Annotated in this window: 54 protein-coding genes (2 of these 54 cut by a window edge); 12 read left to right on the top strand and 42 right to left on the bottom strand. The window is 47.5% G+C overall.

Features of this window, described 5'->3' with window-relative positions; all coding sequences use genetic code 11:
- Together C1H71_RS15615 and C1H71_RS15610 are read left to right on the top strand one after the other, a co-directional pair.
- Nucleotides 1-242 carry the final stretch of a type 1 glutamine amidotransferase domain-containing protein gene (locus C1H71_RS15615; RefSeq protein ID WP_130107376.1) on the top strand. Its footprint begins 463 nt before the window's first position, so the window shows 242 of its 705 coding nt (coding positions 464-705); the start codon falls outside the window, past its left edge; its stop codon occupies nucleotides 240-242.
- 356 nt (nucleotides 243-598) lie between these two features.
- Entirely contained in the window at nucleotides 599-1,351 is a 753-nt protein-coding gene (locus C1H71_RS15610) for a TetR family transcriptional regulator (protein WP_130107375.1), read from the top strand.
- A gap of 59 nt (nucleotides 1,352-1,410) precedes the next feature.
- Here C1H71_RS15610 and C1H71_RS15605 read toward each other — a convergent pair whose 3' ends face one another.
- A complete protein-coding gene (locus tag C1H71_RS15605) occupies nucleotides 1,411-3,036 on the bottom strand; it encodes a methyl-accepting chemotaxis protein (protein WP_188053346.1) in 1,626 nt (541 codons plus the stop codon).
- Between the two features lie 678 nt (nucleotides 3,037-3,714).
- On the opposite strand from C1H71_RS15605, the gene C1H71_RS15600 reads away from it, so the two are divergent.
- Both C1H71_RS15600 and C1H71_RS15595 read left to right on the top strand, forming a co-directional pair.
- Complete coding sequence (locus tag C1H71_RS15600; RefSeq protein ID WP_130107373.1) at nucleotides 3,715-6,168, top strand: adenosylcobalamin-dependent ribonucleoside-diphosphate reductase; 2,454 nt, start codon at nucleotides 3,715-3,717, stop codon at nucleotides 6,166-6,168.
- A gap of 439 nt (nucleotides 6,169-6,607) precedes the next feature.
- Nucleotides 6,608-8,581: a PhoX family protein gene (locus tag C1H71_RS15595; protein ID WP_262488310.1), complete on the top strand. Its 1,974-nt coding sequence runs from the start codon at nucleotides 6,608-6,610 to the stop codon at nucleotides 8,579-8,581.
- 256 nt (nucleotides 8,582-8,837) lie between these two features.
- Here the strand turns inward: C1H71_RS15595 and C1H71_RS15590 are convergent, their stop codons facing one another.
- The 3 genes from C1H71_RS15590 to C1H71_RS15585 all read right to left on the bottom strand — a co-directional run bounded on the left by C1H71_RS15590 (nucleotide 8,838) and on the right by C1H71_RS15585 (nucleotide 10,690).
- Nucleotides 8,838-9,449 carry a hypothetical protein gene (locus tag C1H71_RS15590; RefSeq protein ID WP_130107372.1) on the bottom strand — a complete coding sequence of 204 codons (612 nt, stop codon included), beginning with the start codon at nucleotides 9,447-9,449 and terminating at the stop codon, nucleotides 8,838-8,840.
- A gap of 110 nt (nucleotides 9,450-9,559) precedes the next feature.
- Nucleotides 9,560-9,685, bottom strand: a complete 126-nt coding sequence (locus C1H71_RS21575) for a hypothetical protein (RefSeq protein WP_262488309.1) — start codon at nucleotides 9,683-9,685, stop codon at nucleotides 9,560-9,562.
- A 225-nt stretch (nucleotides 9,686-9,910) separates the two neighbouring features.
- Entirely contained in the window at nucleotides 9,911-10,690 is a 780-nt protein-coding gene (locus tag C1H71_RS15585) for a hypothetical protein (protein WP_130107371.1), read from the bottom strand.
- Nucleotides 10,691-10,863: 173 nt separating this feature from the next.
- Between C1H71_RS15585 and C1H71_RS15580 the strand changes: the two genes are divergently transcribed.
- The gene (locus C1H71_RS15580) at nucleotides 10,864-11,202 is read left to right on the top strand and encodes a YnfA family protein (RefSeq protein ID WP_130107370.1); all 339 of its coding nucleotides are present in this window, start codon (nucleotides 10,864-10,866) and stop codon (nucleotides 11,200-11,202) included.
- 146 nt (nucleotides 11,203-11,348) lie between these two features.
- Nucleotides 11,349-12,086: a transporter substrate-binding domain-containing protein gene (locus tag C1H71_RS15575; RefSeq protein WP_130107369.1), complete on the top strand. Its 738-nt coding sequence runs from the start codon at nucleotides 11,349-11,351 to the stop codon at nucleotides 12,084-12,086.
- 129 nt (nucleotides 12,087-12,215) lie between these two features.
- Here C1H71_RS15575 and C1H71_RS15570 read toward each other — a convergent pair whose 3' ends face one another.
- The 3 genes from C1H71_RS15570 to C1H71_RS15560 form a co-directional block, all read right to left on the bottom strand.
- Nucleotides 12,216-12,992 carry a ferredoxin--NADP reductase gene (locus C1H71_RS15570; protein WP_130107368.1) on the bottom strand — a complete coding sequence of 259 codons (777 nt, stop codon included), beginning with the start codon at nucleotides 12,990-12,992 and terminating at the stop codon, nucleotides 12,216-12,218.
- Nucleotides 12,993-13,152: 160 nt separating this feature from the next.
- Nucleotides 13,153-14,085: an electron transfer flavoprotein subunit alpha/FixB family protein gene (locus C1H71_RS15565; RefSeq protein ID WP_130107367.1), complete on the bottom strand. Its 933-nt coding sequence runs from the start codon at nucleotides 14,083-14,085 to the stop codon at nucleotides 13,153-13,155.
- The gene (locus tag C1H71_RS15560) at nucleotides 14,086-14,832 is read right to left on the bottom strand and encodes an electron transfer flavoprotein subunit beta/FixA family protein (protein WP_130107366.1); all 747 of its coding nucleotides are present in this window, start codon (nucleotides 14,830-14,832) and stop codon (nucleotides 14,086-14,088) included.
- A gap of 241 nt (nucleotides 14,833-15,073) precedes the next feature.
- Between C1H71_RS15560 and C1H71_RS15555 the strand changes: the two genes are divergently transcribed.
- On the top strand, nucleotides 15,074-15,994 hold the full coding sequence (locus C1H71_RS15555; RefSeq protein ID WP_130107365.1) for a LysR family transcriptional regulator: 921 nt from the start codon (nucleotides 15,074-15,076) through the stop codon (nucleotides 15,992-15,994).
- Between the two features lie 85 nt (nucleotides 15,995-16,079).
- Nucleotides 16,080-16,541 (top strand): type II toxin-antitoxin system RatA family toxin, encoded by a 462-nt coding sequence (locus C1H71_RS15550; protein WP_130107364.1) that lies wholly within the window; start codon nucleotides 16,080-16,082, stop codon nucleotides 16,539-16,541.
- A 78-nt stretch (nucleotides 16,542-16,619) separates the two neighbouring features.
- On the opposite strand, the gene C1H71_RS15545 is transcribed toward C1H71_RS15550, so the two are convergent.
- Both C1H71_RS15545 and C1H71_RS15540 read right to left on the bottom strand, forming a co-directional pair.
- Nucleotides 16,620-16,985: a hypothetical protein gene (locus tag C1H71_RS15545; protein ID WP_130107363.1), complete on the bottom strand. Its 366-nt coding sequence runs from the start codon at nucleotides 16,983-16,985 to the stop codon at nucleotides 16,620-16,622.
- Nucleotides 16,986-17,430: 445 nt separating this feature from the next.
- Nucleotides 17,431-17,913, bottom strand: coding sequence for a GNAT family N-acetyltransferase (locus C1H71_RS15540; protein ID WP_130107362.1), 483 nt, complete (start codon nucleotides 17,911-17,913; stop codon nucleotides 17,431-17,433).
- A gap of 156 nt (nucleotides 17,914-18,069) precedes the next feature.
- Between C1H71_RS15540 and C1H71_RS15535 the strand changes: the two genes are divergently transcribed.
- A complete protein-coding gene (locus tag C1H71_RS15535) occupies nucleotides 18,070-19,728 on the top strand; it encodes an electron transfer flavoprotein-ubiquinone oxidoreductase (RefSeq protein ID WP_262488308.1) in 1,659 nt (552 codons plus the stop codon).
- Nucleotides 19,729-19,779: 51 nt separating this feature from the next.
- Nucleotides 19,780-20,517, top strand: coding sequence for a dienelactone hydrolase family protein (locus tag C1H71_RS15530; RefSeq protein ID WP_130107361.1), 738 nt, complete (start codon nucleotides 19,780-19,782; stop codon nucleotides 20,515-20,517).
- An 85-nt stretch (nucleotides 20,518-20,602) separates the two neighbouring features.
- On the opposite strand, the gene C1H71_RS15525 is transcribed toward C1H71_RS15530, so the two are convergent.
- The 20 genes from C1H71_RS15525 to C1H71_RS15430 all read right to left on the bottom strand — a co-directional run bounded on the left by C1H71_RS15525 (nucleotide 20,603) and on the right by C1H71_RS15430 (nucleotide 42,050).
- On the bottom strand, nucleotides 20,603-22,009 hold the full coding sequence (locus C1H71_RS15525; RefSeq protein WP_130107360.1) for a lipid II flippase MurJ: 1,407 nt from the start codon (nucleotides 22,007-22,009) through the stop codon (nucleotides 20,603-20,605).
- Between the two features lie 38 nt (nucleotides 22,010-22,047).
- Nucleotides 22,048-22,869: an acyltransferase gene (locus tag C1H71_RS15520; RefSeq protein ID WP_130107359.1), complete on the bottom strand. Its 822-nt coding sequence runs from the start codon at nucleotides 22,867-22,869 to the stop codon at nucleotides 22,048-22,050.
- Nucleotides 22,866-24,269: an O-antigen ligase family protein gene (locus tag C1H71_RS15515; protein WP_130107358.1), complete on the bottom strand. Its 1,404-nt coding sequence runs from the start codon at nucleotides 24,267-24,269 to the stop codon at nucleotides 22,866-22,868. Before C1H71_RS15515 ends, C1H71_RS15520 begins: the two co-directional genes overlap by 4 nt.
- Nucleotides 24,266-25,381, bottom strand: coding sequence for a glycosyltransferase family 4 protein (locus tag C1H71_RS15510; RefSeq protein WP_130107357.1), 1,116 nt, complete (start codon nucleotides 25,379-25,381; stop codon nucleotides 24,266-24,268). Before C1H71_RS15510 ends, C1H71_RS15515 begins: the two co-directional genes overlap by 4 nt.
- Nucleotides 25,365-26,624, bottom strand: coding sequence for a glycosyltransferase family 4 protein (locus tag C1H71_RS15505; RefSeq protein ID WP_130107356.1), 1,260 nt, complete (start codon nucleotides 26,622-26,624; stop codon nucleotides 25,365-25,367). The genes C1H71_RS15510 and C1H71_RS15505 overlap by 17 nt, the downstream gene beginning before the upstream one ends.
- Complete coding sequence (locus C1H71_RS15500; protein WP_130107355.1) at nucleotides 26,624-27,919, bottom strand: GH39 family glycosyl hydrolase; 1,296 nt, start codon at nucleotides 27,917-27,919, stop codon at nucleotides 26,624-26,626. The genes C1H71_RS15505 and C1H71_RS15500 overlap by 1 nt, the downstream gene beginning before the upstream one ends.
- The gene (locus C1H71_RS21090; RefSeq protein ID WP_223145892.1) at nucleotides 27,920-28,393 is read right to left on the bottom strand and encodes a glycosyltransferase; all 474 of its coding nucleotides are present in this window, start codon (nucleotides 28,391-28,393) and stop codon (nucleotides 27,920-27,922) included.
- Nucleotides 28,390-29,103 (bottom strand): hypothetical protein, encoded by a 714-nt coding sequence (locus C1H71_RS21085; protein WP_223145891.1) that lies wholly within the window; start codon nucleotides 29,101-29,103, stop codon nucleotides 28,390-28,392. The genes C1H71_RS21090 and C1H71_RS21085 overlap by 4 nt, the downstream gene beginning before the upstream one ends.
- 71 nt (nucleotides 29,104-29,174) lie before the next feature.
- Nucleotides 29,175-31,145 (bottom strand): GumC family protein, encoded by a 1,971-nt coding sequence (locus C1H71_RS15490; RefSeq protein WP_130107354.1) that lies wholly within the window; start codon nucleotides 31,143-31,145, stop codon nucleotides 29,175-29,177.
- The gene (locus C1H71_RS15485; protein WP_130107353.1) at nucleotides 31,142-31,906 is read right to left on the bottom strand and encodes a polysaccharide biosynthesis/export family protein; all 765 of its coding nucleotides are present in this window, start codon (nucleotides 31,904-31,906) and stop codon (nucleotides 31,142-31,144) included. The genes C1H71_RS15490 and C1H71_RS15485 overlap by 4 nt, the downstream gene beginning before the upstream one ends.
- A 6-nt stretch (nucleotides 31,907-31,912) precedes the next feature.
- A complete protein-coding gene (locus C1H71_RS15480) occupies nucleotides 31,913-32,827 on the bottom strand; it encodes a glycosyltransferase family 2 protein (protein ID WP_223145890.1) in 915 nt (304 codons plus the stop codon).
- Between the two features lie 935 nt (nucleotides 32,828-33,762).
- Nucleotides 33,763-34,647: a DMT family transporter gene (locus C1H71_RS15475; RefSeq protein ID WP_130107352.1), complete on the bottom strand. Its 885-nt coding sequence runs from the start codon at nucleotides 34,645-34,647 to the stop codon at nucleotides 33,763-33,765.
- 589 nt (nucleotides 34,648-35,236) lie between these two features.
- Nucleotides 35,237-35,677, bottom strand: coding sequence for a nuclear transport factor 2 family protein (locus C1H71_RS15465; RefSeq protein ID WP_130107351.1), 441 nt, complete (start codon nucleotides 35,675-35,677; stop codon nucleotides 35,237-35,239).
- The gene (locus C1H71_RS15460) at nucleotides 35,674-36,456 is read right to left on the bottom strand and encodes an SDR family NAD(P)-dependent oxidoreductase (RefSeq protein ID WP_130107350.1); all 783 of its coding nucleotides are present in this window, start codon (nucleotides 36,454-36,456) and stop codon (nucleotides 35,674-35,676) included. The genes C1H71_RS15465 and C1H71_RS15460 overlap by 4 nt, the downstream gene beginning before the upstream one ends.
- Before the next feature lie 2 nt (nucleotides 36,457-36,458).
- Nucleotides 36,459-36,983, bottom strand: a complete 525-nt coding sequence (locus C1H71_RS15455; RefSeq protein WP_130107349.1) for a DUF3833 domain-containing protein — start codon at nucleotides 36,981-36,983, stop codon at nucleotides 36,459-36,461.
- Nucleotides 36,980-38,251 carry an MFS transporter gene (locus C1H71_RS15450; RefSeq protein ID WP_130107348.1) on the bottom strand — a complete coding sequence of 424 codons (1,272 nt, stop codon included), beginning with the start codon at nucleotides 38,249-38,251 and terminating at the stop codon, nucleotides 36,980-36,982. The genes C1H71_RS15455 and C1H71_RS15450 overlap by 4 nt, the downstream gene beginning before the upstream one ends.
- A complete protein-coding gene (locus tag C1H71_RS15445) occupies nucleotides 38,248-38,766 on the bottom strand; it encodes a chalcone isomerase family protein (protein WP_130107347.1) in 519 nt (172 codons plus the stop codon). Before C1H71_RS15445 ends, C1H71_RS15450 begins: the two co-directional genes overlap by 4 nt.
- Before the next feature lies 1 nt (nucleotide 38,767).
- Nucleotides 38,768-39,982, bottom strand: coding sequence for an SAM-dependent methyltransferase (locus tag C1H71_RS15440; RefSeq protein WP_130107346.1), 1,215 nt, complete (start codon nucleotides 39,980-39,982; stop codon nucleotides 38,768-38,770).
- Entirely contained in the window at nucleotides 39,979-40,758 is a 780-nt protein-coding gene (locus C1H71_RS15435; protein WP_130107345.1) for a DUF1365 domain-containing protein, read from the bottom strand. The genes C1H71_RS15440 and C1H71_RS15435 overlap by 4 nt, the downstream gene beginning before the upstream one ends.
- Complete coding sequence (locus C1H71_RS15430; RefSeq protein ID WP_130107344.1) at nucleotides 40,755-42,050, bottom strand: NAD(P)/FAD-dependent oxidoreductase; 1,296 nt, start codon at nucleotides 42,048-42,050, stop codon at nucleotides 40,755-40,757. Before C1H71_RS15430 ends, C1H71_RS15435 begins: the two co-directional genes overlap by 4 nt.
- Before the next feature lie 104 nt (nucleotides 42,051-42,154).
- Between C1H71_RS15430 and C1H71_RS15425 the strand changes: the two genes are divergently transcribed.
- Together C1H71_RS15425 and C1H71_RS15420 are read left to right on the top strand one after the other, a co-directional pair.
- Nucleotides 42,155-42,763 (top strand): TetR/AcrR family transcriptional regulator, encoded by a 609-nt coding sequence (locus tag C1H71_RS15425; RefSeq protein ID WP_130107343.1) that lies wholly within the window; start codon nucleotides 42,155-42,157, stop codon nucleotides 42,761-42,763.
- A 124-nt stretch (nucleotides 42,764-42,887) separates the two neighbouring features.
- A complete protein-coding gene (locus C1H71_RS15420; protein WP_130107342.1) occupies nucleotides 42,888-43,121 on the top strand; it encodes a TIGR02450 family Trp-rich protein in 234 nt (77 codons plus the stop codon).
- A gap of 218 nt (nucleotides 43,122-43,339) precedes the next feature.
- Here the strand turns inward: C1H71_RS15420 and C1H71_RS15415 are convergent, their stop codons facing one another.
- The 13 genes from C1H71_RS15415 to C1H71_RS15355 form a co-directional block, all read right to left on the bottom strand.
- Nucleotides 43,340-44,074 (bottom strand): substrate-binding periplasmic protein, encoded by a 735-nt coding sequence (locus C1H71_RS15415; RefSeq protein ID WP_130107341.1) that lies wholly within the window; start codon nucleotides 44,072-44,074, stop codon nucleotides 43,340-43,342.
- 133 nt (nucleotides 44,075-44,207) lie between these two features.
- Nucleotides 44,208-45,092: a succinate--CoA ligase subunit alpha gene (gene sucD, locus C1H71_RS15410; RefSeq protein WP_130107340.1), complete on the bottom strand. Its 885-nt coding sequence runs from the start codon at nucleotides 45,090-45,092 to the stop codon at nucleotides 44,208-44,210.
- Nucleotides 45,093-45,125: 33 nt separating this feature from the next.
- Nucleotides 45,126-46,295, bottom strand: a complete 1,170-nt coding sequence (gene sucC, locus C1H71_RS15405) for an ADP-forming succinate--CoA ligase subunit beta (protein ID WP_130107339.1) — start codon at nucleotides 46,293-46,295, stop codon at nucleotides 45,126-45,128.
- A 120-nt stretch (nucleotides 46,296-46,415) separates the two neighbouring features.
- Nucleotides 46,416-47,852, bottom strand: coding sequence for a dihydrolipoyl dehydrogenase (gene lpdA / locus C1H71_RS15400; protein ID WP_130107338.1), 1,437 nt, complete (start codon nucleotides 47,850-47,852; stop codon nucleotides 46,416-46,418).
- A 128-nt stretch (nucleotides 47,853-47,980) separates the two neighbouring features.
- Nucleotides 47,981-49,210, bottom strand: a complete 1,230-nt coding sequence (gene odhB, locus C1H71_RS15395; RefSeq protein WP_130107337.1) for a 2-oxoglutarate dehydrogenase complex dihydrolipoyllysine-residue succinyltransferase — start codon at nucleotides 49,208-49,210, stop codon at nucleotides 47,981-47,983.
- 96 nt (nucleotides 49,211-49,306) lie between these two features.
- Complete coding sequence (locus C1H71_RS15390; protein ID WP_130108258.1) at nucleotides 49,307-52,120, bottom strand: 2-oxoglutarate dehydrogenase E1 component; 2,814 nt, start codon at nucleotides 52,118-52,120, stop codon at nucleotides 49,307-49,309.
- A gap of 116 nt (nucleotides 52,121-52,236) precedes the next feature.
- Complete coding sequence (gene gltA / locus C1H71_RS15385) at nucleotides 52,237-53,523, bottom strand: citrate synthase (protein ID WP_130107336.1); 1,287 nt, start codon at nucleotides 53,521-53,523, stop codon at nucleotides 52,237-52,239.
- A 1-nt stretch (nucleotide 53,524) separates the two neighbouring features.
- Nucleotides 53,525-53,797 (bottom strand): FAD assembly factor SdhE, encoded by a 273-nt coding sequence (locus C1H71_RS15380; protein WP_188053344.1) that lies wholly within the window; start codon nucleotides 53,795-53,797, stop codon nucleotides 53,525-53,527.
- Nucleotides 53,798-53,900: 103 nt separating this feature from the next.
- The gene (locus C1H71_RS15375; protein WP_308418315.1) at nucleotides 53,901-54,596 is read right to left on the bottom strand and encodes a succinate dehydrogenase iron-sulfur subunit; all 696 of its coding nucleotides are present in this window, start codon (nucleotides 54,594-54,596) and stop codon (nucleotides 53,901-53,903) included.
- Nucleotides 54,597-54,621: 25 nt separating this feature from the next.
- Nucleotides 54,622-56,385 (bottom strand): succinate dehydrogenase flavoprotein subunit, encoded by a 1,764-nt coding sequence (gene sdhA / locus C1H71_RS15370; protein WP_130107334.1) that lies wholly within the window; start codon nucleotides 56,383-56,385, stop codon nucleotides 54,622-54,624.
- A 3-nt stretch (nucleotides 56,386-56,388) separates the two neighbouring features.
- On the bottom strand, nucleotides 56,389-56,736 hold the full coding sequence (sdhD, locus tag C1H71_RS15365) for a succinate dehydrogenase, hydrophobic membrane anchor protein (protein ID WP_130107333.1): 348 nt from the start codon (nucleotides 56,734-56,736) through the stop codon (nucleotides 56,389-56,391).
- Nucleotides 56,730-57,104 carry a succinate dehydrogenase, cytochrome b556 subunit gene (sdhC, locus tag C1H71_RS15360; protein WP_130107332.1) on the bottom strand — a complete coding sequence of 125 codons (375 nt, stop codon included), beginning with the start codon at nucleotides 57,102-57,104 and terminating at the stop codon, nucleotides 56,730-56,732. Before sdhC ends, sdhD begins: the two co-directional genes overlap by 7 nt.
- 119 nt (nucleotides 57,105-57,223) lie before the next feature.
- Nucleotides 57,224-57,671: the 3' portion of a GntR family transcriptional regulator gene (locus tag C1H71_RS15355; RefSeq protein ID WP_188053342.1), read on the bottom strand. Its footprint extends 275 nt past the window's final position; 448 of the gene's 723 nt are visible here — the last part of the coding sequence; its start codon lies off the right edge, out of view — the gene reads right to left on this strand; its stop codon occupies nucleotides 57,224-57,226.

Here is a 57,671-nt window from a genome sequence, read left to right as displayed (position 1 = left end):
GCGAGTATTTAGTAAAAGGCGTTAATCTAACTGGTTTCAAAAATGCAGAAGATGCGGAAATTGAACTGGATAAACACCTGCTGTTTTCTTTAGAAGACGAGCTCAAAAGCCGCGGCGCTAACTATTTGAGTAAAGCAAATTGGGAGCCAAACGTGGTGATTGATGGCCCATTGATGACTGGCCAAAGCCCTGCTTCAGCAGCACCGCTGGCTCAAGCGCTAGCTGACCGTCTTAAAGCTTAATATTGACGCAAAAGCAGCAGCTAACTGGCTCTGCCTAATACTGATCCTGCTGCCGCAGGATCAGTATTTTCTATAGAAAAGCGGATTGTATTTCTAACGGTAAAGCTGCCGATTAATCAGCTCAATCTGTGCATTATTTAGAATAATTAAAATAAAAAAATTTCCAAATAGATTTTTAATAGCGGCAATACACACCCCCCAAATCACAAGGTAAAACGCTATACTTAGCATCATTAGTAATTCAATCGGCCAAAATCGAACCGTGCTTATCGCGGGCTATAGCGAGGGGCTTGGTTAAATGGGCACCATGAACTCACTTTAAGTAGCATCGTCATTACGGCGATGAAGAAATTTTTGTGCTGGATGACGTTTTCCAAGGCAAGCATGGAAGCTACCCAGCGGGCACTTGGCTGCGCAGCCCGCATTTGAGTTTGCACCAACCGTTAGTGATCAGGTTTGTACTATTCTGGTCAAAACAGGCCATTTACCCATCGTTAAAGAATAAGAGTAAAAATATGAAGCATTTTTCAGAACTATCTGCCATGGCTGAACACGTTGTGAACGCCGCAGAAAGTTTAATCCAAGAACGTGGCTATAACGGTTTTTCATACGATGATATAGCACGTATCGTTGGCATAAAAAAACCTAGTATTCATCATCATTTTTCTACAAAAAGTGAGCTTGTCTCCGTCGTTGCACAGCGCTACACACATCGTTTCAGAGAGAATCTTCTGCAGATAGAGGGGCAGCACGCCAAGGCGCAAGATCGTTTATCTGCTTACGCAACACTCTTTGAAGAAACTTACAAAATAGACCAACACCTTTGTCTGTGTGGAATGCTTGGGGCGGAAGCTAGCTCATTACCTGAGAATATCGTGCTTGAAGTACATCGTTTTTTTGAAGTCAACCTCGATTGGTTAACTCAAATCATTGAAGAAGGGCAGCGGGCTGGTCAGCTAAACAAAGCACTCTTTTCAAGAGATATCGCTGAAACTTTTTTATCTTCCTTAGAAGGCGCAATGATCATCGGACGTGGCATGCGTTCCACAATTGGTCCAGCAAAAATTGCGCAAAGCTTGCTAAGTACTCTCTCTTTAACGGCAGCGTGAATTAACACTCCTTGCTATAGAGAGAGCACGGTTGAGCGCCCCCCAAAGCAGCAGCAAACCTACAGTCTAAATTTTGCCGCGGCTTGATTTAGCTCGCGGGCAAGCTCCTCAAGGCTACCCACCTGCTCATGGGCCGCTTGTACAGAAGCATCAGACTCTTCCACCATCTGAGCAATCCGCTCCACATTGCCAGCAATACTATTACTCACTTGGCTTTGCTCCTGAGTTGCATTGGCCACATCACGTATTTTATCTAAAGTGGCTCGGGTAACACTATTGATCTCACGCAAGGCAGCAGCTGCTTTTTCTACTAGATCAACACCCAATGCAACCTGAGTTTGCACAACGTCCATTGAGCCTGCAGCAATATCCGTATCCTCCTGCACAGCACGAATCGTGCGAGTAATGTCTTGTGTGGCACCGCTGGTACGCTCTGCTAGTTTGCGTACCTCATCTGCCACAACAGCAAACCCCCTACCCTGCTCGCCAGCTCGTGCGGCCTCAATGGCAGCATTTAGGGCCAATAAATTAGTTTGATCAGCAATTTCTTTAATCACCGCACTCATGCTGTCAATTTCGCGAGAGCGCTCAACTAAGCCGCGAATCAGACCCGCTGCAGTGCCAATATCACCAGAAACACGGCGAATCTCGTCTGCTGCATGCTGCGCCATTTTTTCACCTTCAGTGGCTAGCTCTGCAGCATGCTGAGAATTAACCTCTGTTTCTCTAGCACTAGATGAAATATGGCTAATACTGACCGTCATTTCTTCGATTGCCGCAGCTGTGGAAGACGTTGCCTCCGAAGTCATCTGACTGCCTCGGCTAATTTGCTCTGTCTCTTTATTGAGTTGCTGAGACGCATGGGCCAAAGTAGACGACGCCTGATTAAAACGCTGAACCATACCGTGTAAACCCTGCTGCATAGAGCGCATCGAGCCCATTAAACTATCACTACCAGCCTGCGTTTCAATTTGCTTGGATAAATCGCCATTCGCTATCGCCTGTGCAATATCCGCCGCATCTTGGGGCTCCCCACCTAACTGCCCTAAAATACTGCGCATCGTACCCAATGCCAGCATCCCCATCACGGCAAGAATCACCAAGCCTGCCACCAGCATTTTTAATGCGCTATTCCAAAATAGGCGGTCAATATCATCCAGATAAAAGCCAGTACCAGGAATCCATCCCCAAGGCTCAAACTTAATCACACCATTTAGTTTTGGATATACCGCTTTATCCTCGCTTCCTGGCCGCGCAACATCAGTTATGTAGAACGCTTTACCGTCTTTACTTTCAGCTAAGCCATCACGAACAACCTGTATGGCCGTTCTGCCATCTGGTGATTTTGCCCCCGGATCAGGCTTGCCCATACGCTTAGGGTCAATATGAAAGACAAAAGTATCATCCGTCATGCTACGAATATAGAAATAAGTGCTGCCCGCTTTTTGCGCAGCCAAAGCCTCTTTCGCACGACTTTGCGCCTCCTCACGGCTCAGCTTGCCGCTGGTTTCTAACTCTTGAAAATGCGTCAATTGCGCTTTCGCTAAATCCAGTAGCTGAATAATTTGCGTACGGCGCTCCTGCATCATGCTTTGACGCAGCTGGAATAAACTGCCAACGCTCACAATGATGATACCCAAAAATGCGGCAATCACAATAATCCAAATCCGTGTTCTTAGTTTCATTTTTCGCACATCCATCAGTGAAAATCATACATGCAAAAAAACAGCTTAAAATCAAAGGTTAGCAATAATTATAAGTATAACCATAGTCAAAATAAAACAACGTGCCTATTTTTTTTACACAATAGCAGAGCAAAAAAATTGTCCTTATAAAAAAGAGTTAATATTAGACTCAAGATCGTATACTTTATTTCAATACCGTAAAGAACAAACATAAAACCATAAGCAAAACCACCGATCAGCCACCCAGCCATCCAGCCACCAAAGATGAAAAAAATTAACTAAGGATTCAATTAAATAATATAATACAACTCAGCACGTTTTGTTAAAAAATTAAATTAATTTAATAAAGAATAATAATTATTAATTTTTATTAAAAAATATAACACATAAATAGCGTCATTAATTACACAAAACAACAAGTGCCTCATCAAACTCTGCCAAACGTCGTAATATGCGCGGGGCAGGCAAAAAACAAACACTCCTTAGTAAAAAATCACACATTCATCACTTTATATTAGCAAAAACACTATTGAAAAGCCCCAATCTTGTTACGCTGATCAGATATTGCTTTTGAGCAAAAGAAAGTAGGGAAAAACCTGCTATATTGCCCCGCCCCCAAGAACCATAACGCAGTACTGCATGACACCGAACACGATTAATCATTTAGGAAACACCATCATGGCACCGCAAGAAATTTCTCTCGATGTACTTCTAGAAAAGTATGCCAAGGGCACAGAAGCCAGCATTAGCGACGTACAAGAGCGTGTAGCCAGTGCTTTAGCCTTAGTAGAGCAGCCCGATTTGCAGGCTTACTACGGGGAAAAATTCTTGTGGGCGCAGCAAAATGGCTTTGTGCCTGCTGGGCGAATCAACTCTGCAGCGGGGATGAATTTGCGCGCCACGCTGATTAATTGCTTTGTGCAGCCGGTAGGTGATTCTGTATCTGGCCAGAGCGATGGCAAGCCAAGCATTTATACGGCGCTATCAGATGCAGCAGAAACCATGCGCCGTGGTGGTGGAGTGGGCTACGATTTCTCCACTATTCGCCCTAAAGATTCGCTGGTACGCGGCACACGCTCACGCGCCTCTGGGCCGGTTTCGTTTATGCAAGTGTTTAACGCATCGTGCTCTACGGTGGAATCCGCTGGGGCGCGCCGTGGTGCGCAAATGGGCGTATTACGTGGCGATCATCCTGATATTCTGGAATTTATCCGCTCTAAAGACCAAGGCGGCTTAAGCAACTTTAATATCTCGATCGGCGTGACTGATGAGTTTATGCAGGCAGTGAGCAACGATAGCGATTTTTGCTTAGTCCACAAAGCCGAGCCAAGCGAAGAGCGCAAAGCGGCAGGGGCTTATCAGCGTGAAGACGGTGTGTGGGTACACGAAACCATCCGTGCCCGCACGCTGTGGGAAGAGGTGATGAAATCCACCTACGATCACGCCGAGCCTGGAATCTTGTTTTTATCCCGCATGAATACTGATAACAATCTGTATTACTGTGAAACCATCGAAGCCACCAATCCTTGCGCTGAACAGCCTTTGCCAGATTACGGCTGCTGCTGCCTGGGCTCAATTAATCTAACGCGCTTTGTAAAAGAGCCTTTCAGCAAAGACGTTAGCTTTGATTTTGAGGCATTTCAAGCGGTTGTTACCGTGGCGATTCGCATGCTGGATAATGTGCTTGAAGCCACGGCTTGGCCACTGCCACAGCAAAAAGCCGAAGCCATGTCTAAGCGACGCATTGGTCTAGGCTATTTAGGCCTTGGCAGCATGTTGGTCATGATGGGTCTACGCTACGATTCTGACGCGGGCCGCGCGCTGGCGCAGCAAATCTCGACCGTAATGCGCGATGCCGCGTATCTGGCCTCGGTTGATTTAGCCAAAGAAAAAGGCGCATTTACCCTATTTGATAGCACCCAATATCTAGCGGGTCACTTTGCCAAACGCCTGCCTAAGGCCATTCGTGCAGCGATTGCCAAGCATGGCCTACGCAACTCTCATCTATTATCGATTGCGCCTACAGGCACCATTACACTGGCCTTTGCAGACAACGCCTCCAACGGGATCGAGCCTGCTTTCTCATGGGTTTACAACCGTAAAAAACGCATGCAGGACGGCACAACACAAACTTATGAGGTGGCCGATCACGCTTGGCGCTTGTATCGCCAGATGGGCAACGATGTTTCCGACGATAGTAAATTACCCGCGCCCTTTGTAACCGCACTCAATATGTCGGCCAGCGATCATATGAAGATGCTGCAAGTGGTGCAGCCCTTTGTGGATTCGGCCATCTCAAAAACAATCAACGTACCGGCCGATTATCCTTATGCAGATTTCCAGAATCTTTATATGGATGCATGGCGTGCAGGGCTAAAAGGCCTTGCAACTTACCGCCCAAATAGCATTTTGGGCAGCGTGTTATCGGTGTCCAACGAAGCCCCTGCTATCGTTGAAACCATGGCTCCTGATGATGATTTACTGCGCAAACAATTCGATCGCCGCCCACTTGGCGATCTAGAATCGGTCACTTCTAAAGTGCAGTACATGACTTATGAAGGCAAAAAAATTGTTTACCTTACCGTTAGCTTTATCCATATCACCGGCATGGTGGGCGGTGAATTAATCACCATCGAGCGCCCATTTGAGTTCTTTATGCCTGCAGGGCAAAAAAGCGAAGATCAGCAGTGGATTACCGCCAGCATGCGGCTGTTATCTATGGCGGCCCGCTCTGGCGGCTCGATAGCCAAAGCATTGGCCGATCTACGTGAAGTAGTTTGGGATAAAGGCCCAGTGCGCTGCGGTATAATTACTAAGGATGATGGCAGCCAAGCGCCGCTATTCCATGATTCTGAAGTGGCTGCTATTGGTTATTCATTACAGCGCACCCTGATGAAACGCGGCTTTCTAGATGCTGCTGGCAACCAAGTGCCAACCCAAATACTGGCCGAGCGCTTTAAACAAAAACATCAGGATTACGCCATCGATGATTTAGCCGCCAGCGCGGATAGCAGCCCAATCAGCTACATAGCCACCGGCAAAAAATGCCCAGAATGTGGCGCTTACGCCTTACAAAAAGTGGATGGCTGCAGCCGCTGCGTGTCATGCGGTTATGTAGGTGCTTGCGGTTAAATCCAGTTTTGTAAACATAGCAAAACCGCTATTTTCCAAAAAATTGGAAATAGCGGTTTTTTTTCTTCTTTTTATCGCCATAGCTAAACATCACCTGCTTGCATACACATTGAGGGCTGAGTCAATCTACTTACTGAAGTGCTGTCTCATGAATACACACCTTTGTAGCACGCGCCATTTACTCAGAAAACTTTCATCATTCCTACTGTTAAATGCACTCCACCATTGTAAAACCAACTTAAATCATTCATAAACTTACGAAAAACTAAACTATTTAAAACTCAAAGGATGGAATAGCACAGGAAAAACCTTAGACATATGTCATGATTTTGTCATGTAAACACGTTAACTTACGCGCAATAAATGCCACTAGTACTCAATCAGGCATTTGACAAGCACGATTTTCTTTCTGTGACCGGAAATTCTGAGGAGTTATAAATTGTTAGATGAAATGCAAGCTTCCCGCCGTCAAGCCTTAAAATTATTCTCCAGTATTCCACTTTTACCACTGAGTGGTGCATCAGCAGCGTCTATGCTCATGACCGCCTGTGGTGGGGATAGCGATACAACGGCAGTAACACCACCGGGCACATTAAGTTTTGAATCAGCTAGCTTTAGCAGCATGGCAGCCCCAAGCATTAGCGACCCATACGCAATGGGCACCACCAGCGTTGGCTCCGCCCTGAATGTGAAACTCAGCGATGGCACCACACAAAACTTTAAATTGGCTTACAAGCCTTTCTTTATCACCGGTGATTACGTTCCTGATGGTAAAGGCGGCTATAGCCTATCTGGCGGCTATGTTGATATCAACAACAAACCTATTCTGGATACATCTGTAGCCGGCCTTGAAAGACAATTCTTCTCTGATTGTGCAGATGGCACATCATTGATTAACTTAGATAAAGCAACGGTTTCTGGCATCAAGGGCAAAGCGGTGTTTGCGGTTGTTCAGTTTGAATACACCTCAAACAACCAAGCTGGCCAGAGCATGTATGGCCAGCTGCCTTCCCCTATCGCCGTGCTGACGCTAGATCAAGATCAAGCCACAGGTAAGCTAACACTGGTTAAATACCATAATGTAGATACCTCAGCAGCGCACATGCTGTGGATCACCTGTGGTGCCAGCATGTCACCATGGAATACCCACCTCTCCAGCGAAGAATACGAGCCAGATGCGTTTACTGCCTCATCAGATGCACAATTTAAAGCCTTCAGTAAAAATGTATTCGGCGATGAAACCAAAGCAAACCCTTATCACTACGGCCATATGCCAGAAGTAACGGTTAACCCAGATGGCACGGGCTCGATCAAAAAACATTACTGCTTGGGCCGAATCTCGCACGAGCTGATCCAAGTGATGCCAGATAATCGCACCGCTTTAATGGGTGACGATGCAAGCAACAGCGGCTTATTTATTTTCGTGGCAGATAAAGAAAAAGATCTGTCCTCAGGCAGCTTGTACGTGGCTAATGTTGGAACCGGTTTCTCTATCGACCCAGCAGCACCCGGTGCCGCACTGACTTGGATTAAGCTTGGTTCTGCCACCAGCGCAGAAATCGAAAAAATGGCCGATACCCTGAAGCCAAGCGATATCATGACGATTGCAACAAAAGATCCGGCAGATGCAAGCTACACCAAGATTTTTTTAAGTGGTAAAACTCAATGGATCAAAATCAAGCCAGGCATGGAAAAAGCAGCAGCCTTCCTTGAAACTCACCGTTATGCCAGCTTTGTGGGCGCCAGCATGGCCTTCACGAAGATGGAAGGCACCACAGTGAATGTAAAAGACAAAATTGCCTACTCTGCACTGCAAAACATTCAGGGTTCGATGATTGCTGGCGATGCCGCAAACAACCCTGCTTACAATGTTTCACTTGCTAAGAAATTGAGTGCGGGCGGCGTGATGGCGCATACCTTAACGGGTGGCCAAAAAGATTTAGGCGGCGCAGCCATTAATAGCGAATGGGTACCCGTACTGACCAAGGCGTTGATTATTGGTGAAGATATCACCAAAGATATTTTGGGCAACACAGCAAATCCTGACAAGATTGCCAACCCAGATAATCTGAAATTCTCTGAAAAACTACGCACCCTGTTTATTGGTGAAGACAGTAGCCAGCACGTAAATAACTTTGTATGGGCTTACAATATCGACACTAAAGTGCTTTCACGCCTGATTTCTATGCCTGCCGGTGCAGAAGCGACAGGCTTGGTGGTTGCAGATGATGTAAATGGCTGGACTTACATCATGAGCAATTTCCAACACCCAGGCGAATGGATCTCCACTATGGATGCAGCAGCTAAGGCACTGGTTAACCCTATTGTTAATAGCAATTACAAAAACAAATTTGGTTGCGCTGTAGGTTATCTAACTGCTGAAGCCACCAGTATCAAGTTATCTAAAGTATAAAACTCAAAGACCTCGCTCCTAACGGGCCTTGATAAAAAAGCAGCAAGCGAAGAGTATTAACCCCCTAGCAGCCTGTCGGACTTAGACGGTCGAAGCAAAAAATCGCATGGTCGAGACCAGATTTTGCCGGATTTGCAGCGCCAATAACGAGTTATTGGTCAAAAATCTGGTGAAATATAGGCCGATCAGGTGATTTTGCAGCTGACTGATGCTAAGTCCGACAGGCTGCTAGGCTTGCTGCTTTTTTCTTTAAAAATCACAGTAAAGCAAACACCGCGGCCATCGCTAAGAGTAATGAATCCAGCTCTTGAGCCACCTTATTCGCTAGCTCATCAAGTACGCTTGCCTGCCTGCTTAAATCATCTAACTCACACTCGGGAGCAACAGCCGTAGCCAGAGATGGATATAAATACGGCGATTTATGGCGTAACTTCTGCTGCTTGGACACAAGCGCTACCAGTCTTTCTAGGCAAACGGCGATATCAGGGTAGTTATCTTTCACCGCTCTAATCACAAATCCCGCACCGGCAGCCCCTTCACACTTTTCAGCTTTAAGGAGCAGAGCCATGCCTACTAGCCGCTGTGATTTTTCTACGATAGCGGCCAAACGCAGCATGAAATTTTCTTCATGGTAACGGTAAATTTCAAGGCTATCGGAAGGGGTTAGCGCTCGGATAAAACCGCTAGCGGTGGCAAGATTACTCAGATCGAGCTCTAGCTCAGCCAGCTTTTCATACACTTTGGCCACATAGCTTTCTTGGGCACTGGCATGAAAACGCTCGCCCAGCTCGGCTACCGTCTTAAGCATAGCTTGGTAGCGCTCAAAGTAGGGGGCAAGGCTGCGCAAGGCGGGGTGTTCGATCAGCATAGCGGTTCACATTCATTTATTTAAGCGCAGGGATTATCCTTGATAAAGTGCCACTGCGCTTATACAGATATTGCCGATTTTATTTAAACAAAGCCTGCCAGCCCAACAGACTAAAAATAACGACTTCCTTGCCCAAGTAGATGCTGAAATAACGGTGAAAACAAATGGCAAGTAATCACTAACCAAGCCACTACTACCACCAAGGAAACAAGCTGTTCAAATTTTTCTGAAAACATGGGGCACCTCTTATTTAGGCTAAATCTCGCTCTTGCTAGGGTTATCCCTTAGTAAAACAAGCTGCCTAGCTACTCGCTCAATGAGTTAAAAATCATGCTACTAGCTATATAAATTGATTAACTCGCATTTATTGAGCATATTTTATGCCGAACACCCGCTAAATTTCTTAACCATAATCAACATTTTATGAAAGCTTTTGTAAAGTTTTCTCGGCAAAAAATATTTCAATACGCTTGCGCCTCCCTCAGCCAGCCAATTTCCCTTGCCGTTTTTTCGCCAATGATCGTACGGCTCAGATTATCTGGGATGGTGGCCAAAGCCTCGCTAACGGGTACGCGCCCGCCCATCAATTCAGCAAAAGCTTGTGGATAGCGTGGTGATCTATCTGCCTCAGCAAAGCCATCAGGATAGATCGGCATATTGGTGCTCAGATCATACTTATCCGTGGCATTAAGGGTATGCAGTAGCTCATGCCCCACAATCACTAGGTTTTGCTTAGCGTAACGCTTATCCCCAAATAGATTAATCCGCCCAATACGGCCTTTGTTAAGCGCCGTAGAGTGGCTAAGCTGTGGGTGAGTGGCCGGATCATAATATAAAAGATACAAGCGAATATCGGGTGGCACGCTCACTTTTGGGCTATTACGCCATGCAAAATATCTGAACTTTAGACTCCAAATAATGGTGCTAAAGACATTCCCATCCGTAGGTGGCGCAGGAGGGACATTTTTCACCTCAGCCCCCAGCTGTAGCTCAATCGGCCGGTGTATCCCTAAGCGATATTGCTCAGCTTCATTTGAGTAGTACTGCGCCAGCGGCTCAAAATCATCCTTACTTAAGCTGCTTAGATAAGCACTGACCTCAGGGCTGTTGTTTACATTCACTGGATAAACGGCCACATACAAGCCCTGCTTCCACTCTGTTGCACCCTTATCCAGCCAAGTCATCTGAGCAACCTTAGCCAAAATCAGTAACAAAACAATAATTCGAATTTTTTTCCACATACGAGCCTTTCATTTAGCTTGGGCATAATGCCTACGCGTAAGGCAATGCATCCTCACCGCGCAGGCAAGATACACCACTTTTGCCCATCTTCACTTTCTGCATCATTATTTTTCTGCCAAGCTATTCGTGTTACTTATGTTTTAATAAGAACCTAACAAAAACTGACTCCCTTATGGAACACCTCTTCAAAACGTTTCTGCTCTTTGCCGCTACCGCACTATGCGAAATCATCGGCTGCTACCTACCTTATTTGTGGCTACGCAAAGGGGGATCGGCGTTTCTGCTATTACCCGCCGCAATCAGCCTGATGCTGTTTGTTTGGCTGCTCACCCTTCACCCTGCCGCCACTGGCCGAGTCTATGCTGCCTACGGTGGCGTCTATGTGAGCGTTGCGCTGCTGTGGCTATGGCAAGTTGATGGTGTTAAACCAGATCGTTGGGATATAACAGGCTGCATGATTATGCTGATCGGCATGGCGGTGATTTTGCTAGGGCCAAGGGCCAGCAATTAATCCCAGCAAAACCTCGTTTTAAGAAGCTCATATGCTTAAGAATGAAAGCTGCTACTTCGCCAATCTAAACTTGCTTTTTATTCTGTAATCAACCATTGTCAATATCACCATGCATTGAAAAAGCAGTACTATCCGTGCCATTTAAAATGAAAAAATTTATCATTAATATATATTTATTGATATTTTCATCCGCAAACCAATTAAGCTTTGCAGAAGAGTTTAATGTCATTTTACCGCAAGAAGACCCATGGGCTTTTCCAATGCCCCTTGCCCAAGCCCCTAACGCATACTCAGGCATTCTCATTGATTTGCTTAAAGAGTTTGAAAAAAGAAGTGGCCATCACGTTAATATTTCAATCTCCTCCCCTTCCCGAACCATTGTGAGTTTACAGGAGGGGCGTAGTGATTTTTCAATTATGATTTGGGTTAAAAATCACGATCAATACGCAATTAAAGGCGTAAACCTATTCCCTATCCATATTGGCATCAGGGCAAAAAAAGGCGTTCGGGTTATTAGATATGATAATTTAAAAGAAATAACGACGAGTATCCCTAGGGGATTGGAAATTGAGACTGAATTTGATCAAGATAAAACACTAAAAAAAGATGAAGTGCTCGACTATACCGTGGCCATAAAAAAAACCGCGCTAAACCGTGATTCACAGGCAGTGGCTGGCTCATTAGCCACGATCAACTACATTATAAAAAAATTGAATCTTAAGAATGAATTTGGCGATACTTTTTTATTAGGCACTACCCATTTATCCATTCATTTTTCAAAAAATTCTTTAAAAAAACCCTATTATGAAAAAATAAATGGCATTTTTAAAACAATGTTAGAAGATGGTACCGTTAGGGACATCCACCAAAAGTGGATGAACTAATTCAAAAATTTATTTAAATTAAAATAGATCAATAAATTAACCATTTTCCACTACCTTTTACAGATACTAAATATAATTAGATCAAAAAAAAGCCACCCCAAAGGTGGCTTTTCAACATATGTAGAGAGATTACTTCTCAACAAACGCACGCTCAATCACGTAATCGCCAGGCTGGCCGATACGCTTAGAAACTTGGAAGCCGCGAGCATCCAGTAGTGCGCAAGTGTCTTTTAACATGGCTGGGCTACCACAAAGCATAGCGCGGTCAGTTTCTGGGTTGAGCGGAGGCAGGCCGATATCACGCTCTAACTTACCAGATTCAAACAGATCGGTTAAACGACCTTGGTTACGGAAAGGCTCACGCGTCACCGTTGGGTAGTAGATCAACTTTTCCTTAACCGCTTCACCGAAGAACTCATTATGTGGCAGCTCTTTTTCAATAAAGTCAGCGTAAGCCAGCTCGCTCACAGTACGCACGCCGTGCACCAAGATGATTTTTTCGTACTGCTCATAGGCATCTGGGTCTTGAATCAAGCTCATAAATGGCGCAAGGCCGGTACCCGTTGAAAGGTAATAAAGGTTTTTAGCTGGTTTTAGATCACTTAATACCAGCGTACCGGTTGGCTTACGACTAACCAACAGCGGATCGCCTTCTTTCAGATGCTGCAGACGCGAAGTCAGCGGGCCGTCTGGCACTTTAATGCTGAAAAACTCTAGTGTTTCAGAGTAATTTGGGCTGGCAATCGAATACGCACGCATTAGCGGCTTACCGTTCACTTCCAAGCCAATCATTACAAACTGGCCGTTTTCAAAGCGCAGTGAATCATCCCGCGTCGTGGTAAAGCTGAACAACGTATCATTCCAATGGCGAACCGATAACACGTGTTCGGTAGCAAAAGCGCTCATATTTTTCTCTTTAGCTTAAATAAGTTCAGTAATAGCTGAAAACCCAAAGCATAAAACACGGAAGATCACGGAAAAAATCTTTAAACACATTGTTTTTCTCCGTAATCCCCGTGCTCTCCTTAACTCCGTGGTTCAAGGTTTGGGTTTTAATAGTTAATCATTACTCAGCCACCAGCGCAGCAGTCAGCGCGGGTACGGCTTCAAATAAATCGGCCACTAGACCAAAATCGGCCACTTGAAAAATAGCGGCATCTGGGTCTAGGTTGATGGCAACAATCACTTTACTGTCTTTCATTCCCGCCAAGTGCTGAGCAGCGCCAGATACACCCGCAGCGATATACAACTCAGGAGCGACCACAGTGCCGGTCTGGCCCACTTGCAGATCGTTAGGCGCGTAGCCTGCATCCACCGCAGCGCGGGTAGCGCCAATGGCGGCGTTTAACTGAGCAGCCAAGGGATTTAAAATCGCATCAAAGCGGGTTTCCAGTGGGCGGCCACCTGTGATCACCACGCGGGCTGAAGCCAGCTCTGGTCGATCGCTCACGGTATGCGTTGCAGAAACAAAGCGCGCTTGGCTGTGTGCTGCTTGCGCAGCATGACTCACAATACTTACCGGCGCGCTATTGCACGCTGCTTCAAAGCTAGTCGCGCGCACCGTCAAGACTTGCAATGCATCTATGCTTTCTACGGTGGTTAACACGCTACCCGCATAGGTTGGGCGAACATAAGTAGCTGGCGCAGTAATGGTGATGACATCAGAAATCATCGCCACATCCAGCAAGGCTGCTACACGGGGTAAGGCATTTTTGGCAGCAGCAGAATTGGCCGCTAAAATCACTTGATACTTAGGCGCCAGCTCTAAAAGCAAAGCGGCCACATCTTCGGCCAGCGGGTACTGCAAAGATTCAGCATCCACCCGAATTACTTCGCTCACACCGGCAATAGCGGCGGCATCAGCAGCAACGGTGTCTACGCCATGGCCCAGCACCACGAGGTGAATAGGCGTATTCCAAGCCCCCGCTGCGGTAATCGCTTGGCGAGTGGCTTTTTTAATTTGCTTGCCGTCATGTTCGGCTAAAACGAGTACGCTCATTTAGATGGCCCCCACTTCACGCAATTTGCTAACCAACTCTGCCACACTGGCAACTTTAATACCCGCTTTACGCTCAGCAGGCTCGGCAGCTTTTAATAATTTTAAGCGCGGGCTAGCATTGATACCCAGATCCGCAACGGCAATTGTCTCAATCGGCTTTTTCTTTGCCATCATTAAGTTTGGTAATTTTACAAAGCGCGGCTCATTCAAACGTAAATCGGCCGTAATCACTGCGGGTAGCTTCAGTGCCACGGTTTCTGTGCCGCCATCCACTTCACGTACCACCAATGCTTCACCATCAGCAATGGTGATACTAGAAGCAAATGCGCCTTGGCCTGCATTCATCAGCGCCGCCAGCATTTGGCCGGTTTGGCCTGCGTCGTCGTCAATCGCTTGCTTGCCTAAAATCACCAAGCTTGGCTGCTCTTTATCGACCACGGCTTTAAGTAACTTCGCCACGCCAAGCGGTTGAAGCTCAAGATCGCTCTCAAGCAAAATCACGCGGTCTACGCCCATAGCAAGGGCGTGGCGCAATACATCTTGGCAGGCTACGCTGCCAATGGTCACACCCACAATCTCAGTAACCACACCGCGCTCTTTTAGGCGCAATGCTTCTTCTACGGCAATTTCGTCGAAGGGATTGATGCTCATCTTCACGCCAGCAATATCCACATCCGAGCCATCAGCCTTAATACGTGGCCTGATGTTGTAATCCACTACGCGTTTGATCGCGACAAGAACCTTCATAAAATCCCTCCTCAGTAGCGACGTATTTTAGGACAATGTACAATATCTGGTAAATACTATTCTTTGATAAAGATATTCTATTTAGCAGATATGCTAGCCATAAAGGCCTGTATTATAAACAAAGCTCGTTTTGTAGGGTGGGCAAAATGCTTTACCTTGCCCACGCGAACAACACGCTGGCAGTAAAACGTGGGCACAAAAATGGGCACACCCTAGCTATTTTTAACCAATCGAACACGCCATGAACTACACCCTCAGACAGCTCGAAGTATTTACCGCCGTAGCCCGCAGTGAAAATGTTTCACGGGCGGCAGAATCTCTGGGGATGAGCCAATCGGCAACCAGCACTTCGCTAACCGAATTTGAGCGGCAGTTTAAGCTTAAGTTGTTTGATCGGGTAGGCAAAAAGCTACAGTTGAACGAGTTGGGACACATTATTTTGCCCCGTGCGATTGAGCTGCTCGATCGCGCCTCTGAAGTTGAAGCCCTCTTAGAAGGTAAAACTGGCTTTGGCCCTATGCGTATTGGTGCCACACTAACCATCGGTAATTACCTTGCCACGCTGTTAATCGGCGAATTTATGCAAAGCCATCCTGGTTGCCGTATTGATCTGGACGTACATAACACTGCCAATATTGTGAGCAAGGTTGCGCAATTTCAGTTGGATTTTGGCTTGATCGAAGGGGATTGCTCGCACCCTGATTTAATTGCGGCTCCTTGGGTAGGCGACGAGCTAGTGATTTTTGCCGCGCCCGATCATCCGCTCAGCCATAAGGCGGTCGTTACTTTAGATGATTTAATCGCTACGCCATGGATTGCCCGTGAAACTGGATCAGGCACACGGCAAACCTTTGAGCATGGTATGCGGCATGTTTTATCTCAGCTGGATATTCGCTTGGCGCTAGAACATACCGAGGCGATTAAACGTGCGGTGGAATCCGGCATGGGCATTGCCTGTATTTCGCGCTTAGCACTAAAAGAAGCGTTTCGCCGTGGCAGCTTAGTAGAAATCCCTGTAGCTGGCTTAGATTTTAAACGGCAATTCCATTTTATCTGGCATCGGCAAAAATTTATCACCCCCGGCATGGCGCTATTTATTGAGCGCTGCAAAGAAGTGGCGGCTGGGGTAGCAAGTAGTGATCAAATTATTCTAAAACCCTAACAAAAGGCTTATACCTTGACGGCTAAAACAAAAGAATGGGTAAACATGGATTTTCCTAGATTGGCAATGCCGTAGTGGCGCTCTTATGAAAACCATAAAACGCCAAATTGAGATAAATCGACCACAAGTAGAAGTGTTTGATCTGACGCAAGACTATGCAAAACGCCTTGATTGGGATTCATACCTTACTAAAGCTTATCTACTTGGCAATGCTGACGAAGCGGGTATTGGCGTCGATTCATTCTGCCAAAACCGATATGGATCAGTGATGATCTCACGCTATATTTCGTTTAACCGCCCCCACGTAGCCGCTGTCACGATGATCAAAGGCCCATTTATCCTTAAGCGGTTCAGCGGCGCTTGGAACGTAAAGAAAATCAACGAGCAAAGATCAAAACTAACTTTTACATACCATTTTGAATTAAAGGGTGGTGTTATTGGTCGTTTATTACTACCTATTACTTCTCACCTCTTTGCAAGCGACATGAATAAAAGACTATTTGCAATAAAACGATACCTTGAATCAAACATAAAGCGCCCCCGCTGACGTGAGCCGCATCGTTCATTGATAAGCCATAACATTCAGCTCAGATAAACCGCTAGCTCCAGCCCCAGCTAAACCGTTTTACCTTTTTTGTGCATCGATATCCGCCAAAGACTCTGCGCCCTTAGCCGTAATCTCATAACCTACGGCGCCTTCAATCGAGCTGATATGAGATTTCTTAAGCAGAAACTCTTTCACATTTGCATCCAGCAGAGCGATAGGATTTGCTGCAATTTTGCGTAAACCATCGATGCAATGCTTCATAAACAGCGTTTGCGTGCCTCTTTCGGTGATTTTCATAATGCCATTACGGCCATAATCCACGTATTTAAGGCCAGAAAGAAGCTTGGCATATTTCAACACCAATGGGCTAAGCCTTTTGCTTTTTAAGCCACGGCTTACTTCTTTAAGCGCTTCAAATTCGTCGTCTGTTAGTCCAGCATTCATATTGTTATCCTGCCTGTAAGGCTTAAGGGCGGCCATGGTACGCGTCCTTAGTCTGTTGCGTAAACGATGTTGTACAACAATTGTTTTTTAGTGCCTTCGGCACGTTCATTTTGGTGCGTGCGTCCCGCTCCGCGTGGTTCACTCTCTGCATTCAACTCACTTCGCTTAAACACAAATTGACGATACCTTCGTCTTATTTATTCCTCGATCGGCTTGTCTCAGGGAAGATAAAAACACCGATGCCACTATTCGTGATTTAAACAAGGATTAGCTAGCAGCCTGTCGGACTTAGATGGTCGAAGCGAAAAATCGCATGATCGATACCAGATTTTGCCGGATTTGCAGCGTCAATAACGAGTTATTGGTCAAAAATCTGTTGAAATATGGTCCGATCAGGTGATTTTGCAGCTGACTGATGCTAAGTCCGACAGGCTGCTAGAGACGATTACACTAACTTTAGCTGCATCATCGATGCGTGGCCCAGTTTTGGGTCCAGCTCAAAATTTACAAAGCCAACTGCTTTATAGAGCGAATAAGCAGGCGTATTGCCTTCCAATACTTCTAAAGTGATTTTGCAACAGCCTAAGCCACGCGCAACCTCAATCACCTTAGCCATCACCAGCTTAGAAATCCCCACCCCTCTAAAATCGGGGTGCACCGCAAAATCATGAATATTCAGCAGCGGCTGGCAGGCAAAGGTTGAAAAGCCTTCAATACAAATCGCCAAGCCCGCAGGTGCGCCATCGCTAAACGCCAGCACGATATGCACGGTACTGCGTTTTTTTAATTCCGTAATTAAATTGGCATGAGCAAAGGGTGATAAAGCCTGATAACCACCCATAGGATCAAGCGCATATTGATTTAATAAATACACCACCGCCTCGGCATGCTGTGGATGGGATAAATCAGCCTGAATGACTTCCAGCATACAATCTCCTTTATTAGTAATAATAAGTTTGCCACTTAGTTTGATGCTAAGCAAAGCGCCGCCGCTCAATAAGACTTCGCCTTGTGCGATAATGCGCCCCCTGTTGCAGGGAAAACGCCCTGCCATATATAAAATACAATGCAACAAGGAACACCCATGCAAGCAATCACCCGCGATGTGATGGAATACGATGTTTTGATTGTGGGCGCTGGCCCGGCTGGCTTATCGGCGGCGATTCGCGTTAAGCAGTTGGCGGCCAAAGCAAACCAAGAAATCAGCGTCTGTATTTTAGAAAAAGGCGCAGAGGTTGGCGCGCATATTCTGAGCGGCGCGGTGATTGATCCGATTGCACTAGATGAGCTGATCCCAGATTGGAAGGTGCTAGGTGCTCCGCTTAAAACGCCAGTGACAGACGACCACTTTCTGCTACTGGATGAAGATCAGGCTTTCCGCATCCCCAACCTGCTACTTCCCCCACTGATGAATAACCACGGCGCGTATATCGTCAGCCTTGGCAATGTTTGCCGCTGGCTGGCGGAACAAGCCGAGGGCCTTGGTGTAGAAATCTACCCCGGCTTTACCGCCGCTGATGTGCTTTACCATGAAAACGGCGCAGTAAAAGGCGTGGTAACAGGCGATATGGGATTAGATAAAGCGGGTAAGCAAAAAGCTGATTTTGCAGCCGGCATGGAGTTGCACGCTAAATACACGCTGATCGGCGAAGGTGTGCGTGGTTCACTGACCAAGATGCTAGAAGCGCAATTTAATTTACGCGATCAGGCTGACACACAAAAATACGGCATCGGCTTTAAAGAGCTGTGGCAGGTTGCACCAAGCAAACATCAACCCGGCCTTGTGAGCCATTCTCAAGGCTGGCCGCTGGACAACAGCACCGGCGGCGGCTCGTTTATTTATCACCTAGAAGACAATCTGGTGGCCGTTGGCTTTGTCGTGCATTTGAACTACAGCAACCCAAACCTCAGTCCTTTTGATGAATTTCAACGTTTTAAAACACACCCAAGTATTCGCGGCCTGTTTGAAGGCGGCAAACGCTTAAGCTACGGGGCAAGAGCAATCTCTGAAGGCGGTTTGCAATCCATTCCAGAACTGACTTTCCCAGGTGGCGCGCTGATCGGCTGTGCTGCAGGCTTTTTAAATGTGCCACGCATTAAGGGCACACATAATGCGATGAAGAGTGGCATGCTAGCCGCCGAGGCCGTGGTGGAAGCACTCGCGGCAGGCCGCAGCAACGATGAGCTAATTGCTTATCCGGCGGCGATTAAAGCCTCTTGGGTTTGGCAGGATTTAGATAAGGTCAGAAATATCAAGCCTGCGCTGTCAAAATTCGGCAATATTTTTGGTTCAATGTATGGTGGTTTTGAGATGTGGCTAGCCAGCTTTGGCGTGCGCCTGCCTTGGACTTTCCGCCATAACAAACCTGACCATGCTTGCCTAAAGCCTGCTAATGAATGCTCGCCAATTAACTACCCTAAGCCAGATGGTAAGGTAAGCTTTGATAAACTGTCGTCAGTTTATATATCTAATGTAAACCACGAAGAAAACCAGCCCTGTCATTTGCACTTGGCCGATATTGAACTTGCGATCAAAGTTAACATTGCTCTATATAATTCACCTGAAAGTCGCTATTGCCCAGCGGGTGTATATGAAGTAATCCAAACGGACACAGGCCCTCGCCCGCACATCAATGCGCAAAACTGTATTCACTGCAAAACCTGCGATATTAAAGATCCAACGCAAAATATCACGTGGACAACACCAGAAGGCGGCGGCGGGCCTCATTATCCGAATATGTAATGTACCGCGAGGGCATAAGCAGTATGCCCTCGCTACATACCAAGGAATAATATGATTATCCAGAAAGAGATTGTCGATCTTGCTACCCCCACCGGCCTGATGCGCACCTATGTGCACCGACCAGAGGGCGATAAAGCCTATCCGGTGATCTTGCTATATTCAGAGATTTTTCAGCAGACCGGCCCGATTGAACGCGCGGCAAGACTGATGGCTGGGCATGGCTATGCGGTGCTAGTACCAGAAATTTTTCATGAGCTAAACCCCCTCGGCACGGTGCTGGCGTACGATCAAGCCGGCAGCGATAAAGGTAATAGCGATAAGATGGGTAAATCTATTGAAAGCTACGACACCGATAATCAGGCCATGATTACTTGGCTGGCGGATCAGCCCTGGTGCAACGGGCAAATCGGTGCGATGGGCTTTTGCATCGGTGGCCATCTGGCTTTCCGAGCGGCCTTACAGCCACAAATCAAAGCCACGGCCTGCTTTTACCCTACCGATCTGCACACCCGTGTTATTCCAAACCAAGCAGGCCAGCACAGCATGGACAGACTCGCCGATATTTCTGGCGAACTACTGATGTTCTGGGGCAAGCAAGACCCACATATCCCCGCCGCAGGCCGCGCATTGGTTTATCAACAACTCTCAGCAGCAGACATTAACTTTAGCTGGCACGAAGTCAATGGTCAGCATGCCTTTATGCGTGATGAAGGCCATCGCTACGACGCGCAATTAGCCATGCTTGGCTATCAGTCTGCGCTTGGTTTATTTGGCCGTGTTTTAGCCTAAGACCCCAAACGGCGGCGTGTTGCCCTTTCTGAATAAAGACCTAGGTCTTTATTCAGATAGATGGCATCAAACCAAGAAAACCTGCTCATAAACTAGCTAAATATTTTTTAAATCGATAAGCCCCTATGGCAAAGAGCAGCAGCGCCGCAAATACAGCAGCACCAAGCTGCACCAACCGCCCCTGAGTTGTCCAGTTAAAGACCAGCCCCGCTGCAGCACAGAGTAATAAAGCACCGGCCCCCCATTGCAACAGCTTACTTAATAAGGCTTGGTCAATCTTGCGGCAAAGCAGCAAACCGGTGCTTAATACCCCCCCCATCACCGCAGCAGCAATCCCCCATACCCCAAAAAAAACGGGTAAGCCAAGCAAGAGCATCGCTTGTATTACACTGCCGCTTAGCTCGCAGATTAAAGGGGTACGGGTATTGGCAGCAGCATAGTAATAACGTGCCAGCAAAGCATTCCATGCGCCAAAAATAATCGATACCGCAAATAAAGCCAGTAAAGCTGGGAGCGGGCCAGAGGCTAGGCCAGCAGGCAGAAGTAAATCCACTAAGGCCGGTGCAGCCGCTATCAATCCTACGGCGGCAGGCAGTGTCAGCAAAGTGCACAGTAGCAGGCCCGTATCTAGCATCTGCCGCCGCGCTGATGCCCCCTCGCCGCTCATTTTCCCCAGCAGTACTTGATTGAGGCTCATCAGAGCAATCAGCGGGATGTTGACTAATTTACGCGCTAGATTCAGTAAAGTGACCGATCCTTCCCCCAGCAAGGAGGCCACAAGTCTTTCCAGCAAACTTAGCCCTTGGCTGGCGGCACTGCTGCTCAACAGCGGCCAAAGCTGCTTCCATAAGGCGGCATGATCACCAGCAAGGGGGCGATACCAAGGCCGCCAGCCCGTGCGCCAAGCCGAAGGCAATAAAAGCAGCACCATCAAAACACTGCCCAAAATAAAACACTGAGCCAGCACCACGGGGTCGGCCGTTTTTTTCGCCACCCAGAGATACAGCACCACGGGCAGATTAAATAAGAACGACCCCAGCCCCGGCAACACAAAGCGGCCATCGGCCTGAGCGGGGATAGTTAAAATGGCCTGCAGCATCAAGCCAGGAATCACCCATGCAAGCCAGCGCAGCGCCTCTGTGGCTAGTATTGCATCCGCCACGGATAAGCCAGGCCCTATGACTCTGACCAGATAAGGCGCCGCAAGGGTGATTAGCAATGCTAAAAGCAGCCCCAACCATAAAAACTGCCGGATTTGCCCTGCCAGCCAGCGATTGCGTGAGGGGTGAGCTTGCAAAAGCGGCAGAGCCGCCGCCGACAACAAGCCTCCGGCGAGCATGGTGCGTAATGCTTCAGGTAAAAATAGGGCGACCAGATAGGCATCGGTACGCCCTCCCGCCCCCCAATCCGCTACCAGCAGCCATTCACGCCCAAAGCCAAGAATCAGCCCAGCTAGGGTGGCCAGCGTCAGTAAAAAAGTGCTACTTAGCATGGTTAGCTCAGCTCAAACAATAGGCTCAAAATTAACCTTTAATAAAACAGGGTAAATAGGCCTTTTCCGCCCACTTTGTAATTTAAATCATGCGGACGTTCGCCCATCACTTTGGCCCCTGAGCCGCCGACAATTTTATAAGGGGCAATTTCTTTGCTGACCAGTGTATTAGCGGTAACTACAGCACCACGCCCTATGCGCGAGCCGTGGCCAATCAGTGCTCCTGTGGCAATCCATGCATAATCATCAATGTAAATCGGCGCAGAAACAGACCAGAACTCCGGTGCAGTTAAATCATGGCTACCTGCAATAATTTTGGCATACGAGGCCACCGCCACATGGTCGCCAATAATCAACCCTGCACGGGCATCAACCTGGCAGTGCCAAGCAATGCAACTGTCATCCCCGATCACTAGGTTTTCTACACCCAGAATTTCTGTCGTGCGCCAGACGGCCGAGCCCTTGCCAATTTTTGCCCCACCAAGGCGCAGCCAAGCCAGCCTTACATGATGGCTTGGAATTTTATTAATCAGAATGTTGTAACACTGCTCCCAAACCCGCAACCAGCGGTCTTTAAACGTGGGCCAGTTAATGCCGTAGCGGGGAACTAGCGTGGTAGGAAGCTCATCGCGCAGCAAAGCATAAAAGCGCCTAGCCAAAGGCTGATCGATCCGAGTTTCGATATTAACCGAGCAGATGGATACGCGCGGGTTGGCAACATCGCCCTCTTCAAACACCACCTCATTTGCCAGCATCCATTCATAGCTTTTTGCCAGTTCTGCCGAATCTACCACCAGTTGTTGCGCATACTGATCCAGCTGACTGCGCAGTGCCGTGGAATGATAAACACGATGTTTCATAGCGAGCTCTTCCTATAAAGATCCGCTCTAGGAAGCGGCTCATGGTTCTGATTTAAGCGACGTGCAGATTGCAGATTAATGGCCATCACTAACCAGAATAAGGCAATCAGCACCATGGTAAAGCTATAGTAGTGATCAAACAGCCCAGTCAGCAGTGCCGCCAGCACCCCCGCCCCTGAGCCCACCCATATGCTTCGTTCCGCATTCAGCTTTGAGAGTCTGTCCACCGGCCTGCACTCACGCCACCACGCCAGCGTTACGGCAATAAACAACAACATGCCAGGCAGCCCCAGTTTGTAAACATAGTTTAGCCACAAATTAGAAATCCCCAACAAGCCCGTAGCGGGTGGTGGCGGATCAATTTTGAAACCAATACCCAGCGGATAGCGGGCCATTGCATCAGGGAAACGCCGGTATTCATCCATGCGAATCTCAGTACTGGCATTGGTCGATGAAAAAGTCGTCGCCAGCCGTTCCTGTAAAGGCGGGTAAAACACGACCAACGCAGCCCCTAACGCTAGCGCCAGCCCAATCACTCGCCCAGCATAAGGCGCACGGACAGAGGTGAGCCAAAACAGCACCAATGCCAAGCTCACAATGGCACCGCGCGAGCTACTAAACAGCAGCCCTGCAGCCCCAAGGATTGCCACACTAAAACCCAACAAACGCCGCCAACCGCTTTGTAAAAGCGCATAGAAAAAGGCTAGCGGCAGAAATAGCGCCAGCACGCCTCCGGTTAGATTAGGGTGCACCCAAGGTGATGCCATGCGGGAGAAATTAGCCGAAAAAATATCTTTCACCGCCTCAGGATGGGCGTATTTCAGCTTTTCTAGAATCACAATAAAGCTATTGGCGTTGTGATCCTTTAAAAACATCCCTACCGATAACAACAACATTGTTAACGAGCCAAGTAGCAGTGAAACAATCAATTGATCCCGCTGCTGCGGGCTTTTTACCAAAATAGGGAATAAAAATAACGGCGATAAATTAATCAGCCAGCGTAGCCAGTTCACAAGGCCGTTGCCTTCTGCATTAATCATCAGCTGGCCAAATATAAAAGGCAGCGCACTGTACAGCATCAACAAACGTAAGCGGGATTCCGTTTTGCCAGACTGCCAAGACAGCTGCCCCTGAACCATCTGCAGAAAAACCCCCAGCCATACCAAACCGAGCAAGGCCTCAGAGATCGTCACCCGCATGCCGATATTGACCGTGGTATAGGGAATAAAGGTCGCCACAAAAGCAAACATCAATAGCCCGCTAAAAGGTTGGCGGACAATGACTAAGGCCACCACCGCGGCTAGCATGCTCATCAGCATGGCAGGCACAGAAACAAAAGTCAGAATGGCAGCAAACAGCAGAGCGCACAATAAGGCCAGCCCACACGAAAACCTACTCATTGCGGCATACTCAACACACCTTGCAGCAATGCATGCACCCGCTTTGTGTAAGCAGGCATGGCAAACTCATCTGCCCATACCTGACGGGCCGCCCAGCGTAAGGGCTGAGGACGTACTGCCAGCTCTAACATCAACTGCTGTAAACCAGCGGTATCCAGCGGAGAGAAACGGGGACTATCTGTTGGGCAAATCTCATCCAGAGCCGAACCCAAGGCAACGGCCACCGCAGCGCCCTGCGCTAGCGCTTCAAGCACTGGCAGTCCAAATCCTTCCGCTAGCGATGGCTGCCACAGACAGCTGGTTTGTGCGTACAGCGATAATAATTCGGCATCGCTGATGCCTGATACAAAATACATGCCATCCGCAGCACGCAACTCAAGGGGTAAATCATCAGCACTGCCAACCAGTACTAGAGCAGGTACACTGGCATTCTGCTGTCGCGCTTGCTGCCAGCACTGCACAAACCAAGGGATATTCTTACGCGGCTCTCTGGTTCCAACCACTAGCCAGAATAAAGCGGGCAGCGCTGGGAAAGTACACAGCGGATCCGGTGCGGCAAGGGCAGGCACGGCATTGGGCAGCACAGAAATTTTACCTGCTGCCTCGGGAAACAAGTACCGAGCCTGATCGGCAGTAAAGACTGAAGGCGTCCAGATTGCGTCAGCCAGCGCCACCGAGCTGCTGATCCCCAAACGATCAATTTGCCGGTAAACCATCGCCTTCAAGCGGCTGCTGTGATGATTAGCCATTGTTAGCTGAAAAACATCGTGCAGCAGCAAAATATAGCGGGTATGTGCCGGAGCTCGCCACACTGGCAAGCCGGTATTGGCTGTAGCAATATAAATATCAAGCTCTGCTGCTGCGATGGCTGCAGGCAAAAAACGCAGCTCAAAATTCACCCGCTCCCGTGGCCGGTGCAGACCATATACAGGGCTGGCCGTCGCCGGACAGTGCGCCAGCATACGATGAGGGTGGCCCAGCGGCGCAGCGGTAAAACGGTGTAACTGCGCGTTTTCTCCGGCCAGAATAGCCTGCTCAAGTGCCAGTACCTGCCGCGCAATACCTGAATAAGGCGCTGCGGTTACCGGACGATAATCAATTCCTATCTGCATATTTTATTTTCTGATAGAGAGTTTCAAGCTGGCTGGCACTGATCTGCCAGTCATTGTTTTGGCACACATAATATCGTCCTGCTTCTGCCATTGGCCTTGCCAACTCCCCCTGATGTAGTAACTGCAGCAGGGCTTGCGCTAGCTCAGTAGCCGTTGTTCCAACTAGATAATCATGGCCATCCTGCAGCGCCAGCCCAGATACCCCCTGAGGCGTACTCACTAGAGGCAGACCCGCCGCCAGCGCTTCCAGCACCTTCAGTTTAGAGCCTCCACCTTCGCGCAGTGCCGCCAAAAACACCGCTGATTGTTGCTGCTCCAGCGTTAAATCCTCAACAAAACCCTGCCACTCAATACGCGGATCTGGCCAGCGTTCACGCCAAGCAGCTGGCATGGCATAGCCACAAATTGCAAAACGCACGTCGGGCATCTGCTGCCAAACCAGAGGCAAAATCTCGTCAAGGCTCCAAGCCACTGCATCTAGGTTAGGTGGATATTCAAAATTGCCCACAAACAAAACCCGCTGGCTGTCTAAATTAGGCTGCACACAGGCAAATGCAGCGGTATCAACGCCATTGATCACCACATCCACTTCACGCTGGCAATGTTCAGCCAAGTTTCTTGCATCCCCTGCAGTTACTGCGGCCACCTTATATGGCAAACCTAATATTTTTTTCTCCCAGCGGCGATAACGCCACTGATCAAAGTAAATATAAAGCCGCAGCCAAATTGGCAGCTGTTGGTAAGTTGCTGCGCCTATCGATGATTCAACATTGTGTTCAGTCAGTAAAAAAGGTTGTTTTTTTTGCTGCAGATGCCGGAAAAATGGCTGCAGGCCATAGCTATGCTCTATCTGCACCACATCCCAATCTTCGGTTAGCAAATCAGCAAAGACGCGCTCCAGTGCAGGAGCAAATCCATTCACACTCACCAACAAAGGGTAAGGTGCAAATACCGCAGCCAAGAGAGTGAGCGGGTGCTTGATTGGCCTGCGCGGCAATACAATCAGCCTGTCTACAATCGTTTCAAGATGGGCTTTTGTACTCGCCGACAGTGGTGTCTTACTTTGCACCAGTAAAGTAATGCAGTGCCCTTTATTGGCTAATGTGCGCAGCAAATGAAACTGGCGTAGCTTTCCGCCACTACTGGTGGGCCAAGGCAGATAGGGTAAGGTCCAGAGAATTTTTAAGGGTGGAGTTGTCGATGACAGCAGGGCGGCGCGGGGCTGTGATTGTGTGTGCACCATTAGCGCCATTCCAATATTTGCAGTTGATGCGTCACGGCCAGACGGCCTGACTTTAAGGCTGTTTTAGCGCCAGTGAGCGGCTGATACAGCGTTGCACCTTGAGCGATAGCTACATCAATCACGCCCGGCTCATCCGCCCAAAACATCCAGAGCTTACTGCCATCAGGTTTTTTCCATGCAATGCTGTACAGGCCATTAATCGAGCCTTTATAGCTTGGTGCCTCTCCAGGAAACAGGCTAGGACCAGTAATTTTTAGAAATTGCGCTAGCGCCTTATAGGCAGGCTTAGGTTTACCATGTAAATCCAGCAGGCCATAGCTACGATCACGCACGCCCGCACGGCTATCTAAATCAGACAGCGCAAACAAAAATACCCGATCAAAATCGGAAACACTCATCAGCACCAGCCTGCGTAAAAGATAATCTGCCTGTCCAACTTCACCAATCAGGCTTTGCTCTTCCTTAGGCCCTGCATAGCTAGACCAGCCCCACTCTGTCGCCCAGATTCCTGGCACTTTCATGGCGCGTAAACGCTGGTTAATTTCTTTAGAACGCAAAATAAAATCACGCTCTTTGACATCGTCCCCCTCAGGCTCTTGGCTATAGGGGTGATAAGCAACAATCGCCCCCAGCCCTAGCGCACCCATTTTGCCCAGCTCTTCCAGCATTAGCCCCCCTTTAACCGGCATCTGGCTGTAATAGGCCATACCCGCCATCACAACCGGCTTGGCTGGTGCGATCTGCTTGAGCACACGCACCGAAGACTGCAGCAGCCTGCCATAATCTGCAGCATTTTCAGCGGGCCGCCAGAAGGCCGGTAAATTAGGCTCATTCCATACCTGCCAAGCATCCACCGAAGGGTAACGCTTAGCCAGCATGCCCATGCGCTTTGCAAAAACCTCATAATCTTTTGGTGGATACTGGTCTTTATTGCCTGCCAGAGCCGGTGCACTGCTGGCAAAAGGTGCCGAACCAACCAAATAAAAAACTGATTTTAACTGCTTGTCTTTCAAAGCATCGACCACAGTATCTATGGGCTTAAAGAGATAGTCATTTTCTTTGGTTTCATGCCTATCCCAGTGTAAATCTACCCGTGTCCACTCCAAGCCAAGATCCCGCAGCCTGTCCATCTGCAAGGCTGCCTGCGGAGGGCTAAACCATAAAAAGTGCGCATTAACACCTAAAAAATCCCGCCAAACGACAGGCCGAGGCGCGACAAGCCGCGTTTCTGCCGCAAGCACCGAGCAAGCCAGCAAAAACAATAAGCAGGCAACACAACCATTTTTAAAGTGCATTTATTTTCCTTCAACTAGGCTACCGAACAAGGCCTTAAACTGCTTAGCGGTTTCAGGCCATGCTCTGGCCTGCCCCAGCTTTTGTGCATTGATACTTCTTTCTAGTAAAAGATCAGGCTGATCCAATAGGCATTGCAGCTCAGCCGCTAAGGCCACCGTATCGCCTTGAGCATAAATTGCACCATTTCCAAATGAAACTTCTTCAGAAAAAGAACGAGCATCTGAAGCCACTACGCTGCGCCCACAGGCTGCGGCCCATGACAACACGCCACTGGTTCCACGCATTTGCCCCAAATAAGCTAGTTTTTTAGATTCTTGATATGGCAAAATAAGCACATGATGAGACTGGATCAAAGCCGCAATTTTTTCCTGTGGCACATCTGTCTGCCAGCGGACAAAACCATCAGGCAAGCCAGATAAGGCAATCTTATTTTTTAATTCATCCAGATAAGACGAACCATTGGCAAAAGTCATTTCCGGTGCAGTCCCCCCGCCAGAGTTAAAGATACAGCGACATAAGGCCGCTGTATCTTTAACAACGCCAGCGCATCAATCAGGTCCTCAATTCCTTTTCCTCGATAGATAAAGCCAAAGTACAGAATCTGCAAAAGCCCAGACGGAGGAAGAGCGGGTAGAGGTTGAGCGGCGATAATTTGATTACCATGAGCAATCTTGCGCACCTTGCCATCCGGCAGACGCATACGCTCAGTCAGGCAACGTCCCCCCATTGCGGTTAAGGTAATCAAAACCCGCAGTTTTGCGGCAAGGCGGCGCTCTCTTGCTAAAGTGAATGGATCACACAACAAAATCAGCAGCTGATAAACCCAGCGGGGAAGCAACCTGTTCAGCAGCAAAGGCCAGCCAGCAGGACGCCAGATCAGGCGTTCAGGATCGTGCACTGTGGCGCTTAAAGGTAAACTTGGATAATGCTCGGACAGCCACTCTAGCGCCATAAACTCACCGCTGCGCCCACCGCCAAGCTCCGCATGAACCAGATCAAACTTCTGCCAGTCAATGCTCTGCATCTGCCGAGCGATACCACTCGGACGATCGGCAAGCCGCTGATTTTTAAATGGAGCGATCAGTTGCAGGCTCTCCTGACTGAGCGCCTGCTGCAAGGAAAAAGCATAATCTGCAATGCCATTTTGTTCTGGTGGCAATGGTGCAATGAGCGCAATTCGCATAAATAGCCTTATTAAGAGCTCAGTTATTATTACAGCTTTATAGAGCTATAAATACCTGAGCTCCCAGTGCTTTATCGGGAAATACGGTTAAGTAAACCCGAAGATATTTCAAAGCGCCGCCGATTAATAATCACACCATCTACTTTCTTAAACGCTGTATTTAAAATAGATAAGGTATTTTCAACCATAGGTACCGTTGACTGACCCGCCTCTATAACCATTAATATCAAATCCGCTTGCTTTAATCGAATAAAAGCATCTGGGTTCACTAATAAAGCAGAGGCATCAATTAAAACCACCTCGTCAGCAGTAGCGGATTCATTATCAGCAATACGGCTTTTAATTCCGCGCTCAGTTAAAATACGCTGAAAATGCATCATAATAAAACTAACACCCTCACCTTTTCTCGATGATGTAATACCAATATTTAGGCCCCGCTGCTTTAAAACATCCAGCGGCAGCTGACTATAAAGTCGATAAATACTCGCCTCAAAAGACGGTACAATTTTATTTCCTTCATGCTCCATGATGGTTGTCCATAAAGGCACGTCAAAATGCGACTGCACTTTACCGCCGTCATGAATACGCTGGTCTAGTAAATAGCAGAGATAAATCACAAAGAAGCCGACGGCTATACCTGCGGGCAACGCCATAAATAGCATTAATAAACTTTTAGGAAATACACGAGACGGTGTAAAAGTAGCCTGCTCAATGACTGCAATGTTGCTGATACGGCTATTATCTAATTCGCGGTCAATTCTAGATTTCTCAAGGCTATTGACATACAGTAAGTAATTTTTTTCTGCCACTGCCAAATCACGCTCTAATCTCGAGAGCTCAGGGTCAACGGATAAAATACGCTGCCGCTCTTGCTTTAGCTTAAGCAGCTGCTGATCATATGCGGCAATTTGCGCCTTTAATTCACTTTGCCTAGTATCCCGCTCCAGTGCCGAGCGTTTTAACATCGTTACAAGCTCATTGGGAACGAGATTTTCTGAGCGCTGCAAATTGTCTTTTTGCTCAGCAATCTGCTCTTTTAATATGCGAATGCTGTTATTTAATTCCAGTACGGGAGGTGCTTGATCCTGATAATTTTTTAATTTTTCAATCCGCTCTAAAACTAAGCCACTTAGCTTGAGTTTTAAATCCTGCTGCACAGGATTCAGCCCCACTTCACGCTCTTTACTGACCTCCTGTGGCAACCCTGCCGCGCGGCGACTAGCGCTGATAATACCTTTTTCTAAGCCCTGCTGTTCGGCACTGGCTTCCCCACGCTGAGCAGACACTTTATTAATTCTATCCGTTAAGCTTTCCAGCCTCTCTTTGCTACTCACTCCATCAATGAGTTTTAGCTTTTCAGTAATTTGTGATTTTGTTTCCACTACCTGCTTTGCTAAGCGCTGGCTTTCGACTTCATAAAACTCATACAAGCTATTATTTGCAAGCTTCTGAGCACGCTCCTCTTGATAAATAGCAATCCACTTATTCACAACGCGCTGAGCAATTAATGGATTATCCCAGGTAAAACTGATTTCCATTACCGATGAACCGGCCTCATGGCTCACAGAAAATTGTTTTTCTAATTTACTAGCAAGGCGTTCAACGGGCGTTTGTTTTTCTGCTAAGCCAACAAAAACCCCAATAGAGCGTACGCCTTCAATAACGTTATTCATGCCCTGCTTAATATAATATTTAATCAGTTTCCAAACTGTTTTTTCTGTATTCTCATTCATTTCATTAATATAAAATTCAGCCACTTTGCGAATAATAGGCCGACCAGTTAACATTTTTTCTTCATCAACAATAGGGTCACGCTGCGTGCTAGGCGCAACTAAGGTCTGCCGGTCACTGTACTCAATTGGTACCGTGCTCATTGCCCGACCTGGTTTTACCAAAAGGCGAGACTCAGAAACATAACGAGATGGCAGAAAAAAAGCAGCCAGTACAATTAATATTGTTGTGGCGATCATCGCCCACATAAATTCTTTTTTAAAGATGTAAAAAAGCCGCAGAATATCGCGAAAAGACCTGATATCAATCATGGGATAGATACCGTTGTGGAGCTTTGGCTTTTATTTAAATCATAACTAAAACCAATACCTATACCTTTTGAGAAAGGCAACAGCTGATTAAAATACATATCTACGCTCTCTACTGCATTTCCTAGCAGGGATTTGGGTACAAAAACAATATCACCACGCTGCAATATAACGCCGCGTCTGTTATTATCGGCCAATAAAAACTGACTAAAATCAGTAAAATAAATCTGATATAACCCTTCTTCATTCATCCTTAATAAAGCAATATGATGGCTATCTGCAGAAGGCAATACACCACCTGCACCGATAATGGCCTGCTCAATACTCGCTGCCGCCGTTAGCTCATAGGCAGAAGGATTGCGCACAGCTCCGCCGACAAACACACGGTTACCAGGTGCAATAGCAATATTGGTGGTTACTTTGGGATAACGGTAAATTGCTGAGAGCTTCTTGCTGATTTCTTCAGCGATATCTTCGGGAGTACGGTGAGTGGCCTGAATCAGCCCAGCATAAGGATATGAAAAAGTGCCATCTGGCCGCACAAAGAACAACGACATTTCATCTTTTTCAGCAGGCGTTTGCGCATCCCTTACTATCCTCAGTGTATCGCCATTCATCACTCTCGTTACCGGAGGAGGCAGCTTACTGATGTCGTTTAATTCAATCTGCTTCTGATCTAATACACTTTGTTCAGGCAACAGCAGGCTACTTGGCGTAGAGCAGGCACTCAGCAGTAATACACAAATACAAAACTTTTTTTTCATACACTTTTATTTCCAGTAACCTGCAAACATGCCAATGTGGCGCTTTAAGGAACACGGTAAATACTTTTCTAAATGCCCTGTGCGATACCCCGCAAGCTTAAACACGACCCTGACCATCACTTCAATCGCCCGCCAATACTCCCCAGACTTTGCAAGCGCCTCCAACTCAGACAAAACAAAGCGCTTTCCTTCGCCACTTGCCTTGCCAAAATGCTCTGCAATCCATGATTCCTTGCCGTAAAAAACGCCAATATCAAAATAGCGTCTGAACTCTTGCAGTACAGTATAGTGGTGCGAGTGATAAACCTCTGCACTGGCTTCATAGCGAAGCAGCCAATGATTAAGCAGCATTTTTCCCGCAACATAGGCGTCTTCAGTACCAATAATATGCTGCGGAAAGCCTCCAACAGACTCCAGAGCCACTGCGCGATAAGCCGCAAATGAATCTGAACTGAAACAGGTTTTAATTCCCAATTCAGCCGCATCACCCAGATGCTTGGTACGGCTCTGAGCAGGATAATTAAAACAGCGAGCATGGCTTTCCAATACACCCGCTCCCTGCCGAGGCAGCTGGCGGCCATACGCCACAGCAATTGCATCATCAGACAAAATTGCATCCCGTAGATTTTGTAGTGCATAACGGTTAGCTGGTATTGCATCTTGCGTCATATATATCAGTACATCAGCGTGTACCTGATGCCTTGCCCACTCACGTGTACCGCCATGGTTAAACTGACTGGCTGAAATTGTTACCAATTTAGCCCCTGCTGCACGAAAGCGCTGCACTGTGTCATCAGTGGACTGACTGTCAATAACTAGCCACTCATCAGGTTGCAGAGTTTGCTCAGCTAAAGCCGCCAGTAAGCGATCTAAATATGGCCCTGCATTTCGTACAGGCAGAATCAGTGCAGTGCGGATCATTTAACTAAGCTCCATTATGAAAACCATGCAATATCTGCTATTGAATTTTTTCTACTACAACGCAGTAAAAATTGCGGTGCAGTAAAATTATTCGGCAAATATACACATGAAAATACTCACACCGAGCTAAGTAATTTAACCTATATTAAAAAATAAAAACCATTCAAAACAAAGACTTAATTAAAACAAAAAACCAGTACCAATTTATCATCAATACCATTTTTTATTTTAAAAAAAATAAAAAAACATTTAATTAAATAAAATGAAAGCCAAGACAAAGCTACATGAAAAAAACCAGCCCAAATGACACTACCACTCCAGATATTCATGATTAATACACTTAGCAAGCTCTGCAAATACAGCAAAAACCATGAATCCAAAATAATCTCTAATACCACTTACAAAAATATCCAAATCATAAAAAAGGTATACAAAAAGCGGATCAGTGCAACTGATCCGCATAAATGAATGAAAAAAACCTTATAAAAAAGACTCAGGGTGTGATCTAGTTCAACAAAAAAAACTACTCTGCTATGAGAGCACAAGCTATTGCCCTTGGTTTTTTGCGATGCAAAAACCATTTACTAATCTGCGGCAAAAGTAAAAAGCCCTTTAATACACCTCATTTCGTCCAAGACTTGCTTGCTACGCCAGAAGCTGATAAAGAATAAACTACTCAACATCACAGTGACTAAGCCCGTATTTGGCCTGTGATATAGTCAGATGAAGATAGCCAGAATAAGCGCTAATTACTAACTAAGCGTAGATATGAAAACACCCCATGAGGACAGTAGTCCAAATTTGGGGTGCAGTTCGGTTTATAGACTGATTATTAAAAATAACTTAGCTCACATTACATACTCAAATCATACGGAGATTACTTATCTTTTCCTTATTACCCTGAGTAAATAAAAAAGAGTAATGACTTACATTGATTATTTCATTCGAACCGGTAACTTCTGAATCAATAAACCCAGCAAAATCAACAGTAAGCCTAACACCGTAGAAGGAAAAATGGCTTCGCCCAAGATCGACCAAATTAAGAAAAGAGAAACAAATGGTGCTAAGAAAATAAGATTAGCTATTTTTGCAGTACTGTTCGTGAGCTTCATTGCCATTAACCACAGCACAAAAGTAAAGCCCATCTCAAATGCACCTATATAAGCCGCCCCAGCTAATCCCTGCCATGCAATAGCACCTAGCTCACCCGTTAATGCGCACCATGATAATGATAGCGGCAAAGATATTGCAAAATTAAGCGTTAAACCCAATACAGGCTCGCGTTGATCTTTAGTATTAAAAATCCAATAGATAGCCCACAATAGGGTAGAAATTAAAGCCAGCACCACCCCGCCTACATTAGAAAAGCTCAACTGTAAAACATCACCGCGCGTACCAATAATCAGCACGCCAAAATAACAAAATACGGCAGCAAAGATGTCGCTTCTTTTTAAAGCCTGCTTTAAAAATGGCACAGCTAACAATGCCATAGTTAACGCCCAAGTATAATTAATGGCCTGTGCTTCCTGAGCAGGTAAGAGCGAATAAGCCTTAAATAAAATCAAATAATAGGCAAAAGGATTAATAGCCCCAAACAAAAGTGAAATACGCCAATTTTTTTGCAAGGCAGGCCAAAGCTCTTTTAATCGGCTTTGCACCATTAAAATAGATAGTAGTGAGATAAGTGATGCACTACTGGCGTAGAGAACTAATTGTGCAGGGCTTAAATAAGCTAGGCTAATCTTAAATGCTGTTGCCACGGTAGACCATGCCAGTACGGCAAGCAGGCCAAAGATGGATGCTGTTTGCTGTTGAGTCAAAGCCTATCACCCCTATTTTAGAGATCAAAGCTTAACAAGCATCAAGTGTGTTGGCTATCAGGAAATACGGTGGCATCAAGCAAGTATTCATGCAATTGCAATGCACTCTTGAATAAAATAATTGCTTCTCCAACCTCGGAATAATGATATGTCGACAGAACATCAAAGGCCCTGTCTATGCGGCGCAGCACAGTCACACTAAGCGCTACAGCCATGTAGCAATTATGTTGCATCCTGCCTCTGTAGCATTGTGCAGAAAATAGGGATGTGGACCACTACTCGCAGTAGATTGCGGCAGCGATGTTACTTTTACTGGCGAAAAAAATATCAGCCACTTGTTTCTTCCAAAGGGACCGAGCGTGGTTTTTGCAAGCAATGTGACAACCATTTATTTTACCGTTTAATAGAAAACCAGTCGTTTATTATTCCAGATGGCTGATTTACAGAGCGAAACGATCTAATTTTTTATCACCAAATATTTATTGATAAAAAACCAGATTTTTATGCATTTGTAATGCTACGCATCCTTTAAGCGAAGCAAAAGTATTTGCGCAATATTCGCCAACAAATAAGTGGAGTAGCATAAAGTTTACTTGTCAGCAAACAGTTCAGACTGTTGGCATTTAAACTGACGGCGTAGCCAACGAATGGGTACACCGACAATCGGCAATTTTTGCAGTAACTCTTCCGCGGCATCCCAATAATCGCGGTGAAGCGTGACATCACCATCCATATTAAAAACCAAATGTGAGCCACCGCTGACATGGTAAGGCTTGCCTTGCAGATTAAATTCAAATACCCAAGTGATAAATGCTTGCTGCCCTTGTTCAATCCGCTCCGCAATAATAAAGTGCGGGTTGTCCGTGGTAGCAAACATATGGCTAAAAATAGCCTCTATAGCCGCCACACCTTGCACATCGTTAAATGGATCTTTAAAACGAGCATCAAGCGCATAAAACTGCCCTAATTGCGGCAATGTTTGTGGGCTAATTTGGCTATACCAGTCTAGTAATGCGGTCAATTTAGTCATGATAGTTTCAAAAAACGGTGAAAAAGTGCAAAGCGCAAGCGATAGGGTAGCAATTGCAGTAGCTTAAGAACTTGTGTAAAGCGGCGTGGGAAATGAATTTCAAATTGCCCAGCGCTGATGCCTCCCCAAATGGCCGTAGCGGCTTGCTCCGAGGTTTGCAATGCAGGCATCGTAAAGGCATTTTTTGCTGTCAGCTCGGTTTTTACAAATCCTGGGTTAATCAGGTAAACGCTTAAGCCTTTTGGGTGTAAATCGCTATATAAAATTTCAGCCAAATTGATCAGTGCAGCTTTGCTTGGGCCATATACCGTAGCGTTGGGTAATCCCATATAGCCAGCCACACTGGCAACTAATGCAATCCCGCCGCTGCCTTGTGCCAGCATGTTTGGCAAGATGCTTGCAAGGCCCGAATACACCGCGCCTAGATTAATGGCTAAAGTCTGTGCAGCACCGGCAGGAGTGACTTCCCAACTTCGCTCGGGGCGATAATCGGCGGCACAAAAAACAACTAAATCTACCCCCCCCATTGCAGCGCAAGCGGCGGCATATGCTGCGGGCCAAGCCGTTTGCTCGCTCGCATCAAAAGCAAGAACATGCGCCTTGGACTGGCTTTGGGCAATTTTTTCTAACTGCGGCAGCCGTCTTGCCGACAAAGCAACGTGGGCACCGGCACCAAGCGCCTGTTTAGCCAACTCCGCACCGATTCCGCTAGATGCACCAATGAGCCAAATACGCTGATTGAGCCAGCTTGGAATCACGGGATTCATCGGCGTCCACATGATTAGTCTCTTTTCTTAAAAAACAGCGTCACTTGGCCAAGCTCAAAACCAAATTTTTGCATGCTGGCGCGATTCATCATTGATTTGCTGTCAATCAGAAACATCCAATCATCAAATTGCACCTCATAGGTTTTACCATCTACCGGTAAAAACATCGTGTATTGCCAGTTAAGCGCATTGCCAGATATTTTGCCGATTGCTTCGCCTTTAACGTCGTCAGCCGTTCCCCGCCAGTTACCATCTGCTTGCTGAACTAAGGTCCAGATGCGTTGCTGCGTTGTGCCATCATCATATTTAAAGCGTTCATCCAGCACTAACTTGCCTTGATTTTGCGTGCCAATCATTTCGACATAAAAACGCTTCACCACTTCGCCGCTGCGCTTTTGAAACATGCCCCATGCATCCGTTCTGCCGACAAAGTACTGAGCCAAATCCAGCTTGGGTTCAGATTTTTGATATTGCTGCACATCAGGTGATGCACAAGCGGTGAGCATGCCGCAAAGTGCTGCTAGTAGAGATTTTTTCATGCGTTTACTCCGGCAGTGTGTGGACGAATTCGATTTAGCAAATACAATGCCAACAATTTAAATCCACAAGGCAAGCCAGCGTATATCCAAGCCAACGCAGGGCCAGCAACTTGTCCGGGTTGATAATCAAGTAGCGCCAATAGCGGCAAGGCTAAGCCCGATAACGCTAAGGCCAATTTGCCGAGTAACGTCCAAACTCCAAAATAGGCAGAAGGCGAATCCTCATGCTGAATTATCTGCGCCAAGAGCACTGGGGGCAGCGCAAGATCCGCGCCCAGCGCTAAGCCCGCCGCAATGCAAACCACTAAATAAGCAGAATAATCACCAACACCGAGTAACGCTGCGCCACAAAAAGCCAGAATCGCCAGCAACATGCCACAGCGCCACGCGCACAAAGCACCTACTTTTTTAGCCAGCATCACCCACAGCGGTAGCCCGATCGCAGCGGCCACAAAATAAGTGGCTAAAAAGGCACCTGCGAAACTGGCAGCTTGAAGACGATCATTAATAAAAAACAGCGCCAACGTGGATGGAATAGCCACTGATATGGCATTGATAAAATAAGGGAGAAGTAAAGATTTAAAACCCTGATTGGCCTGCATAGTTTGCCATAGCTGCCGCCAACTAGACTGTGGACACTCTTTGCGCTGCCAGCTTGGTGCATAGTGCATCAGAGCAAACAGGGCTAGTGCCAAGATAGCAGCAAAACCCAAGCCGTAACGACCAAAATGACTAGGAATGGTGGCTGCGGGCTGAGTTAAAATCCAGCTTGGGATCACACTAGCTAAAATCACCCCAAATAATCCAGCGCCCTCGCGCCATGCTGCCGCGCCAAGTAGCGCCGTATTTGGGTTAAATTCATCTACCGAAAGCCGAGCGCCCCATGATAAATACGCAATACTCAGCATGCTGTGGGCGGTGTAGGCTATCACCAGCATAATTGCCAGCCAAGCCCCAAGATACGCGGATGATACGGGGGGCAACCAAAGTCCTAAAAAAGCCAAACCCAACAGAACAGCGCCTGCAATGAGCCAAGGATTGAGCCCGCCATGCAGGCGGTCAATATAGCGCCCTAGCCATGGGTCTTGCACGGTATCTACTAGCCGTGCCAAAAATAACACCCAGCCCGTGCTAGCCAAAGCCAAGCCCAAATTGCTGCTGTAATACGCAGGGATTTGCACATACACTGGCAATGCCGCCATCGCTAGCGGCAGGCCAAGCAAGCCATAGGCCATAAAGCGCCAGCGCGAGTGCTGTGCGCGACTCATTTTGCACGGCCCAATAATTGATCACGCAAGCCGCTATCCTTGGTACGCTCATCAAACCAGATAGCAAAAAAGGCTTTAGCAAATTCTGGATCGCGAATATCAGCAAGCAACTGGTTGCGATTATAAAAACGGCAGCCTTGATTCGGCAAAAATACCCCAACCAGCTGATCCCCTTCATTGACATTGGTAAAGGCACGATACATTTCACCCTCCCAACGTTTAAGCTGTTCTGCACTATATTGCTGGCCAAATATGCGCTTGATTTCATCGATGCTGGTTTCAACAAACTGAGTACGGCTAATACTGCGGTGATAAGTCAGCTCAAGCGCAAATGGGGAGTTAAGACTAAATTGCGGGTTTTCACTCCATAATTTAGCGGTATAAATCCGCAGCCTAAACCAAGTCAAATCGCCGCTCCCCAAGGCCTTAGCTTGTGGCAGCTCATCGCGCCAAGTGGCAGCACTTGCAGGTATAGCCAGAGCGATAAAGACGCTAAGCGCAATTCCCTTAAGCATTTTAGTTATCCTTATGCAAAAGAAACTGCACTACATCGGTCTTACCTTCATCAAAGCCCGCTTCACAATAGGCAAAATACAGCATCCAGATTCGCATAAAACGCTCATCAAAGCCCTGTACTGCAATCGCTGCCGCTTCATTGCGGCAAGCGGCCTCCCAGCGGCGCAGTGTTTCGGCGTAATCGCCGCCAAAATGATACTGATCGGTGGTTTTAAGCCCTGCCGCTTGCGCATTTAAGGCAAAGCGCTCTGGACTGGGCAACATACCCCCAGGGAAAATATACTGCTGGATAAAGTCTGTGCCGCTGCGATAGCGCTCAAAGGCATTTTCATTAATGGTGATACTTTGCACCAATGCTTTGCCACCTGCTTTTAAGCGGGAAGCCACAATTTTAAAGTATTCAGGCCAGAAGGCTTCACCTACAGCTTCAAACATCTCAATCGACACTATCGCATCATATTGGCCAGTCAGATCGCGGTAATCGCATAACTCCAGCTGCACTAGTGAGCTCAAACGCTGCAGTGCAATCCGCTCCTGGGCAATGGCGAGTTGCGCCGCAGAGATCGTTACACCATGCACATAAATGCCTTGCCGCGCAGCGTACTCGGCAAAACCGCCCCAGCCGCAGCCAATTTCAAGCACACGGCTACCCGCGCGTAACTCAAGAGTATCAATAATGCGCTGATATTTATTGAGCTGAGCCTGCTGCAAACTTTGCGCATAATCGCCATTAAACACCGCACTAGAATAGGTCCAAGTTGGATCAAGCCAAAGCTGATAAAACGCATTACCAATATCGTAATGGGCATGAATATTTTTACGGCTACCCTCACGGGAATTGCGTCTAAATAAGTGCTTAAGCCGATACCATAGGGTTGCCAATTTACCGCCAAACACCATTTTATCCAGCACGTTTTGATTACGAATCGCCAGCCGCAGTAAGGCCGTTAAATCTACCGAATCAATCCAGCCCGCCTCATAGCTTTCGGCAAAACCAATATCACCCGCACGTAAAATCCTCTGGCAGGCCCGCCAATCGTGAATCTGCAAAGAGGCGTTTGGTGGCTGATGCAAATCGCCAAACATCAGATGCGTACCTTCGGGCGTGATCAGTTGCAAATGACCATGCTGCAGTCGGGCTAATAGATTTAGAAACAATTTAGCCGCCGTGGGCGCACTTCGGCTTATCGTTTGCAGAACTTGTGATTGACTCATAATGGTTTATCCTCTGACACGGTCAAAGAAGTGGTGGGCGAGGCGGGTTGACTAAAAAATGGCACACGTTTTCGCCAAAGCTTGAAGGCTTGCCAATGAATGCGTGCAAACACACCGAGCGTCAATAAAGGCTGGGCAAATAGCGCGCGGCGCAGCGTGGCGCTGTTTAAATCTTGGATATGGCCCCCTACAGAGGTCTTGAGCAACAGGCCATTTTGATCAAAATAATCGATCCCTACCCACGCCGTGCTGGCGGTATCCTTAAACCGAAATTGATAATGCCCATGTACTTCGCAAAACGGCGAAACATGCAGCATTTTTTTGCTTTCAATACGGGTATGGCTCTGGATACCGTTTTCTTCAAAGCCTACAAGCAGATAGAGATGCGTTTCGCCAAAAGTGTTATTCACTTCAGCCAACACAGCTCGTAATTCACCGCTTTGGGCATAGCAATACCAAAAGCTCACCGGATTAAATACCCAGCCCAATACGCGCGGAAAAGTATGTAACCAGATTTCACCATCGGCGCTAATCTGATGCTTTTCGAGCAGATTACGTGCCCAATGCTCAAGATTACTTCCATCTTTAGGGCCATAATCAGCGGTATAAACCGAAACAGCTCGCCAGCAGTTAATACCAAACCAGCGGGCCTTGATTTCATCTAGGCGTGCTAAATTAATCCGCAAGCAAAACACCGGATACACAAAGCGATTCTTTGCAGGGCGAACACGCTGATGCATCACTTGCCCGCTAATAATTTGAGCGGGGGCTCTCATGCTAGTGTTGTCCACGCAGGGGCCAAGCCAAAGTCCTGAGCCACCCTTAGCGCAGATTTCAATCCATCCTCATGAAAGCCATATCCCGTCCATGCGCCCGCATACCAAGTGCGATTTTCGCCTTGAATACTGGGTAAGCGCTGCTGAGCAGCGATGGCCCCATGATCAAATACAGGATGCTCATACTCAAACTGCCCGAGCACCAAATCTGACGCGGGCGGTGAGAAAGGATTAAGCGTTACAATCACAGGTGATTTAAACGCTAAATTTTGTAGTTGATTAAGTAAATAGCTTACGCAAACTGGCCGTTGCCCATCCACACTGGCACCGCCAAGGTAATTCCATGCCGACCAAACTTTGCGCCGTTGTGGTAACTGGGATGGATCGGTATGCAGCACGGCAATATTGGCCTGATAACGTATGGCAGATAGAATTTGCTGTTCTGCCTCGCTGGCATCGCTCAACATACTAAGCGTTTGTGGCGCATGCGTAGCAAACACCACGGCATCAAATAATTCCTCACCAACATAGCTATGCACCGTTACACCAGCACTCTGACGTGCAACTTTAGCAACTGGGCAATTGAGCCTAATCTCAGCGCTGCTGTTTGCATTCAAAGTGTCGGCAATTTTGCGTACATACTCTCGCCCGCCTCCTTCTACCGTTTGCCACTGCGGGCGATCGTTCACTTGTAATAGCGCGTGATTTAGGCAAAAACGTAAAAAAGTAGCCGCTGGAAACTGTAAAATATCATTGGGAGAGCTAGACCAAATCGCCGCAGCCATTGGCAGTAAATAGGCATCACGGAACATCGCACCATAGCCACCTACTTCAATCAGTTGGCCTAAAGTAGAGCCATTAGCAAGCGATTGGCTTAAGTTGCTTTGTGCTGCGGCGTTAAAACGTAAAATATCACGCAACATGCTGATAAACCTTGGAGATAGAATCCGCTGCCGCTGCGCAAATACTGTATCCAGATTTGTACCCGCCCACTCTAGCTTTCCGCCATCTAGCGAAACACCAAAGGACATATCGGTGGCATAAGTTGCTACATCTAGCTCAGCAAATAGTGCAATTAAATTGGGATAAGTTGCTTGATTAAATACCAAGAACCCAGTATCTACAGCTTGAGTTTTCCCTTCTAAGCTCACCTCCACCGTATTGGTATGCCCACCCAGATAGCTCCCCGCTTCAAACAACACCACGTCATGCGCACGACTCAAAAAGTATGCACTGGCCAAGCCAGAAATACCGGAGCCAATAATAGCGATGCGTTGACGAGCACTGGTCATTTTTTTACCGTTTAGGAAGAAGGTGGCTGTGTGTTTTTCTACTTCAGTGCTAAGATTACTACTAAATCAGAAAAAAATATACCAATTAGTATCGGAATTTACCAATGAGTATTTTAAGTAAGCTAAGTTTCAAAGATCAAGCCTTTAAACTGCGTGAAAGCGCCATCTTGGATGCCACCACAGCGGTACTCAGCACCAAGGGGTTTGATTTAATGACGATGGATGACATCGCTGGCGCTGTGGGTATATCTAAACCCAGCCTCTACAAACACTTCAAATCCAAAGAAGATTTAGTGGGTGAAGCGCTGATTCGCTTGATTGATGGTGCAATTGATTATCTGGCTCAGCTAGATAAGGCGCTCAGCCCAGTGGACAAATTGAGTGCCTTGTTAGAATGGGCATTGCGGGTACGCTTAGAGGGAGGAATGCCCTTTTTGCCATCCACCAGCCCACATGTGCGTGACATGCTAATGCGCAATATGAGTTATGTATTGCGGATAATAAAGCTCAATGGCCAGCTGGAAGCACTGGTGGCCGCGGCGCAAAAAACTGGCAATTTAAATCCAGATCTACCTAGCGATGTGATCTTGTTTAGCTACTACTCTAGAACCTGCGATCCTGCCGCAGAGTTTCTGCAAAAATTCAGCAAAATGCCTCACGATGACATCGTGGCGCATATGCTGAAAGTTGCATTTAATGGCTTAACCCCCTAAACCAAGACTGCAATCTACAAATAAGGGTAGGGGCGATAGGCCACGTTTAATATCTCAATTCAAAAAATTGAACGTGACCTGTTCTGTATTGTGTCCTTGATTAAGCCCAAATGGAGAACAAGCGATGACGCATCCAGCAAGAAGCTGGCATCCAAAAAAACTAGCTAATACCAAGTGGACAGCGCTTGCACCACAGCAACGTGAGAAGCACTTTATTGTTGTCAAAGTTGAGCTCAGTCCCAACGATGTACAGAAAGTAGGGCAAATCACACTGGAAGCAGTAATCAGCAAACGGCATTTCACATTACACTGGAGCGCACTTGAAGATGAAGCGCAATGGCGTGTTGGCTGGCTATAACATGATAATTTGATGTGCTTTTGTGGGGGCATTACCTAAAAATACGACATTAAGATAGTGCTCTATTATTCAATGCACAGAGGCTTATTGACGCCATACAAAAAAAGCGGCATATGTATTTTTAATAAATATATTAAAGGGTAGGACTTTATTCTTTATTTCATAAAAAAACGTAGACGTTTAGATTAATACTGAACATCTAAAAATTAACTCGATGATTAAGGGATCACTCCTTTTTGTTTTGCGTCTTTAATGGCACGATTAAATTCAACTAAAAACGCCTGCATCTTCATTGACTTATGAAAGGCCAGATAAATAGGATCACGGACAAGTGGCTTACTCAAATAAACAAACTGATCGCGCTTATTAAATAAATCAGGATATTTTTTTAACAGCGTATCTAAGCCATTCTCTGCATCATTTACGACAGCACAATCAACCCGATCATAAAGCAGCTTTTTTAAGCGCACATCAAAAGCGTAATTTACATCGACCTGAAACAACTTTGCCGCCAGTGCATTATCAAACGCCTCTCCATAGCTCGCCGCATTGGTGACACTAATGAGCTTACCTTTTAAATCTGCCACCGAGCTAAAAGGAAATTCTTTGCCTTTTTTTACCACTAGGCCAACAATTGATTCATGAAATGGCTCAGAAAAATCAAAAATCTCAAGCCTTGCTTTAGTTTTAGATAAACCAACAATACCTCCTTTACCTTTTTCTGCCATCAAATAAGACCGCTTCCAAGAGGCCATGTCTAATATGACTTTATTGCCACTTATATGCTCATAATGCCTTATCAAGGTAGTGCCAATTCCATCTTCGCGTCCCTGCTCATCACGAAAAGTAACGGGGTGGTAATCATCACCGGCAAAAATAAGCACCTCCTCTGCCCAAAGAGTAGAGCAATAAAATAAACATAAAAATATAAATGAGCCAAGCCTAACTTGCATGATCTATTCCTTATCGAACCCGCACTAGCTTCAGGTTAGCCCATTAAAAACCAACGCGCCTTGTATTACGCCCAATAAAAAACCCCAGAAGTAATTCTGGGGTTTTTTATTGGGCGTTTGATTCTAAAAAGAATTAAATCATGCCTTTAGATTTCAACAACTCAAGCATAGTCGAGCCAAGCTCAGCTGGGCTGCGTGTGTAAGCGATGCCTGCACGCTCAAACGCTGCAAATTTTTCTTCTGCAGTGCCTTTACCGCCAGAGATAATCGCACCAGCGTGGCCCATGCGTTTGCCCTTAGGCGCTGTAACACCAGCGATATAACCCACTACTGGCTTAGTCACGTAGGACTGAGCAAATTCAGCCGCTTCTTCTTCAGCCGAGCCGCCGATTTCGCCGATCATGATGATCGCATCGGTATCAGGATCGTCTTGGAATAAGCGCAATGCGTCGATATGGCTCAAGCCTGGAATTGGATCGCCACCGATACCGATACATGTAGATTGGCCCAAGCCCAGCGCTGTAGTTTGCGCAACTGCTTCGTAAGTCAATGTACCCGAACGGCTTACAATACCGATACGGCCTGGCTGATGGATGTGCCAAGGCATAATACCGATCTTGCATTCGCCAGGAGTGATAATACCCGGGCAGTTAGGGCCGATCAGGCGGATGCCGGCTTCATCAACCGCTTTTTTCACGTACAGCATATCCAGTGTTGGCACGCCTTCGGTGATACATACGATCAGCTGAATACCCGAATCAATCGCTTCCAGAATCGAATCTTTAGCGAACGGAGCCGGTACGTAAATAACGGTCGCATCGGCGTGGGTTTCGCGCATTGCGTCTTTCATGGTGTTGAACACCGGCAGATCAAGGTGACGTGAGCCGCCCTTGCCTGGTGTTACACCGCCAACAACCTTAGTGCCACACTTCAATGCTTGCTCTGCGTGGAATGTACCGTTTTTACCGGTGAAACCTTGCACCAATACTTTGGTGTTTTTATTGACTAAAACGCTCATTATTTTTTCCTTTCAGCGGATGAAATGGCCGAATTAAAGTGCGGCAACAGCAGCAACGATTTTCTCGGCTGCGTCGTTCAAACCTTGAGCCGATGTCAGCTTCAGGCCTGACTCGTTCAGAATCTTAGCGCCCAATTCCGCGTTATTGCCTTCCAAACGCACCACAACCGGCACAGTCACATTTACTTCTTTAACCGCAGCAATAATCGCTTCAGCAATCATGTCGCAACGAACGATACCGCCGAAGATATTGATCAGCACGCCCTTCACCGAATCATCAGCCAAGATCAGCTTGAAGGCCTCGATCACGCGATCTTTAGTTGCACCACCGCCTACATCCAAGAAGTTAGCCGGTTGGCCACCTTTGAGCTTGATGATGTCCATTGTGGCCATTGCAAGGCCAGCGCCGTTTACCATACAACCGATATTGCCTTCCAGCGCAACGTAGTTCAGCTCGAACTCAGAGGCTTTTACTTCGCGCTCGTTTTCTTGCGATTTATCGCGTTGAGCCAGCAATTCTGGCAAGCGATACAGCGCGTTAGAATCAAGACCAACTTTAGCGTCTACGCAGCACAACTCGCCGTTTTCACGCAAAGCCAGTGGGTTGATTTCAAACAGCGCGAAATCATTAGCGATAAATGCCTCAGCCGCACCCAACATCATTTTAGTAAAATGTGCTACTTGCTTGCCTTCTAAACCCAAAGCAAACGCGCAATCACGCGCTTGGAATGGCTGCATGCCAACCAATGGGTCTACAGTTACTTTGATGATTTTTTCTGGGGATTCTTCAGCAACAGTTTCGATCTCAACACCGCCTTCGGTGGAAACCATAAACACCACGCGCTGGCTGGAGCGATCTACAACCGCACCAAGGTATAGCTCGCGCTGAACTGGGTACATATCTTCACAAACCAATACTGAATGCACAGGCTGGCCCGCTGCATCTGTTTGGTACGTCACTAAGTTTTTACCGATCAAGCCTTTAGCAATTTCTGCGGCTTCTTCACGGGATTTAACCACTTTAACGCCACCCGCTTTACCACGGCCACCGGCGTGAACTTGCGCTTTAACCACCGCAAATTTACCCCCCAGTGCGTCATAGGCAGCAGCTGCTTCTTCTGGAGTGTGTGCCAAAATGCCGCGTTGTACTGGTAGACCGTATTTAGCCAATAATTCCTTGGCTTGATATTCATGAAGATTCATCTGAGACCCTTTGTAAGGAGAATGTTGTAGGGTGGGTTAGGCGGTTTTATGCCGTAACCCACCATTAGCGCCATGGTGGGTTACGCCCAAACAGGCTAACCCACCCTACGTATTTACAAATTAAGAATGCAAACCACGCTTATCACATGCTAAAGCCGCTTCGTGCAAGGCTTCAGACAAAGATGGATGAGCATGAACAATACGGGCAATATCTTCTGACGATGCGTTAAATTCCATTGCGACAACCGCTTCAGCAATCAATTCTGAAGCAAATGGACCAACGATATGAACACCTAAAATACGATCGGTGGTCTTATCTGCCAGCATTTTAACAAAACCCTTAGCTTCGCCAAGCGCTAAAGCACGGCCATTGGCGGAGAACAAGAATTGACCTTTCTTGTATTCAACGCCTGCGGCTTTAAGCTGCTCTTCGGTCTGCCCTACCCATGCAATTTCTGGGCTGGTGTAAATCACCCAAGGGATATTGTTAAAGTCGATATGTGGATGCTGGCCTGCGATACGCTCAGCCACGGCCACGCCTTCGTCAGACGCTTTGTGTGCCAGCATCGGGCCACGAACCACATCACCAATCGCCCAAACATGAGGCAGATTGCTTTGGCAATCGTCGTTGACTTCGATCTGGCCGCGCTCGGTTAGCTTCAGGCCAACGGCATCTGCGTTCAGGCCAGATGTGTTTGGCACACGGCCAATGGCCACAACCAACTTGTCAAATACGCTGACTTGCTCGCTACCTGCTACATCTTTCCAGTGCACGGTTACGTCTTTTTTACCGACTTTAATTTCGCCAATTTTAACGCCAGTATTGATAATCAGACCGGTTTCTTTAGTCAGAAATTTCTTGGCTTCACGCGCCACTTGCTCATCGGCTGCGCCTAGGAAAGTAGGCATCGCTTCAAGCACAGTCACTTCACTACCCAAGCGCTTCCAAACCGAGCCCATTTCTAAGCCAATCACGCCAGCGCCAATCACGCCTAGGCGTTTTGGCACAGCAGGAATCGCCAACGCGCCTTCGTTATCCAGCACCAGATGATTATCGATGGTCACGCCTGGCAATTGGCGAACGCTAGAGCCAGTCGCAATAATCACGTGCTTAGCGGTGATTTCTTCAACTGTGCCATCAGCCAGTTTGGCTTCCAACACGTAAGCATCGCCTGCTTTGGCTTTAAACGCGCCTACACCGTGGAAAGACGTCACTTTGTTCTTTTTAAAGAGGTAAGCAATGCCGCCGGTGTTTTTAGTAATGATGTCTTGCTTACGCGCCAACATCTTAGCCACGTCCATTTTCAACGTGCCGGTGGAGATACCGTGATCGCCAAAATGGTGGGCTGCATTGAAGTAATTTTCTGACGATTGCAGCAGTGCTTTAGAAGGGATACAACCCACATTCAAACACGTACCACCCAAGCTCGCCTTGCCGTCTTTGTCTGAAGTGGCATCGATACATGCCGTATTAAAGCCCAGTTGCGAAGAGCGAATCGCCGCCACATAGCCACCAGGGCCGCCGCCGATTACAACAACGTCAAATTCTTTGCTCATGGTTTGGAAACCTTTGAGAAAGAGCAAGGGCGTTATCAACGCCCCGACTCTGTGATTCAATATTTAGCGATATGCCATGGCGGGTTACGCGATAAAGCCGCTAACCCGCCCTACACAATTCACATTAATTAGATATCAAGCAGCAGACGCGCTGGATCTTCGATAACTTCTTTGATAGCAACCAGCGACAATACAGCTTCGCGGCCATCGATGATGCGGTGATCGTAAGACTGAGCCAGATACATCATCGGGCGAATCACCATTTCACCGTTTTCTACCACCACACGCTCTTTCGTTGCGTGCATGCCCAGAATTGCTGATTGTGGTGGATTGATAATCGGTGTCGACATCATCGAGCCAAAAGTGCCACCGTTAGAGATGGTGTAAGTGCCGCCAGTTAGCTCGTCCATACTCAACTTACCGGCTTGAGCACGCTTACCAAAATCAGCGATGGTTTTTTCGATTTCAGCCAAGCTCAATTGATCCGCATTACGAATCACCGGCACCACCAAACCACGCGGGCTACCTACGGCTACCCCAATATCAAAGTAGCCGTGGTAAACGATATCGCTACCATCAACGGATGCATTCACAATTGGGAACTTCTTTAGCGCATGCACAGCCGCTTTTACAAAGAAACCCATAAAGCCCAGCTTCACGCCGTGGTCTTTTTCAAACTTATCTTTGTATTTATTACGCAGATCCATCAACGGCTTCATATTGATTTCGTTGAAGGTGGTCAGGATCGCGTTAGTTTGTTGCGATTCGAGTAAGCGCTCGGCCACACGCGCACGTAAGCGGCTCATCGGTACGCGTTGCTCGGCGCGATCGCCTTGCAGTACGGAAACGGCTGCGGATGCTGGAGCAGGTGCGGCAGCGGGTTTAGCTAGATGATTCTGTACGTCTTCTTTCAATACACGGCCACCGCGGCCTGTGCCGCCAACGTCGTTAGTGTTCACGCCTGCATCAGCCGCCATCTTTTTAGCCGAAGGCATCACTGCCGTGCCAAAACCAATGGCGCCCGCAGAAACACCGGCTTCTTTAGCCGCAGCTTCAACGCGAACTTGTTGCTCGGTCTTTACGATTTCTGGCACAACATTGGCAGGTGCAGCAACGGTGGCTTCGGTATCAATGGTTGCGATCAATTGCAGGCTACCTACAATTGCACCTTCATTTTGCACAATCGACACCAAAACACCAGCTTGTGGCGCAGCGATTTCTAACACCACTTTATCGGTTTCGATATCAATCAATTGCTCATCGCGAGCAACTGCGTCGCCTATTTTTTTCTTCCACTGTAAAAGTGAAGCTTCGGAAACGGATTCTGGTAATTGCGGTACGGTAATTTCGATAATCATTTTGTAACTCCAAGGATCTGGCGAGTAGATCGGGTGGATTAACCACCCTGTTTATCCATTAGATGTCGAATAAGGCGGGTTTTCACCCGCCCTACATTACAGAGTCATTGCTTCTTCAACGAAAGTTTTAAGCTGCGCAGTATGCTTGCTCATATAACCAACCGCTGGCGATGCCGATGAGGTACGGCCTGCATACAGCAGGGTTTGCTTAGGATGCATACACGCTTCTAAGCGATGGCGAATCTGGTGCCATGCGCCTTGGTTGCGTGGTTCTTCCTGTACCCACATCACTTCACGTGCGTTCGGGTATTTTTCGATTTCAGCTTTTAGCTCTTCCGTTGGGAATGGATAAAGCTGCTCAATCCGCACAATCGCGATGTCTTTAATATCACGCTCACTACGGCCAGCCAGCAAGTCGTAATACACCTGACCTGCACACATCAACACGCGCTTCACTTTCTTGGCATCCAAATTGCCCTGATCACCGATCACTGGAAGAAACTCACCATTGGTGAAGTCTTCAATCGGGCTAGAAGCAAACTTCGCCTTCAAGAGCTTTTTGCTCATGATGATAATCAGCGGCTTGCGACTTGGGCGTAACATCTGGCGGCGCAGCGCATGGAACATCTGCGCGGCTTCAGACATCATCAGCACTTGCACATTATGCTCTGCGCACAGCTGGAGATAACGCTCAACGCGAGCTGATGAGTGCTCAGGGCCTTGCCCATCATAGCCGTGTGGCAACATCATGGTTAGGCCACATAAACGGCCCCACTTGGTTTCGCCAGAAGTAATAAACTGATCGATCACCACTTGCGCGCCGTTGGCAAAGTCACCAAACTGCGCCTCCCAAATAGTCAGCTCATCCGGTGCAGAGCAAGCGTAGCCATATTCAAATGCCAATACCGCTTCTTCATTCAGAATCGAATCGATCACGGTGAAGTTAGCTTGCTTTTCTGCCAAGTGTTGCAAGGGCACGTGCACGCCCTGATCCCACTTCTCACGATTTTGATCGTGTAATACCGCATGACGGTGATTAAACGTGCCGCGGCCGCAATCCTCACCAGAGATACGTACAGCGTAGCCTTCGGTTAGTAAGGTAGCGTAGGCCAAGTGCTCAGCCATACCAAAATCAACTGGCTGATCGCCATTGACCATGGCAATACGTTCTCTGATAATTTTTTCTACGTTTGGACGCAGTTTAAAACCATCGGGCACCTTGGTGAATTTCTCAGTTAGGCGCAGCAAATCTGCCTGAGGCACCGCTGAGGCCACAGGATGACGCCAATGCACACCCATATAGCGGGAGAAATCAATCGCGTGCGAGCGTTTGTAATCCGTCAGCGTGGTTTGCTCTACATGCTCGCCACGATCCAGCGCTGCGCGGTAATCTTGGATCAGATTATCCGCTTCGTCCTTAGTCACTACACCTTCAGCAATCAGGCGATCGGCGTATTTCTTACGCGCGCCGGGATGCTGGCCAATCTTTTTGTACATCATTGGCTGCGTTACAAAGGGATCGTCCGCTTCATTGTGACCAAACTTACGAAAGCACACCAAATCCACTACCACATCGCGGTGAAATTTCATGCGGAATTCGAGTGCAGCTTGCATCACCAAAATCACCGCTTCAGGGTCATCGCCATTCACGTGGAAAATCGGCGCTTCAACCATTTTGGCGATATCAGTACAGTAAATCGTCGAGCGGGTATCGCGGGTGTCTGAAGTCGTGAAACCGACTTGGTTATTCACCACCAAATGCACCGTGCCGCCTGTGCCGTAGCCACGGGTATTGGCCAGGTTAAACGTACCTTGGTTGGTACCCAAGCCAATAAAGGCTGAGTCGCCATGAATCAGCACCGGCAGAACTTGCACACCCAGCTTATCGCCACGACGTTGCTGACGCGCACGCACCGAGCCTTCAACCACAGGGTTGACGATCTCAAGGTGGGATGGATTAAACGCAAGGCTTAGGTGGATGGGGCCGCCAGGAGTCGGGATATCAGCCGAAAAACCCATATGATACTTCACGTCACCGGAAGACAAATCGCTGACTGAGCGACCTTCAAATTCGCTAAATAAATCACGCGGCTGTTTGCCTAGCGTATTCACCAGCACATTTAAACGACCACGATGGGCCATACCGATAATCATTTCCTGCACGCCCACCGCACCCGCGCCTTGGATTAAAAAATCCAGTGCGGGGATCATGGAATCGCCACCTTCCAGCGAGAAGCGCTTTTGGCCGACGTATTTTTTATGCAGGTATTGTTCTAGTGTTTCTGCCGCAGTCACTTTTTGCAGTGTGCGTTTTTTTTGCTCGATACCATAGCCAGGTGTTGAGCGACGGGATTCAAACCACTGCTGCACCCACTTGCGCTGTTCTGCATTGGTGATGTGCATATATTCCAAGCCAATACTACCGCAGTAAGTTTGCTTTAAAAATGCAATCACTTCGGCAAGAGTTGCACGCTCCATCCCTGCAATATTGGTACCAAATGTCGTTGCCATATCGGCATCGGTAAAACCATGATGCTTCGCATCTAACTCAGGCAAACGCGCTTGATCCATACGTTGCAAAGGATCAAGGCTTGCTTGGCGCGAGCCCATAATGCGGTAAGCAGAGATCAAGCGCAGCAGATTAACCTGCTTGCGTGTGGCCTCTTCATCGACCGCGCCACCTTGCTGAACATAGCGAGGCTGACGAGTCAGCTGGCGGAAAGATTCCTCGATCGGCGCTCGTGGAATATCACGATCAACCACACCAGGGCTTTGCTGCATCTTATCGAAGTAGGAGCGCCATTCCTGATCAACCAACTGTGGGTCGCTCAGGTACTGCTCGTAAAGCTCCTCAACGAAAGGAGCATTCCCGCCAAAAAGGTGGGAATTAGACCTCAACTCTCTCATCATCGCCGTAATCAAATCCAGTAATTTAGCAGGCTTAACACCATGCAAGACCGCCGTCTCACTAGGAGGCGGCTCAAAACATGTACAACAATGGGCACGGCATGCCGTGCCCTAAGCGATTAACCGCGCTTATCTGCAGGCACGTAGTCACGCTTAGTAGCGCCAGTGTATTGCTGACGCGGACGACCAATCTTCATACCAGGATCGGCAATCATCTCATTCCAGTGGCTGATCCAGCCCACAGTTCGCGCAAGGGCAAAAATCACTGTAAACATCGGCACAGGAATACCCAAGGCAGACTGAACAATACCTGAGTAGAAATCAACGTTCGGGTACAGCTTACGCTCGATAAAATATTTGTCTTCCAGCGCAATTTTTTCCAGAGCCATGGCAAGCTTGAACTTAGGATCGTCTTGTAATCCGAGTTCTTGTAATACTTCGTAGCAAATACGACGCATCACGCTGGCACGTGGATCCATATTTTTGTAAACGCGATGACCAAAGCCCATCAATTTGTGCGTCTTAGCCTTTACACCTTCCATAAAGGCGGGCACGTTCTCAATATCACCAATTTCATCCAACATCAGCAAAACGGCTTCGTTAGCACCGCCGTGTGATGGGCCCCATAGGCAGGCAATACCGGCAGCGATACATGCAAACGGGTTCGCACCAGAAGATCCTGCTAGGCGCACAGTTGAAGTTGACGCGTTTTGCTCGTGGTCTGCGTGCAGAGTGAAAATCACATCCAGTGCGCGAACCAGCACGGGGTTAGGCACATATTGCTCGCACGGTGTCGAGAACATCATGTGCATAAAGTTTGCGGTATAGCTTAGGTCATTACGTGGATAAACAAACGGCAGACCTTGGTTATAGCGGTAGCACATTGCAGCAATGGTCGGGATCTTTGAGATCAGGCGGAACATCGCTACTTTGCGGTGCTCTTCATTATTAATGTCCAAGCTATCTTGGTAGAAAGCAGATAATGCCCCAACCACACCCACCATCATCGCCATAGGATGCGCATCACGGCGGAAACCGTTAAAGAAACGGGTGAGCTGCTCATGAACCATGGTGTGGCTCATCACCGTTTTATTAAAAACTGCACTTTGTTCTGCGGTTGGCAATTCACCATTAATCAGCAGATAGCAAACTTCTAGGTAATCACTTTGTTCTGCGAGCTGCTCAATAGGATAGCCACGATAGTAAAGCTGGCCCAAGTCGCCATCGATAAAGGTGATTTTAGATTCACAGCTTGATGTCGCTAAAAACCCAGGATCGAAAGTAAACATACCGGTCTTGGAGAACGAGCGGATATCGACTACATCAGGCCCAAGTGTGCTTGGTAAAACTGGAAACTCAAGCGTGTCTTTGCCATTGTTGTAAGTCAGTGTGACTTTGTTTTCCATATCAAATAGCTCCAGTGAGTGGTCGTCGTGTGATTTGTGCGCTTCGTACTTGTTCCAGTATCGGTCTTAGCCGCTCGTCTGGACATTCTGTTTTACAATTTAAGTAATCAAGCAGATCATTATCAGACAGCAACAAAAGGTCCTGAAAAAGAATCAAATCGGCTGCAGATAAAGTGGGAAGCACTTCTTTTACAAATCGCTCTAACTGCAGATCGACTTCCAGAAGGCCCCGGCGGGAGCGCCATACGATCCGTTTTAATTCAATTTCATCCATCAGATCTTCCTTGCTATTTTGTAGGGTGAGCACGTTTTACCTTCCTTACGCGGCGCCTTAAAGCACCTCGCGCGGGCACTGTGCCCACCCTACATAGGTCTGATTAGCTCATGCGCTTAATCATTAAATCTTTGATCTTGCCAATTGCCTTAGTTGGATTGAGTTCCTTAGGGCAAACGTCAACGCAATTCATAATGCTGTGGCAACGGAACAATCGATATGGATCTTCCAGATTATCCAGACGCTCGTTGGTTTTCTCATCGCGAGTATCCGCAATAAAACGGTAAGCTGCCAGCAAACCAGCAGGGCCTACAAATTTATCTGGATTCCACCAAAATGACGGGCAAGATGTTGAGCAGCAAGCACACAAGATGCATTCGTACAGGCCATCTAGCTCTTTACGATCTTCCGGTGATTGCAAACGTTCGCGATCAGGCGGTGGATTATCGTTTTGCACATAAGGCTTAATCGAATGATATTGTTTAAAAAACTGTGTCATATCAACGATTAAGTCACGAATCACCGGCAAACCTGGCAGCGGGCGAATTTCTACCGGCTGCTTCAGGCTGGCCATATCGGTAATACAGGCCAAGCCATTTTTGCCATTAATATTCATTGCATCTGAACCGCAAATTCCTTCACGGCAAGAGCGGCGAAAGCTCAGTGTATCGTCTTGTGCTTTTAGGCGAACCAGCCCATCTAACAGCTTTTTATCAGACGGTTCTAGTTCAACATGGTAATCCTGCATGTACGGCTTAGCGTCCACATCAGGGTTGTAGCGATAGAGCTTGAAATGCATCTTCATCGGTTTTCTCCTGATGCTATTAATAGACGCGTTTTTGCGGTGCGATGTAATCGACCGTTAGCGGTTTGGTATGAACTGGCTTGTAAGACAGCGTGCGTGTTTTTCCATCAAACATCGTGTGCTTCATCCACTCATCATGACGATCAGGGAAATCATCGTGCGCATGTGCACCACGACTTTCCTTACGGGCTTCGGCACAAATCAGCGTTGCAACCGCCACTTCGATCAAGTTATCCAGCTCCAGCGCTTCAATTCGCGCGGTGTTAAATACCTTGGATTTGTCTTTAATTTGCGTCAGCTTGGCACGCTCGGCCACGGCTTTGATTTCTTCAACGCCCTTGGCAAGATTCTCAGAGTTGCGGAATACACCGGCACGCAGCTGCACCACTTTTTGCATGGCATTACGTACATCTGCCACTTCTTCGCCACCCGTTTGGTTTTCTAAACGAGCCAGACGCGCCAATGAGAAGGCCGCAGCATCAGCAGGTAATGGACGCAACTCTGGGCGCTCATTTTTAATAAACTCGATAATTGTATTGCCAGCGGCCTTACCAAACACCACCAGATCCAGTAATGAGTTAGTGCCCAAGCGATTTGCGCCGTGCACAGAAGCACAAGCACATTCACCGGCAGCGTAAAAGCCTTTTACGCGCACTTCAGGATCATCGCCCAGCGGAGCCACCACTTCACCCTTATAGTTGGTCGGAATACCGCCCATCTGATAGTGGCAAGTTGGCACAACGGGGATTGGGTCTTTGATTGGATCTACACCAGCAAATTTAATCGCAATCTCACGAATACCAGGCAGGCGCTGCATGATGATGTCTGGACCTAAATGATCCAGCTTCAGCATGACATGGTCTTTTTCTTTACCACAGCCACGCCCTTCCAGAATTTCCAGCGCCATCGCACGGGAAACTACGTCACGGGAAGCCAAATCTTTGGCGTTTGGTGCGTAGCGCTCCATAAAGCGTTCGCCCTCAGAGTTGAGCAAGATGCCGCCTTCGCCGCGCACGCCTTCAGTAATCAATACTCCCGCACCGGCCACACCCGTTGGGTGGAATTGCCAGAATTCCATATCTTCAAGTGGAATACCTGCGCGCACGGTCATGCCGAGGCCATCGCCAGTATTAATAAAGGCGTTGGTAGATGCGGAGAAAATACGCCCCGCGCCGCCGGTAGCAAACAACACGGCCTTGGCGTGGATAATCGACACTTCGCCGGTTTCCATTTCTAAGGCAGTTACACCAACGACTTCACCCTCTTCATCACGAATCAGATCCAGCGCCATCCATTCCACAAAGAACTGAGTATTGGCGCGAACATTGCGCTGATAAAGCGTATGCAGCATGGCGTGGCCAGTACGGTCGGCTGCGGCACAGGCGCGTTGCACCGGTGTTTTACCAAAATCGGCCATGTGACCGCCGAATGGACGCTGATAAATCTTGCCGTTTTCTAAGCGATCAAATGGCATACCGAAGTGCTCAAGCTCAACCACGACTTCAGGTGCCTGACGACACATAAATTCAATCGCGTCTTGGTCCCCAAGCCAGTCCGAACCCTTAACGGTGTCGTACATATGCCATTCCCACTTGTCTTCTTGGACATTACCAAGAGAGGCGGAAATCCCACCCTGCGCCGCAACAGTGTGCGAGCGCGTCGGAAATACTTTAGATAAAACAGCGGTTTTTAGACCGGCTTCAGAGAGCTGCAATGCGGCACGAAGGCCTGCGCCACCTGCACCGACAATGACAGCATCGAATTTACGAATAGGAACGGTCATCGCTTATGCACCCCACACAACTTTAATCATATAAACCAAGCTACCTGCCAGCCATAACAAGGTCAGCACGTGCATCGTTAAACGCAAACCAACATGCTGGAGGTAATCCATCCAGATATCACGCACACCAACCCATGCATGCCACAGCAATGCAAACAGGCTGATGGTGGTCAGTACTTTTACCCAAGTACAGGCGAATAGTTGTTGCCATGCCGCAAAAGAAGCATCTTGTGCAAGCACTAAAAACGCCACGACACCCACGGTGTAAACCAGCATAATCACTGCGGTTATCCGCTGCACTAACCAGTCTTTTAGGCCGTAATGCGCGCCTGTTAATTGACGATTTACCATAACAGGGCTCCAATCAAAACGGTCAGCACTAGGCTTACCAGTAGCACAATTTTTGCCGTGAGGCGGGCTGTTTTCAGCTCAAGGCCCTTATGAATATCTAAGAATAAGAAACGAACACCTGCGCAAACGTGATGCAAAAAAGCCCACAAAATACCCAGCAGTGCAATTTTTACAAGGGGATGTGAAATACAGGATCTAAATGCATCAAAACGCTCGGCGGAGGCCAAAGAGCCCTCTAAAGCGTAGAGCATAAAGGGAATCGCCAAAAACATCAGCGCGCCACTCACGCGATGCAAGATGGAGATAATCCCAGGTAAAGGAAGACGAATCTTCGCGATCTCTAGGTGCTTGGGGCGTGTTTTTTGCATGCGCACTTCCTCTTTAAGTTTTACTTCTGTCAGTGAGTTCAAACTTGTCACCTACAACACTGACCGGTTATTTACAACTTAACTGCAACTCATACTTCGCAGCTCAATTTACAGCTTATTTATGCTTGCTCTGGTGGCGCTTGGAAAGCCCGTTGCTCAGACCTAAACCAAGCCACACTCCAAACCTGCGGTTTACCATCAAAATCTCTTGCTAAACGCACAAGTTGTAACAAAGGTTCGTGCACTTCAACTTGCAATAATCTTGCTTCGGCACTCGCGGCGGGAATCGCACGATAGCGAACCTCACCATCTTTTAAACGCATTCCAAAATCACGCCAGCATAATTCACGCAAATTACCGCGCAACTCACGGATTCTGCGCATTTCCAAATTCGGGAAATTCGCTTCAGGCAAAAACATTTCTTCTAAACCTATCACGGTGCCTGCTACGCGCAATAAACGGCGAACCTGCCACAGCGCCGCACCACGCCTTAATCCTAAAATCTCTGCTAACTGCTCGCCCGCATGAATGCGCACACAGCCGAGCATTTCAATTTTTGGCTTTTCG

Origin of the sequence: Iodobacter fluviatilis (assembly GCF_004194535.1) — a bacterium.
In the GTDB taxonomy this organism is placed as follows: Bacteria; Pseudomonadota; Gammaproteobacteria; order Burkholderiales; family Chitinibacteraceae; genus Iodobacter; species Iodobacter fluviatilis_A.
Note: the sequence above shows the minus strand (reverse complement) of the source record. Positions and strands in the feature narration are given on the sequence as shown.

Bases quoted from the DNA above. Each gene is read 5' to 3' on its own strand.
- C1H71_RS15605 (WP_188053346.1), bottom strand. From the start codon at position 3,036: ATGAAACTAAGAACACGGATTTGGATTATTGTGATTGCCGCATTTTTG.
- odhB (WP_130107337.1), bottom strand. From the start codon at position 49,210: ATGATTATCGAAATTACCGTACCGCAATTACCAGAATCCGTTTCCGAA.
- C1H71_RS21090 (WP_223145892.1), bottom strand. From the start codon at position 28,393: ATGACTTTTGCCAATGGTTCGTCTTATCTGGATGAATTAAAAAATAAG.
- C1H71_RS15580 (WP_130107370.1), top strand. From the start codon at position 10,864: ATGGAACACCTCTTCAAAACGTTTCTGCTCTTTGCCGCTACCGCACTA.
- C1H71_RS15420 (WP_130107342.1), top strand. From the start codon at position 42,888: ATGACGCATCCAGCAAGAAGCTGGCATCCAAAAAAACTAGCTAATACC.
- C1H71_RS15570 (WP_130107368.1), bottom strand. From the start codon at position 12,992: ATGAGCGCTTTTGCTACCGAACACGTGTTATCGGTTCGCCATTGGAAT.
- C1H71_RS15535 (WP_262488308.1), top strand. From the start codon at position 18,070: ATGCAAGCAATCACCCGCGATGTGATGGAATACGATGTTTTGATTGTG.
- C1H71_RS15485 (WP_130107353.1), bottom strand. From the start codon at position 31,906: ATGAAAAAAAAGTTTTGTATTTGTGTATTACTGCTGAGTGCCTGCTCT.
- gltA (WP_130107336.1), bottom strand. From the start codon at position 53,523: ATGGAAAACAAAGTCACACTGACTTACAACAATGGCAAAGACACGCTT.
- C1H71_RS15490 (WP_130107354.1), bottom strand. From the start codon at position 31,145: ATGATTGATATCAGGTCTTTTCGCGATATTCTGCGGCTTTTTTACATC.
- C1H71_RS15375 (WP_308418315.1), bottom strand. From the start codon at position 54,596: ATGCATTTCAAGCTCTATCGCTACAACCCTGATGTGGACGCTAAGCCG.
- C1H71_RS15510 (WP_130107357.1), bottom strand. From the start codon at position 25,381: ATGCAGATAGGAATTGATTATCGTCCGGTAACCGCAGCGCCTTATTCA.
- C1H71_RS15380 (WP_188053344.1), bottom strand. From the start codon at position 53,797: ATGGATGAAATTGAATTAAAACGGATCGTATGGCGCTCCCGCCGGGGC.
- sdhC (WP_130107332.1), bottom strand. From the start codon at position 57,104: ATGCAAAAAACACGCCCCAAGCACCTAGAGATCGCGAAGATTCGTCTT.
- C1H71_RS15515 (WP_130107358.1), bottom strand. From the start codon at position 24,269: ATGAGTAGGTTTTCGTGTGGGCTGGCCTTATTGTGCGCTCTGCTGTTT.
- C1H71_RS15545 (WP_130107363.1), bottom strand. From the start codon at position 16,985: ATGAATGCTGGACTAACAGACGACGAATTTGAAGCGCTTAAAGAAGTA.
- sdhD (WP_130107333.1), bottom strand. From the start codon at position 56,736: ATGGTAAATCGTCAATTAACAGGCGCGCATTACGGCCTAAAAGACTGG.
- C1H71_RS15540 (WP_130107362.1), bottom strand. From the start codon at position 17,913: ATGCTGGAAGTCATTCAGGCTGATTTATCCCATCCACAGCATGCCGAG.
- sdhA (WP_130107334.1), bottom strand. From the start codon at position 56,385: ATGACCGTTCCTATTCGTAAATTCGATGCTGTCATTGTCGGTGCAGGT.
- C1H71_RS15555 (WP_130107365.1), top strand. From the start codon at position 15,074: ATGAACTACACCCTCAGACAGCTCGAAGTATTTACCGCCGTAGCCCGC.
- C1H71_RS15560 (WP_130107366.1), bottom strand. From the start codon at position 14,832: ATGAAGGTTCTTGTCGCGATCAAACGCGTAGTGGATTACAACATCAGG.
- C1H71_RS15480 (WP_223145890.1), bottom strand. From the start codon at position 32,827: ATGATCCGCACTGCACTGATTCTGCCTGTACGAAATGCAGGGCCATAT.
- C1H71_RS15430 (WP_130107344.1), bottom strand. From the start codon at position 42,050: ATGACCAGTGCTCGTCAACGCATCGCTATTATTGGCTCCGGTATTTCT.
- C1H71_RS15440 (WP_130107346.1), bottom strand. From the start codon at position 39,982: ATGAGTCAATCACAAGTTCTGCAAACGATAAGCCGAAGTGCGCCCACG.
- C1H71_RS15455 (WP_130107349.1), bottom strand. From the start codon at position 36,983: ATGAAAAAATCTCTACTAGCAGCACTTTGCGGCATGCTCACCGCTTGT.
- C1H71_RS15460 (WP_130107350.1), bottom strand. From the start codon at position 36,456: ATGTGGACGCCGATGAATCCCGTGATTCCAAGCTGGCTCAATCAGCGT.
- C1H71_RS15505 (WP_130107356.1), bottom strand. From the start codon at position 26,624: ATGGTGCACACACAATCACAGCCCCGCGCCGCCCTGCTGTCATCGACA.
- C1H71_RS15425 (WP_130107343.1), top strand. From the start codon at position 42,155: ATGAGTATTTTAAGTAAGCTAAGTTTCAAAGATCAAGCCTTTAAACTG.
- C1H71_RS15550 (WP_130107364.1), top strand. From the start codon at position 16,080: ATGAAAACCATAAAACGCCAAATTGAGATAAATCGACCACAAGTAGAA.
- C1H71_RS15520 (WP_130107359.1), bottom strand. From the start codon at position 22,869: ATGAAACATCGTGTTTATCATTCCACGGCACTGCGCAGTCAGCTGGAT.
- C1H71_RS15450 (WP_130107348.1), bottom strand. From the start codon at position 38,251: ATGAGTCGCGCACAGCACTCGCGCTGGCGCTTTATGGCCTATGGCTTG.
- C1H71_RS21575 (WP_262488309.1), bottom strand. From the start codon at position 9,685: ATGTTTTCAGAAAAATTTGAACAGCTTGTTTCCTTGGTGGTAGTAGTG.
- C1H71_RS15465 (WP_130107351.1), bottom strand. From the start codon at position 35,677: ATGACTAAATTGACCGCATTACTAGACTGGTATAGCCAAATTAGCCCA.
- C1H71_RS15600 (WP_130107373.1), top strand. From the start codon at position 3,715: ATGGCACCGCAAGAAATTTCTCTCGATGTACTTCTAGAAAAGTATGCC.
- sucC (WP_130107339.1), bottom strand. From the start codon at position 46,295: ATGAATCTTCATGAATATCAAGCCAAGGAATTATTGGCTAAATACGGT.
- C1H71_RS15585 (WP_130107371.1), bottom strand. From the start codon at position 10,690: ATGTGGAAAAAAATTCGAATTATTGTTTTGTTACTGATTTTGGCTAAG.
- lpdA (WP_130107338.1), bottom strand. From the start codon at position 47,852: ATGAGCAAAGAATTTGACGTTGTTGTAATCGGCGGCGGCCCTGGTGGC.
- C1H71_RS21085 (WP_223145891.1), bottom strand. From the start codon at position 29,103: ATGCGAATTGCGCTCATTGCACCATTGCCACCAGAACAAAATGGCATT.
- C1H71_RS15575 (WP_130107369.1), top strand. From the start codon at position 11,349: ATGAAAAAATTTATCATTAATATATATTTATTGATATTTTCATCCGCA.
- C1H71_RS15500 (WP_130107355.1), bottom strand. From the start codon at position 27,919: ATGCACTTTAAAAATGGTTGTGTTGCCTGCTTATTGTTTTTGCTGGCT.
- C1H71_RS15390 (WP_130108258.1), bottom strand. From the start codon at position 52,120: ATGATGAGAGAGTTGAGGTCTAATTCCCACCTTTTTGGCGGGAATGCT.
- C1H71_RS15415 (WP_130107341.1), bottom strand. From the start codon at position 44,074: ATGCAAGTTAGGCTTGGCTCATTTATATTTTTATGTTTATTTTATTGC.
- sucD (WP_130107340.1), bottom strand. From the start codon at position 45,092: ATGAGCGTTTTAGTCAATAAAAACACCAAAGTATTGGTGCAAGGTTTC.
- C1H71_RS15525 (WP_130107360.1), bottom strand. From the start codon at position 22,009: ATGCTAAGTAGCACTTTTTTACTGACGCTGGCCACCCTAGCTGGGCTG.
- C1H71_RS15435 (WP_130107345.1), bottom strand. From the start codon at position 40,758: ATGAGAGCCCCCGCTCAAATTATTAGCGGGCAAGTGATGCATCAGCGT.
- C1H71_RS15590 (WP_130107372.1), bottom strand. From the start codon at position 9,449: ATGCTGATCGAACACCCCGCCTTGCGCAGCCTTGCCCCCTACTTTGAG.
- C1H71_RS15445 (WP_130107347.1), bottom strand. From the start codon at position 38,766: ATGCTTAAGGGAATTGCGCTTAGCGTCTTTATCGCTCTGGCTATACCT.
- C1H71_RS15530 (WP_130107361.1), top strand. From the start codon at position 19,780: ATGATTATCCAGAAAGAGATTGTCGATCTTGCTACCCCCACCGGCCTG.
- C1H71_RS15565 (WP_130107367.1), bottom strand. From the start codon at position 14,085: ATGAGCGTACTCGTTTTAGCCGAACATGACGGCAAGCAAATTAAAAAA.